Origin of the sequence: Moorena sp. SIO3I8 (genome assembly GCF_010692325.1) — a bacterium.
In the GTDB taxonomy this organism is placed as follows: Bacteria; Cyanobacteriota; Cyanobacteriia; order Cyanobacteriales; family Coleofasciculaceae; genus Moorena.
On the sequence record NZ_JAAHHW010000054.1, the window covers coordinates 1 to 41,799 of the forward strand.

Genomic DNA, 41,799 nt, shown 5'->3' on the forward strand with positions numbered 1-41,799 from the left:
CTATGCCCTTTTCCCGACTCCCGCCTCCCGACTCCCGCCTCCCGACTCCCGACTCCCGACTCCCGACTCCCGACTCCCGACTCCCGACTCCCGACTCCCGACTCCCGACTCCCGACTCCCGACTCCCGACTCCCCACTCCCGACTCCCCACTCCCGACTCCCGACTCCCGACTCCCGACTCCCGACTCCCGACTCCCGACTCCCGACTCCCTGTTACCTTTGCTATTGTGATCCAGATCACACCAATCGGTTGAAAAAATCACTAAGGTGGGTGAGCTAAGTCGGTGCAGTGAAATTATTGTGGACTGTAGTATATTCACATCAACTTTAAAGAAGTTTTAGATAACTGCTGGAGGAAATAGGTAATTATGAGTAGTCAACAGATTCGCTTCGCCACTATCACCGTTATTGATATCGCTCTGTTGTTTACAGCCCCCCTGTTAGTACAATTCATTTCACGGATGCCCTGAAGGTGTTTCAAGGGAGCTAAGGCCGTTGGCCACGCTTTGCGAACAGACCAGGGTTAAGAAAATTTAAGGTACCTTGATAAATGAGGAAATAAGTAATTATGACTAATCAACAAATTCGCTTCGCAACTATCACTGTTATTGATATCGCTCTGTTGTTTACAGCCCCCCTGTTGGTACAATTTATTTCTCGCATGCCCTGAAGGTGTTTGAAGGGAGTAGGGAGTAGGGAGTAGGGAGTAGGGAAGAAAAATTATCAAAATTTCGACACGGATTGCTTTAAATATAATATAAAGCGCTATTTTCGATAACAATTGTTGTAAACTGAAAGTTGTTGTTAAATTCAGCAATAAAGCAGTGGCAAGAGGATCGACTTTCCAGAGGGTGCTGACAACGCTAGGGCTACCTGCATAGAGAAAACCGCTAGGCAAACCAATATATTCATCTAAACCACTAGGTAAGCTAGAATCTTCTTCTTCGTTACTGGAAAGGGTCATCCCAGTTTCACAGGCAGAAAAGCCGACAATACGACATTGATTGAGATCAAGTTTAAAAATTTTGTACAAGGTTAGGTCTGCATCTGCTAGAAGTAGGGCTGATTCTAGGGGAGATTTAGGCTCGAACTTGCCATGACAAGAAAAGTGGACACAGTGAGCAGAGCGGAGTTGCTTGATATTTTGATTTAGTTTGGCTTCGGTTGCCTCTGCTTCAGCAAGAACTATACTGTGCTTGGGGTCAAAGTATTGTCGGATTTTATCAACTTCTAGTTTCGAGCCAGGCAAGGGTTTTGCTTCAGGTCTAGTTGGGTTTTGGATAGCAAATAAGTTATTGAAGTCGGGGCGATGTTGTTGTTTTGTTAGTTTCAGTAACTGGCTACTAGGGGCATAACTTACTCCTCTTTCAAAGCGATCGATAAGTAAATTATCCTTTGATAAAGGTAAAGCATGGAGTGGAAACAGATGCAGGAAACGATGGGGCACTAGAATTAAGCGATCGCATTTACCCCCAACGTTCTCAAATACTCGATCAATCTCAGAAATAATGTTATCAATATCTAATATTGTAGCGAGTTCCGCGAGACGAGTGGATAGATTGGTTATCCATTGATTTTTTTGGTTGCGGTAGGCATTGGTATAGTCTTTATCCCACTCTTCCAACCTTTCCAGCTTTTCAGCAGAGGATGACACAACTATGGGCTGCTGCTTGTGACTGCTGACAATAAAGGTAAGAATGTTATCCCTGGTAACATACCACTCGATCATAGCGGTGCCTGGATCAATCAGGCTTTGAATATCCCTAAACGGAATAGTTTCCACGGTTTGAGTTAGACTGAAACTGGAGTCATAGTTATCATTAATTTCTTTGAGCACCTGATTTAACTGCTGTCGCGACTGCTGTAATTCTTGCTGTAGTTGTTTCCATGACTCCTCTAAAGATTGTCGTTGCTGTTGTTGTTTGTCATCGCTATTTCCTGATAGTTTTCCAAAAACTACTTGTAACTTTTTTTCCAAGTATAGAATGTTTCGACGCAGTTGATCTAACTCGTTGATTATCTCTTGGGGAACATTACCTTTTGGATAAAGGTCGCGGTTGGTGAGCAGTTGCACTAGGTCCCGGGCTTTGCTGCGCTCGACTGTTTCGATGGCTTTATCCTTCTGTTCTATATTGATATAGGCTTGCACTAGTTTGTGATAAACTGTTATTGCGTCAGCCATAATCTGTTGACGATTTGGTATGCTGTAATAGCATTTTTCGAGATTCTCTTACTTATCACCACGAATTCTTTCACTGTAGGCTGCGCCCAGATTGTTTTGAATCGTTGCCCACTTTTCGGGGAATTCTTTTTTGGTGTAAACGGACAAAGCTAGTTCGTATGCAGCAATCGCTTTTTGGAGATTCTCTGCTTTATCACCACGAATTCTGTCACTGTAGGCTGCGCCCAGATTGTTTTGAGTTGATGCCCACTCTTCGGGGAAGTCTTTTTTGGTGTAAACGGACAAAGCTAGTTCGTATGCTTCAATAGCAAGTTCTAGATTCTCAGCCTTGTTGCCACGGATTCTGTTTCTGTAAGCAAGGCTCAGGTTGTTTTGAGTTGATGCCCACTCTTTGGGGAAGTCTTTTTTGGTGTAAACGGACAAAGCTCGTTGGTATGCTTCAATAGCAAGTTCTAGATTCTCAGCCTTGTTGCCACGGATTCTGTTTCTGTAAGCAAGGCTCAGGTTGTTTTGAGTTGATGCCCACTCTTTGGGGAAGTCTTTTTTGGTGTAAACGGACAAAGCTCGTTGGTATGCATCAATCGCTTTTTCGAGATTCAATTCCCTGTCCCCACGAATTCTTTCACTGTAGGCTGCGCCCAGATTATTTTGAGCCTTTGCCCAATCGATCGGGAAGTCCTATTCATTGTAAACTGACATAGCTAGGGCGTGTCTGCAAAGTTAAAAGATCACCATGGAACTGTGATCGATATCACCTGCAACAGTAGAAAGAAGATTTCAACGCCCAACTTTTTGGGTTACTCTCACGGGTAAAAACTGTTAGCATCGTTTCGTAACCAGTAATAGCGATTTCTATATTATTGGCTTGATTACCGAGATAAAAATTTATGATTAGGTTGGATAATTTTCCAATAAATTATGCAATGGTTTCTGCTAGTTCTGGTTCCAATTCTGATAATTTAGCAGTTGTCCCCCTTTGCAGAATATCTATAAAGTTATCATCGAGTTTGTCTAGGTTTACTTGCAGGAGTGGGTAGACAAATTTGGGGTCACCATTGCTGTTACGAGTTGATTCCAATATCTTTTTAAAAAATTGCAAATAGTCTTGGAATGAGGGATTAGCATAGAAAATCTGACTCCTAAGATGGAGTAAAACATTAGCGCTATTTTGGTCGCCATTTGCTGCTAGTTGTTCTGCTACTTGTGCCATTACCTGCAATAATCCCTCATCCACTAACTCGCGGTTGCTCTCAAGAATTTGGACTAGCTCACCGCTGGAAAAAGTTAGCAGTTGGTCGATCAGATTAAAGTATGCTTGTAATCTTTGTTCGTCCATTTTTCCTTACCCCTACTCCCTACTCTCTGCTCCTAGTCAGTAGTTCACCGAATTGATAATTTCTCTAACTATAGCGCTTTCTACTAAAATCTAAATTTTCTTTTCTACTCCCTACTCCCTACTCCCTACTCCCTACTCCCTACTCCCTTTGGGATAAATAACAATAAAAAAAATTCGGTCAAGTTCTGGTTAACCCCAAGTCTTGACCGAATTCTAAAGTGTACACAAAAACGAGTACACAATAGGTCAACTCAATGAAATAAATTCTGATGACTAAAAACATTCCACCAGAGTTAGTCAGCAATTGCTCGAAAGCAACCACATTCTAAACTCCGATTTATGCTATTCCATACTACTTCATCCCACTTCATAAAACAACCTTAAATCTTGATGGTGGCCAGGGCGTCAAAGCCCTGGCAAATTCCTATCCTAGTCTAGGTAAAAATATCCGACCAAAGTGGTCATCACCTCACCAGGCTTTTCAGTGGGCTCGGGAGTGCTCCACTCATAGGGATATGCATACTTAAGGGAATACAGGGCATTAATTGTATCGCGAACCTGTTGAGGAGTTCCGATCAACAAGAGCTTGGATTTCTTAGGTTGGCGACCTTGGTTGTCTGGGGTGGGGGGAATGTTTTCAGTCATGATAATCTTTCCTCTTAAGTGCTTATATTATTAATATATAAATAAATTAATTAAAATGTCAAGGGGTTTGGGATTTTTTTTTTATTACGAAATATGGCCAATAGTAGAATGTGGAAAGTGTGGAGAGTATGGCAAAAAGTAAGAGGTAATAGTATTAAAACAAAGCTGATAATTTTCTGGTGTTGTTATCATCAGCTTTTGGGTTGTAGCGTTTCTAGGATTTATGAGGTCAAAGTCCCCCTTGATAAGGGGGACCAACGGGGGATCCCTTTCTAGGATTTATGAGGTCAAAGTCCCCCTTGATAATAGGGACTTAGGGGGATACCTTTGTACCTCATGGCATAGAGAATTGCTATATTTGGTTTATAATGTAAACTATCAGCTATCAGCCTTCAGCTGAAGGCTTACTTAATTCGAGTTATTATTGGTAATCAAAAAATTAGCTTCCTGTCTTTTATGGCAACAAAAGACAGGAAGCTAAAATAGCGATAGCATTTTTAGTTGAGATCTAAACAAGAGAATAGGGAACAGGAAAAAGTTGAGGGCATCATAGGATGGGATGAATGCGATTGACCTAAGGTCACGCGGGGCGCGTTCGCATTTTGACCTTGAGGCGATCCCATGGTGAGATGAACAGGATTGGCCTAAGGCCACGCTACGCGAATGCAATAAAAATCTCCTCATCTCCCCATCTCCCCATTCCCCTCCTGGGAGGGGTTAGGGGTGGGTCCCCATCTCCCCACACTCTCTTCTCGAGGGGAATCATGAAATAGTCGTAATTGCCCGACCAATATTAATTTGCAGGCCATAGCAACCCACTGGGCAAAAGCAGCTTCAGGATGAGCAGCTTAAACTCTTCAATAGTCAAGTCTTTAACTTGCATGGTCTTTCCCATCACATAGTTACTCTATATTATAGCATTTTTTAGAGGAGATTGTCTTTCAGCAGTTTCTGGAATTGGACACAATTGGCTACCAAAAGTAAGCCGGTGTTTTTAATCCCTGCACTGCCTAACTTTTTCTGCACCGTAGGGACTCACCATCCCAAGGGATTTTCTAAGATATCCGTGCCGACGTAAACTGATAAATTGCGTGCTGGTTCTGTTCACTATAAGTATGATCAACGCTATTAATTTGGTTTAATGGATTTACACAACTAGTAAAATTAACGTTGCATAATCTTGAAATTATACTACTTTTTGTTTAGAATTTAGTTGGAAAATTACTGTTGGTATTACCCTTTTAATGAAGTTAAATAAAACCTTGAAAGTTTATGTTTAAAATTTCAAAATAAACAATTAATTATTGATTTTTTAACCCCCCTAATTTTGCCTAATCTTTAAATTATACCAAAAATAAAATAAAATAATTTGGGTGATTTTTGATAAACTAATTATAAGAGCCGACATAAATGAAGCCAATTCCGTAAACTGTCAACGGTCAACAAATAGCAACTGAATCTATGAATAGCCCTTTCCTCAATCACCTCCATAGCCCAAAGCGCCCGGTTATCGTATTTGATGGGGCAACTGGAACCTCTCTCCAAACCCAAAACCTTACCGCTGAAGACTTTGGTGGACCTGAGTACGAGGGATGTAATGAGTACCTTGTCCATACTAAACCAGAAGCAGTGGAAAAGGTCCATCGGGGCTTCCTGGAGGTGGGAGCAGATGTGATTGAAACGGATACCTTTGGCGGTACTTCGATTGTACTGGCAGAATATGATCTAGCTGACCAAGCCTATTACCTAAATAAAGCAGCTGCGGAACTAGGGAAACGGATGGCAGTGGAATACTCCACTCCAGAAAAACCTAGGTTTGTGGCAGGGTCCATGGGTCCTGGTACTAAACTCCCTACCCTGGGACATATTGATTTTGATACCTTGAAGAACGCCTATGTGGAACAAGCCTTAGGGTTGTATGATGGCGGTTCTGATTTGCTAATCGTGGAAACCTGTCAGGATGTGCTGCAAATTAAGGCAGCCCTGAATGCCATAGAAGAGGTTTTTGAACAAAAGGGGGCAAGACTGCCACTGATGGTATCGATCACTATGGAAGTGATGGGTACTATGCTGGTAGGGTCAGAAATTAATGCGGCGCTAACGATTCTAGAGCCCTACCCCATTGATATCCTTGGTCTTAACTGTGCCACTGGGCCAGAGCAAATGAAGGAACATATCAAATACTTGTCTGAATGTTCCCCATTTGTGATTTCTTGTATCCCTAATGCTGGATTACCGGAAAATGTCGGAGGGCACGCTCACTACAGGCTTACTCCCATGGAACTGCGGATGGCACTGATGCATTTTGTAGAGGATTTGGGAGTACAAATTATTGGTGGCTGTTGCGGTACTAGGCCAGCTCATATTCAACAGTTAGCGGAGCTTTCCAAAACCCTGACCCCGAAGGAGCGACATCCTAAGCATGAACCGTCAGCAGCATCGATTTACAGCTCCCAACCTTATGAGCAAGATAATTCTTTCCTAATTGTTGGTGAACGCCTCAATGCTAGTGGTTCTAAAAAGTGCCGCACCATGCTCAACGCAGAAGATTGGGATGGATTGGTATCTTTGGCTAAATCCCAAATTAGGGAAGGGGCTAACGTCCTAGATGTTAACGTGGACTATGTGGGACGGGATGGAGTTCGGGATATGAACGAATTGGCCTCCCGTTTAGTCACAAATTCCACCTTACCCCTGATGCTGGACTCTACGGAATGGGAAAAGATGGAGGCTGGCTTAAAGGTAGTTGGGGGTAAGTGTATCCTGAACTCCACTAACTACGAAGATGGGGAACCTAGGTTCTATAAGGTACTGGAGTTAGCTAAAATCTATGGCGCGGGAGTGGTAATTGGTACTATCGATGAAGATGGTATGGCGCGGACAGCGGATAAGAAGTTTGAAATTGCTAAACGTGCTTATAACGATGCGATCGCATATGGTATCCCAGCTCATGAACTCTTCTTTGATACGCTAGCGCTACCAATTTCCACAGGAATTGAGGAAGACCGGGAAAACGGCAAAGGGACAATCGAATCCATTCGTCGGATTCGGGAAGAATTGCCTGGGTGTCATGTTATGCTTGGGGTTTCTAATATTTCCTTTGGACTAAACCCAGCAGCTCGAATTGTGCTTAATTCCATGTTCTTGCACGAAGCAATGCAAGCAGGGATGGATGCAGCAATTGTTAGTGCTAGTAAGATTTTGCCCTTAGCCAAGATTGAGCCAGAGCATCAAGAGGTTTGTCGAAAACTGATTTATGATCAGCGGCAGTTTGATGGGGATGTGTGTACCTATGACCCCTTGGCCGAGCTGACTACCCTGTTTGAAGGCAAAACTACAAAACGCGATCGCTCCCAGGATGAAAACCTATCGGTAGAAGAGCGGCTCAAGCGTCATATTATTGATGGGGAACGGATTGGTTTAGAAGAACAACTGGAGAAAGCCCGAGAAAAATATCCTCCCCTGGAGATTATCAATACCTTTTTGCTCGACGGTATGAAAGTGGTAGGAGAACTATTTGGTTCCGGGCAAATGCAGCTGCCGTTTGTATTACAATCTGCTCAAACCATGAAGGCAGCAGTGGCCTATTTAGAGCCATATATGGAAAAATCTGAAGCAGGGAAGAATGCTAAAGGTACCTTTGTAATTGCTACGGTGAAAGGAGATGTTCACGATATTGGCAAGAATTTAGTAGATATCATCTTGTCCAACAATGGCTACGAGGTGATTAACTTGGGGATTAAACAGCCAGTGGAAAATATTATTGATGCTTATGAAAAGCACAATGCTGACTGTATTGCCATGAGTGGGCTACTGGTGAAGTCTACCGCTTTTATGAAGGATAATCTGGCAACCTTTAATGAGCGGGGAATTACGGTACCAGTTATTCTAGGGGGTGCTGCCCTAACACCAAAATTTGTCCATAAGGACTGCCAGAATACCTACAACGGTCAGGTGGTTTATGGTAAAGATGCCTTTTCTGACCTCCATTTCATGGATAAATTAATGCCAGCAAAATCAGCTGGTAACTGGGATGATATTAAAGGCTTTATCGATGAGCTAGAGAATGGTGTAGCGGTTGAAGCTTCTTCCGAGTTGAAAGTTGACAAGTTACAGGAGAATGGTTCACAAAACAACCTGCAACCATCTAACCTTCAACCTTCAACTCCCCCTTCAACTCCCCCAGATACTAATCGTTCGGAAGGGGTAACCTTGGATATTGAGCGTCCAACACCGCCATTCTGGGGAACCAAGATACTCCAGCCAGAAGATATTTCCTTCGAGGAAGTCTTTTGGTATCTGGATTTGCAGGCGTTGATTGCTGGACAATGGCAGTTTCGGAAGCCAAAGGACCAGTCGAGGGAAGAGTATAATCAGTTTTTGAAGGAAAAGGTTGACCCAATTCTGGCGAAATGGAAGGAAAAAACTCTTGCTGAGAACTTGTTACATCCCCAGGTAGTCTATGGATATTTTCCTTGTTTAGCTGAGGGGAATTCCTTGATAATTTATGATGCCCAAGGGATGAATCCTGAAGGCGCTAAAGACTCGAAGGAATTGCAAGAGGTGGCACGATTTGAGTTTCCTCGGCAACGGTCTGGTAAGCGTTTGTGTATAGCGGATTTCTTTTTACCGAAGGAGTTGGCAGAAGCAGGTCAATTCGATGTGTTCCCAATGCAGGCGGTAACTGTAGGTGATATTGCCACAGAGTACGCTAAGAAATTATTTGATGGTGATCAATATACCGATTATTTGTATTACCACGGATTGGCGGTACAAATCGCTGAAGCCTTGGCGGAGTGGAGTCATGCTCGGATTCGTCGGGAGTTAGGGTTCGCAGATCGAGAACCCGATAGCATTCGGGATGTGTTGGCTCAGCGCTATCAGGGTTCACGGTATAGTTTTGGCTATCCCGCTTGTCCAAATCTCCAGGATCAGTACAAGCAGTTGGATTTGTTGGAATGCGATCGCATTAAGTTATACATGGATGAGAGTGAGCAATTGTATCCAGAGCAATCTACGACAGCAATTGTAGCTTATCACCCCATCGCTAGATATTTTACTGCTTGATGGCTGGCGTTGCTGATTATGGGTATGGTTTTGCCCCCCTAGCCCCCCAAGTTTGGGGGGAACAAGACTTTCAAAGTCCCCCAAACTTGGGGGATTTAGGGGGCTTGACCAAAACCAGATGATTGGACATTCATTCCTTGATTCAGCAACGCTTGATGGCTTAGGTTTTTGAAATTTGAGTAAGCTAGCAAGATTTCAGTTGATTAACACTGGAATCTTGCATCATTTTTATTAATCTTAGGGTGGGCAGTGTTCATCAAGGTGCAAAGCCCAGCTTGGTGAAGCTGTATCAAGCATTGCCCACCCTACATAAACTGGTAACAGACTCGGAACAATGTCCACCGATTGAATATTTACTCTTTATAATATATAATTATAAATTAGGTAAAACAACAAAATGAAAAGTCATCGAACGTCGATGATCATAACTTTTGGTAAAGTGGGATGAGTGGTCAAGATAAAAGTCATAGGATAGAGATAATTGTCGCTGTAATTGGCCTGGTTGGTCTACTGGGGGCAGCTGTGATCCAGAATTGGCATAATTTGTTTCCTCCGGTGATCATCAAGAGTCAAAATTTTGGCCCAGAAGAAATATATTGTAATGGCAGTGGCCAAGTATGCAGTAACCGCTTCGCAATAGACGTAACAACGCGGGGTGTCTTAAAAGTCCAGTATGTCGTCCCCCCTACTCATTGCGGCCCAATTAAAATCCATTTCTACCTTGACGGTAAGCCTGTTAGTTCTACAGGTACCCTTGGGTGGAGGGGCGCACCTGGCCAGTTCAGTAGCCTTCCCTTGACCTCACGTGAAATTGATCTCGGCCCTGTTTCCTCAGGAAATCATTCCATTAGTTTAGAGGCAGAAGGGGAAGCTGCGGGTTGTAATCCTGGGCGGCTCACTTCTTGGTTCGGTAATTTACAGGTCTGGACATCAGTTTTGGATAAGTAGTTCCGTAGGGTGCGTTAGGGGAGCCCTCATTTTCTCGGTAGCCAGAGTTGGGACAGTCCGCCCCGTAACGCACCACTGTTGGGTCAAATAATAAAAATGAGATCCACCCGAAAGTGCCAACCCTTTAATGTTTTGTGTGGTTTGATTGCCTATTGCTATCAGCTGCGATATTGTATAGCATTTGTAATAGAAAATCCCTCGAAGTCAATCCCATCAAAGTTATTAGATTGCGTTGCCGTAGCGTGACTTTTCAGGCAAAGACCGACGCTGTGCGAACCGTCAATCGTTTAAGGGCGACCGGGCAAGCATCGCCATCAAGTAGCTTGGGTTTAGGCTGGCGTTACTCTACCATTACCATACTAAACCATTATGTCTTAAAATATAAACATGAATCAATTAGTTTTTGAGTGGGATAACGAAAAGAATCGAATCAATAAAAAAAAGCATGGTGTTTCATTTGAAGAAGCAAAATCGGTTTTTTATGATGAGAAGGCAATCCAGTTTTGGGACGAAGATCATTCTGAGATAGAAGACCGATTTTTACTCCTAGGCATAAGCTCGAAAATGCGAATCTTACTGATTATTCATTGTTACCGAGAGGAGGAATCAGTAATCAGAATCATTTCAGCCCGCAAAGCCACCAAAAATGAAAGTAAACACTATCGAGGATAAAACCATGAAACCAGAATATGACCTTGCCAATATGAAAAGCCGCCCCAATCCTTATGCCAATAAATTAAAGCAACCAGTAACTTTGCCTTTGAGGATTGATGTAATAGAATATTTTGAAGCCAAGGCGCAAGAAAAAGGAATTTCTTACCAAGAATTAATCAATTTATACCTTCACGATTGTGTTGTCAGTAAACGAGAACTATCGTTTGAGTAGCGGAACTTAAACCAGGGTAAGCTAATGTAATTTTGTATCCAAAAATACATAAAAAAGTTATTTTTTAGTATGATAAAACTTTTAATCTGATGCGTCTATGTCAATAAGCTGCCTCCATTATCAATAATTTCGAGATTACAGTTAACCTGCATAAAAATCGGTGAAACTCTTGTGATAAGCTGTTCATAATTTCAATTACATATTCACAATTATAGAGCTTAAAGGATATTTTTTGATGTCACAAGATATGTCACAAGATAATTACCTTGTTGTGGGTGGAGGAGATGTAGGTTTAGCCACAGCAGTTCACCTGAGTTCTCAAGGCCATAACGTTGATCTGTTTTCTCGTCGTTCTTCTTCAATTAGTCAAACTAAGATTGTTCGTTCAACGGGTGTATGTTCACCGGGTAATTATCCAATTGCAGCTTGTTCTAACCAGATTGAGGAAATTGCCGCCACTCATGATGGCAAATTACCCAATAATATTGTGATTGGCTGTCGAGGTCAGGATGTTGAATCTTATGCCCGGATTTTGGGGCAATATATGACCCCTCAAACCAATATTTTATTGATCTGTTCTAGCCGTTTTTCAGGTCGAGTTTTCTGCAAAGTGTGGCAAAAAGAATTTGGCATGAGTGAAACCCAATTACCCGCAGTTGCAGATGTAAATAATACCCCCTTTGCCTGCCGAGGTAACGGTGACGACCAAGTAGCTATAAAGAGGTTTAAAAAACAGTTCAAAGTCGCTGCCCAAAACTCGGATATGACAGAGCGGATTGTTGCTACCTATCAAGGTTTGTTCGAGAATTTGCGTCCACTGTCTTCGAGTTTAGAAGTAAACTTGGATAAATGTAATGATGTTTTTCACGTTCCCTTAATCATCGCCTCTTTAACCAGATGGGAGCTGGGAGAAAATTATAATATTTACCGAGGTATGGGTCCTCGCACTGCTAATTTGATTGGTGATTTCGATCGCGATCGTCTAGCTATAGCCAAGGCATTAGGGTTTCCTGATCTAAGCGATATGTACGATTATTTTAAGACAGCCTATGGAACTACTGGCCCATCTTTTTACGAACACATTCACCAGATCAAAGCACTTGACAATTCTACTCTCAGGAATCCTCATCATCGCTATCTCTCAGAAGAATTACCCTTTGGGGCTTTTCCACTACAGGTGTTAGCCCGCCTAACAGGAGTAGATACCCCATTTTTAGATAGTTGTATTACTCTGGGGAGCAAGTTTATAGATGAACCTTTCACGTGGACTGCTGAGTTTCTAGAATTGGACACTCAATGGCTAGAGGAGCAACTAAGACATAAATAAAAAGAGTCGAGCTTGAATTTATGGAACTATGTAGCATTTTCTCTGGTTATACTGGGGATATATAGGGTATATCTCATTAAAGCTGTTTGATCCAGTGGTGCGTTACGGGGCGGGCTTTCCCAACCCTGGCTATGAGGTAGAAAATGACGGCGAGCCGCCCCTAACACACCCTACGCAATATTTTCAAAAGTGAATAACAGCAAAGGGAAAATGCTTACGTGCCTAGTACATCCGTCCTCCAGTCACCATCAGCAAGCATTTTTCTTCAGGGGAAATCCACCCGTCAAGAATCAACTTTTTACAGGCTGCCAAAGACAATGCTCCAGTGTGACAAGCAGAAATACCAGCTTGCTGTAAAACCTCATAGCTTTTCAGAAGTTCTGCTTGGGTTGGGGCAACAACCGTTCCTTGAGTGTCTAGAATTAGATCCCGCAAATAAGAGTAGGTTGCGGTAGGATTGCCTCTAAGAATAGCCTCAGCCTTTCCAGTGGGGTTGCGGATAATATCCTCATCAGCAATTTGTTCTCTATTAGCATGAAATGCCGTATACACAGGAGCACAAGTATCTTGCTGCACACCAACAAAACGAGGCATTTTCTTAATATACCCATTGGCTAAAAGCTGCTTGAAGCCAAAATATCCCCCATAAAACCCCATCCCGCTACTAATGGGTTGAAAGACTACATCAACTTGGAAGTCCATTTGGGTTGCTCCTTCCATATACCCTGTTTTGAGACCTTCCCGACGAAAGAAGTTGAAAAAGCCTCCTTCCCAAAATAGATTATGATCTTGAGCATAGTCTTTGGCCAACTTGCCAGTTTCCACAAAATCTACATCTGTTTCATGGATGGTGGCATAGGGACTCTGAAATTTTAAGCGATGTCTATGGGTTGAGGGAACAAAGACATGAACCCTAATTTGACCTTCAAGCTCTTTGGCCCAATACATAAAGCTAGAAGAAGAGTTGCCTGTAGAGGAGACTACAAATTCTTTAACTCCACCCCATAACAACCCTGGTGTTGCCATACAACTCTGTCTATATTTGGTGTTTCCGGTTGCTAAAGCCCCTTCTACTTTACAGTAAATGCCATCATGGTCAACATATTGAGCATTGTCGAATCGAATTAGAGGAGTTTCTGGACAATAAAATTCTGGCAGGGGTTTAATCGGAACAAAATCTTTAAAACGCTGCAGTCCGGAACCAGATTCTACCTTTTGATTACCTCTGTACACAACATTCAACACACCTCCATCGCAAGATTGGCAACGATAACGCAGTTCTAGCGGATATTCTTTACCACATACAGCACATTGGAGATGAGCCATAGAATTTGCTTCGATGTGTCCTGGTGTTAACACTTGCCAATACTCCGGACGTTTTTTTGACTGTTTTTTTGACTATTGTTCGATAGTCTTCCAGTAGTAATAATATCAGTTAATGACACCGCAACTTCTGGAGAGATGGGGAGATTGGCAGATCGGGTATCAAAATTCAGCACTTACGAACTCAGCACTTATGAACTCAAGACTCTCAAAATCAGCACTTCCAAGCCGTCACAATAGTGATCGGATTGAGAGGATTAAACCGAGTGAGCTTGCCCACAGGTACCGACTTCGATAACTGCACCTGTAACCATTGATAATTCCAAGGATCCCCCCTAACCCCCCTTAATAAGGGGGGGAAAGAATCCCCCCTCCTTAATAAGGGGGGGAAGGAATTTGCTCTAATCCCGCGCTCGGAAGGAGGGAAACGTTTAGATTCAAACCAACTATAGGCTGTATTAATATGCTCTACAGTTGCTAATGCTAACACTAAAATACAATCGAGGTCTAAGCGAGTATCACAGTAATCCAAAATTGAGTGCAAATTACCCCCACTACCGCCAATAAAAACCCGATTTGGTGTTGGTAAATTCTTCAAAACATCCGGTGCTGAACCATGAATTGAGGTAACATTAGTAACGCCCAAACGTTGACAATTTTGCTCAATCAAAGTACTCCCCATTGCTGTTTTTTCAATAGCATACACCTGAGAGGTGTTCGATAAACGAGCAATTTCAATGGAAACTGAACCTGTGCCTGCACCAATATCCCAAACTGTTTGCCCTGGTTTGAGGGCTAACTCTCCTAGTAACAGCAGCCTGATTTCTCGCTTGGTCATTAAACCAGGGCGATCGCTAAAACTAGTAAATGTCTGATCTGGTAATCCTAGTATCGGTAACGACTCTGGATCCAGGGATTGGTCAACGGAATCAGGGTGACGTAGTAATACCACCACATTCAGGGGCGCAAAGGTCTGGTTCAATACTGCTTCTACACCAAGACATTGCACCCGTTCATCCATACCTCCCAAATTTTCACATACCCAGAACTGGTAGCAACTGGGTAAATCTAGCGCTAGCAATAATTTAGCGATCGCTTCAGGTGTATTGGTGCCATCCGTCAACACCGCAATCTTGTCAACTCCCTGCTTCAAGGCTGGGATTAGTTGTTCCATAGAACGGCCATGAGCACTGATTACCTTAGCATCTTGCCAAGCAACCTTAATCCGACTGAAGGCCAGCTGAATCGCACTGACATGGGGATGAAACCTGAGGCTTGAGGGGGGAAGTTGGCTTAGGAGCAATCGTCCTAAGCCAAAAAACAATGGATCACCACTGACCAACACTACGATTAGGGTATCGTGATCCGCACCATCGAGCTGCTTACGAATTAATTCAATAGCGTCAGTAAAATTCCCCAATACCACTTGTGACCCTTGGTGGTTGGGAAAATAACCTAAATGGCGCTGACTTCCAACCAATAGCGTCGCTCGTTCTACGAGCTGCTTGACTTGATCAGTTAAGCTAGCTGCTCCGTCTAAACCAATGCCCACTACGTTGATCGAGGTCATGGTTTTGCTGCTATTGCAAAGGGAACAGGGAACAGGGAACAGGGAACAGGGAGTAGGGAACAGGGAACAGGGAGTAGGGAACAAAAATTATCACAATTCATTTAGGATTGCTATATCTGATCTTTAATCTGTTTTCAGAATAATAGGAATTAAGCTGGGAGTGTATTATAGCAACTGGCAAGACACCAAGGACAGAAAGAATACACAAAAGGGAGTTAATCGAAATTTACTCATCTCTTTTTTAGTTACCTTCGGGTCTTGTGGGCTTTTGGGATGTTTCATATCATGTTGAGATAAACAGTTATAAAAAAACATAGCTTCCTTCTGGTAGGTTATCTCCCTCCTCATCCCCTGTTCCCAGATCCGCTGTTCCCTGTTCCCTATTATTGAGTATTTATAACTGTTCAACCGAACATGATATTATTACTCACTCTCCCAAGCTAATACCATCAATCCATTCAAAATAGCTGCAGCCACTGGAGACCCTCCTTTAGCTCCTTCAACTCGAATCTGAGGGATGGATATCTTGGCCAAAGCAGCTTTCGACTCCAGCACTGAAACAAACCCAACGGTTGCGCCAATGACCAAAGCTGGTTTGACCTGAGAGTGGGACAACTGCTCACATAAAGCCAACAATGCCGTAGGGGCATTACCAATCACAAAAATAGCCCCTGGAAATTGCTCGAAACATCGGAGTAAACCAGTTTCCGTGCGCGTCTTTCCCGGCAGAGCGACTGGTGCCTGGTCTACTGCTACGATCAGGGGATTACCAAAGGTTTTTGCCACCATACTAGCTATCCCCTGTTTGACCATTCCTACATCTGTAACAATTGGTGTTCCCTGGCTCAGTGCAGAGATACCAGATGCGATCGCATTTTCACTAAACCGAAGCAGTTGGGTAAATTCAAAATCCGCCGTACTATGGATTACCCTCCGCACAATCCCATACTCAGCTGGATTAAACTGATGCTCCCCAATCTGTTGGTCAATAATGGCAAAACTTTGCTCCATAATCGGATGCATCGACAATGCTTTCATCTAAATCCCCACCCCATACTCTGCTCCAACTCAAACACTAAGCACGCGAAAGCACTCAAAACTCCAAAACTGGCCATTCTGGTTCCCGCAAGAAGCGCATCATATCGTCAAACTTCCTTAATTGAGCCTGCCGAATCGATAGTACACTCCCTTCTACTTCTAAGGCTTGGCCACTTAACTCGAATAGGATATTGCTAATGCGATCGCTATCCAACTCCTGGGGGATATCTCCGAAATATCCTAGAGTGATGTGAGCCGTAAAATGGTATTGCTGTTCAATACCTAGAGCCATTAAATCAGAATTTTGATAAATACACCGACGAAGCTGGGAAATGCGATTGTATGCCTGTTCATCCTGGGGTGCTAGACATACACCAATCGCCCTGGGCATCACCATTAAGCCCAATAGCTGCCAGCTAATAGGATTACCACCATTTGCTAAAGAGGTTTCCTGGCTGATACTGACAGACTTGTCAAAACTTGCCTGTATCGACTTAAGCAGTTGAGTTTCAAACTGTGGATTTTCAGCCGTGGCATCTCGGTAGGCATTTTCCCAAATCAAGTCAGCCAAGGTTAAATGAAAACTATCCGGGGGTATCGGTACCATTAAACCCGGGTCTAGTTGCTGGAGAAGCTCTTTTTGGAGCTGCTGCATGTTATCATAGAATGTTGAGTTATTAGTCTCTTCCTCCCAAGGTGGTGTGATTACAGTGTAACCAGGAAAAGGGGCAGGCTCTCTGCTGCCATTAGGGAGACGTTTAAACTTGGGTGACTCTTGGATATTGAGTAACTGCGATTGATAGGTTGCGGTTAGGGTAAGCCGTGTGACCCGATTTAGATAAGTTTGATATGTATCGTCCAATTTTGCCCCCTTACGTGTTCTGATATGGGAATTTACCTCTATTGGGGAAAGGATGACTTTGCCATGGCCCAAGCCCTGGACAAGCTCCGTCAATCCCTAGTTGACCCCAACTGGGCTAGTTTTAACTATGACAAAATTTCCCCAGACCAACCAGATGCCGTAATTCAAGCCTTGAATCAAGTCATGACTCCTCCGTTTGGCATGGGTGGACGTCTAGTGTGGTTAGTCGATACAACCGTTTGCCAGCAATGTTCGGACAATTTACTGGCAGAATTAGAGCGTACTATACCAGTCATTCCTAAACACTCCGTTTTGTTACTAACTACCCCCCATCGACCAGATCCACGACTCAAGTCCACGAAGTTACTGCAACAGTACGCCGAGATTCGGGAGTTTGCTCTGATTCCCCCCTGGAAGACCCAGCAGCTAGTGCATCGGGTCAAGTCGTACTCCGTTGAATTTGGAGTCAAACTAACCAATAGTGCAGCTGAACTCTTAGCCGAATCCGTTAGCAATGACACCCGACAGTTATTCAACGAACTGGAAAAATTACGACTCTACGCGCTGTATGACAGCCAACCGTTACAAGAAAGTACCGTTGCCACCCTGGTAGTGGCTAATACTCAAAATACCTTGCAACTGGCAGAGGCGATTCGGGCAGGGGATGGGGCAAAAGCCTTGGAGTTGTTGGCTGCCTTGATCAACCAGAATGAACCTCCTTTAAAGATTGTCGCTACCTTAATTACTCAGTTTCGTACCTGGTTGTGGGTGAAGTTGCTGGTGAGTGAGGGCGAAACCGATCCAAATGCGATCGCTAACACCGCCAATATCAATAACCCCAAACGAGTTTACTTCCTCAAACAAGACGTGGAGTTCCTTTCCCCCAAGCAACTCATCTCCACTCTGCGGGTGTTGCTGGAGTTAGACCTCAACCTCAAAACGGGAGCAGACCCCCTTTCAACATTACAAACTAAGGTGATACAACTTTGTGAAATCTTTAACAGTTCAAGAGTTTAGACCAGTCAGTGGCTTCACCCAGGCTAGCTTTAAGGTTGAAGGTTAAATTTTTTTTATACTCATGCTTGATATTTATCCTGTCTGCACTTCCCAATTCCCAGAAGCTCTTGCCTTATGAGGAACTTATCCCCCATAAATTAATTCACATTAAACTAGCCCTTAGTGGTTTTGGTTATTGTTTATTTTGCTTTTAATTGATCATCATGCTCACTGCTAACTCTCTAAAACTTAGCTTGACCCAACTTTTCTCCCAATCTCTACTTGTCGGAGGACTTACTGCTATTAGTTTGCTATCTGGATTTATCCCTGAGCTTTCTGAAGACTCTTATACCCTTGTTATTAGCACTTCAGCCTATGCTCAAGATGTCACCTCTGACATTAGTCCTAATGACGTCACTCAATATGCTGAAGTTCTATTACAAATAGAGCCTATTCGCGCATCTGCCTATGAAAAAATCACTACAATCCTAGGAGAGCCACCAGAAATTTTGTGCGATGACTCCGAGAGCATCAATAAGCTCCCCTCGACCGCCCAAGAGATTGCTAAAGATTACTGCCAACAGTCAGAGGTAATTGTCTCTAAGTATTTTCCCGAAGGAGGAAATAAACGCTTCAACGAAATTACTATTGAGATGCAAGATAATCAAACTTTACGGGAACAGATTCAAAGTGAATTAGTGCGTATTCAACAAGCAAAATTTGACGCTAGCTTTTAGCTAGATATAGCTCTAAGAATCAGCAACTTATTCCCTTGAAGCATAACTTCAACCATAACTTCAACCATAATTAAATGTTTTTGGTTAAAGCGTAAGGCTCTCAACGTTCCTCTTGGGCAAGCAGTAAGACGAGTTGTACACCTGGGAATTATCAATCAAGTTTACACCGATAATGGTATAGTTATCAGAAAAAGAACCATAATAGCTAGCCACTAGCAATAGTAAAAAATAGACTAATCCAGCTTTCGGCAAAGCCGACGCTGCGCGAACAGGCTAGCCAGTGCAGGTCGCTGATCTCCCAAAAAACTAATGAGCAAATTTATCTATCCCTTGGGATGGCTTGCCGGAATGATAGTGGTTTTGGTTGGATGTTCTTCCAGTCCAGACCCTGACCCCACGGCAGCTATCCCCACAGTAGCCTCATCTGAAGTGAAGAGTCAGGAATTGAAGAATTACGCCAAAGCTGTTCTGGCGATCGATCAAAATCGTCAAGGTGTCTACGAGGATATTCAGGAATTAACCAAAGACAAGGACAAGATAGTTCCTGAAATTAACTGCACCCAAGTAAAAACCATAGCAGCTCTACGTCGAAATATCCGAGATCTGGCTGTAAACTACTGTAACCGCTCGAAAACCATTGCTGAAAGTCATGACTTGACCATATCTCGATTTAATTCAATTACGGTTAGCGCTCAATCCGATCAGAAGTTACAACGGCGAATCCACAATGAACTAGTTCGCTTACAACAAAATTGATAATATGTCAAGCTTGTAGGGTGGGCAAAAGCGGTCAGCGGTCAGCGGTCAGCCGTGAGCTAAAGGCTCACGCTGCGCGAACAGCTTTGTGGCACAGGCTTCCAGCCTGTGACTTCACTGAGATTAAACCAATGCTTACCTGTTTTATTTCTTATTAAAAAGCTGATAGCTGATAGCTGATAGCTGATAGCTTACCTTTGCTCACCTTACTTTAATTGGTATTTTTTTTACACGCAAGCTTGTAGGGTGGGCAAAAACAGTTTGGTTCTTTTGAGTATTCACGATCAGATTACTTTGCCCACCCTACTTTAATTGGTATTTTAGTCTGAATTCAGCAATGGTCAATTTCCAATGCTCACCTTTACCAAACGCCTCACAGCTAATCAGAATACTAAAGTCGGTTTTACCCTCTCCTTGACAGCGGAAGAACGTACCCGAACGCGCCACCGCTTTGAAACAGCGGATGGTGAAAATTTGTATTTGCGTTTGCCTAGGGGCAGTGTCTTGCAGGATGGGGATTTACTGGAAGCGGAAGATACAAAGGTGATGATCCGAATTGCTGCTAAACCAGAACCGGTACTCACTGTCACCTCCCAAAAACCGGTGAATTTGCTGCGAGCTGCTTATCATTTGGGTAATCGCCATGTGCCTTTAGAAGTAACGGCTAGCTATTTAAGATTATCTCCTGACCCGGTTTTGCAGGCCATGTTAGAGCAGTTGGGGGTAGAGGTACACCAGGAAGTGGTACCGTTTCAACCAGAAATCGGTGCCTATCGACATTGAGAACGTTTAAGAGAACTGTAAAAAAAAGGCACACCTAAGTGCGCCTCTTGATCAATCCTTCGGAACAGAAGCCCGATGGTTAGCCTCTTGCCACAGCTGATAGAGAAAAAACTCAACAGCATAGTTCATTGCTGTTACAAAAATTCCCTCTTCATCCTCTGGATCTGACGTTAGCCAGGTGCCTTGTAGGCTTACTTCAACATATTCCGCATCACAAATCGATAATGCGATCGCATCTGTTTTGTCTTGCCGCACAAACACCTCTAATTGCCTGAGGTGGGGCAAGTTAGCTGGTAGCAAAAATGAGGCAGTGCTGGGTTCGATATAGAAACTTGCACCCGCACGGAGCGAGACAAGGGTTCGTGTGGTTACCCATTCTTCTAGGGATTGAGCCAAACGCTCTAGATAAAAGCTATTTTCGGTATAAATCAGTTTCAGCATTACCTGTAACCTCCTCCTCTAACCGATTGATTTGCTGTTGACGCCAAAACTGTTCCGCAAAAGCAACAGCTGGATGCATGGGTGCTTTGGGCTGCCTGGGTAATTTCATTCCCGCTTGGTGGGGAGTGCGGTTGCCTTTAAGGCTATTACAACTCTCACATGCCGTAACGACGTTGTCCCAACTGTGTTTTCCGCCTTTTGACCGAGGAATGACATGGTCAAGGGTTAGCTTTTTGGTGCTGCCACAGTATTGGCACCGATGCTTGTCCCGTCTTAAGACCTCCCGCCGATTTACTGGAGGAACTCGCCAAGTTGGTTCGGTTTCGGTAAGTATCAAGCGGATATGGCTTGGTACCAAGATCACTACACTAGGGGAACGGACTTTGTAGCCCTTACCACCAAAGAAATCGATTGGTTCAGCTTTGCCGGTAACCAACAGAGCAATCGCTCGTTTGATATTGACTCGATTAATAGGTAAGTAGTTTTTGGAAAAAACCACTACCGATTGCTTTAACACCTCAGTTGTGCTTGTCACGGATTGACTCCTCATAAACCAAACCCCCGCTTCTGTTTGTCAGGAGCGGGGGCGTTTAAGATTTTTTAGGGTAGGCTGATTGCTATGTCAGTAGTGCTAGCGTTCGCCTATACCTCCCGCTGTGTCTATTTAGTTTCAGATTGATCTCTGGCCGACAATTGACTGGTTGTGAATCATGCCTTCTATACTCGACTGTTCTCTGTGCGATCGAGTCATATTTGCCCCTAAACAAAAGCTCCACCCATATTGCCCCGAATCCAGAACCGCCGAAGCAGTTGATATCTGAGCAATTGGTGGAGGAGGTTAAATGATGACTCATAGAAGATGAAATGTTTGAAGGCGAAATTTGTGAAAAACGATTTTCAAGCCGCTTTTTAAATACTACACTTGTATTACGGGAATGTCCAGATATTTGGAGGAAAAAATTAATGCCTACACTCACCCGTCAAAACTCAACCACTGATATGGAAGTTACCAGCATCCGTCTGGAGCGACAGTTGAAAGATAAACTCAAAGAACTTTCTGGCACTCAGGGCTATCAAGCTCTGATTCGAGATATTCTCTGGAACTATGTCCAGCACAAGTCTGGTGATTATCGACCTCAATTTTGTAAGTCTGATATCAGAGCCAGCATTCAAGCGATCGCTGAGCGCAAAGAGCGTTGTGTACTAACTGGCAAGTATATAGAACCCCAAGAGCCCATGTTATTAGGACTTACGATCAACGGAGAGATGCTTCCCCTCAGTATCGGTAGTCTGTCCGACTGTTAAGCATTTGCCTCGATACAAGTGAAGAGACATGCGTTCGCTGAAAGCGGGGCTGAGGCCTTTGGCCACGCTTCGCGAACGCCCATCGCATGTCTCTTCTCAATCCTTGACTAGGCACTAACTAGGAACTTTTGTAGGTTAGTTAGCGAGTTGGAACCTTCAACTGTGGCACTTGCGGAAGCTCAAGTTTTGGTGCTTCTAGAACTGCTGGAGCTTCTGGTGTTGCTGGCATTTCTTCAGTGTCCATAGCTTCTGGGATTTCTTCAGTGTCCATAGCTTCTGGGGCTTCTGGCATTTCTGGCATTTCTGGCGTTTTAGTAGCTACTTGGAGATATAAATCAGAACCCAGTGTTAGTGGTAAATCATTTTCCGGATCAATGATTATAGGATTTTGCTGCTCCGGTTGTTGATTAGAATCACCACCAGTTAAGACACCAGTCAAAATATTAACCGCAGCACCTTCTAATGTTTGTGTCTCCGTATCATCAGGCTTAGCATCAGTAACCAGTTTCGAGGTAGCATTGATGGTGTTATAGGATAATTCACCAATTTTAAGTTTTTGAGCTACAAACTGAGTACCAAGAAACTCAGAACCACTATACCGAGGTACTAATTGACCCTCAATCTCGCTGTCTTTTGGAATTAAGACTATTCCTTGATCATTTTTGATGTCCTCAGCTACTAACAGCGTCATATCAATAGTTTCACCACGCTCCACAGCCACCTTGTCTGATACTGTGTAGGCTACATTAATCATTGTGCCTTTGGAAACTTGATATTCCTTAGTTTCAAAGGAGTCATCCTTACTAGTCATTGACTCAGTGGACTCAGTGGAATCAGTTTTTTCAGTTGTCTCAGTTGATTCCATCAGGCTGTCGTCACCCACAGGTTTAGTCTCTCCCGTCAGCTGAGCAATATATTGAGAGGCTGGATGTTGACTAGACAGGGGAGCTAATACCTCTTCATTCACTAAAGCTTGATGAATAAAGGCTGCCACTTCAGCACGGGTAGCAGGTTGACCAAAATCGAGATAGGTTACATTCGGGTAGTTAACCACCATAGCCTTTTCGGTAGCAGCCGCAACGCTATCTTTGGCATAGTCAGGGATTCGGGATAGGTCTTCATAGGAAGAGAGAGTGTTCTTGACTGAAGTGCTAGAGTATAAACCCAAACCATTGGTTAATGACACCAATACTTGTCCCCGAGATAGTGGCGAAGATGGACGTAGTTGGCTATTAGATTTATCCTGCTCAGTTAGGTTACGACTTACCCAATACTCAGCCACTTCACGATCAAATGTTTTGGGCAAGGCTAAATTATTTTCGCTGAAAGCTTGGCTCACCATCGCAGAGAACTGAGCGTAAGTAACAGCTTGATCAGGTTTAAAGGTGCCATTGGCATATCCATTTACCAGGTTTTCTGCTGCCAACCCTTCAATGAACGGTTTTGCCCAATGACCTTGAATATCAATAAAGCTAGTTTGGTTTGGAACCGCAATTACCATCGGCGCAGTCACACCAGTTACTATTCCCAACAGCAACATGGCAGTGCTTGTGGAATTCCAAGTAGACGCACTAGACATAGAACACAACTCTCCTGATTTAGATAACTCTTCCAGATAGCTCAACTCCTTAGTTATCAGAGTTGATAGCCTCTCAAACACCATCCCCAGACGCACAGGTGACCTGAAAGTTCCCAGGTTTTCAAAAAAAGATCGGTAGAGGTAGGCGAGTCAGATCAAGTCCGGTTAATCAGTTACAAAAGGGAATCGGGAATCGGGAATAGGGAATAGGGAATCGGGAATCGGGAGTCGGGAATCGGGAATCGGGAATCGGGAATCGGGAGTCGGGAATCGGGAATCGGGAATCGGGAATCGGGAATCGGGAATCGGGAGTCGGGGTAAGACGAAAATTTACTGTACCTCGTCAGTATGATAAACGCTATAAAAATGTTTCCTATCTCCCTATTTCCCCATCTCCCCATCTCCCTACTCCCTGCTCCCTGCTCCCTACTCCCTAAAACCCAGGACTTTCACGCCTCACCTATTTGATAAATACTATAAAAATACTATAGTCATGACTTATCGCCCAACAGCATCCACTTTGTTAACGCACCCTACAAGATGGGCGATTGGCTTTGGCCTTTGGGCCACGCGGGGCGCGTTTGGCCACGCTACGGGATTTACCGTTCGCACAGCGTCGGGCTTTGCCCGAAAGGTCACGCTACGCGAACGCACTATGCAATACCATTATTTTATTCTCCATAATGAGTTTTGGCGCGGTGAATATAGATCAGGTTCTGCTCATTGTCAATTGTGTAAATAATTCTATCTTTATAACTTAAACGCATAGAAAAGAAACCAGCAAGATCCCCCACCAGCTTTTTACCAGCATAAGGATTTATACTGATCGTGTCCTGAATCATTGTTTTGAGTTTTTGCTTTAATTTGGGCGTAAGTTTGGCAACATCCTTTTTAGCCTCTTTGGTAAAACGAACTTCGTAAACCATCAATCAATATCTCCCAAGACTTCATCTAGGGAGTAGGTTTCATTACTGTTTATTTGTTCAAGGGATCTTTGTAGGCTTTCCCTCATTCCAGGTATTGAAAGTAATTCTAAGGTTTCTTGTAAGCTTTCATAGTTTTTTCGAGAAATTAAAACAGCAGAGCCATTAGAAATCTCTATTTCATAAACTTTGTTTTCTTCTGTAACTGATTCAACTAGGTTAATTAACTCTTTTTGGGCAGCAGTAACCGTCAGTTTTTCCATTTTATTGATTTCCTATTTTTGTTATTATAGCAGTTTTAAATTCGGTAGAGAAGGAATATATTAGTCTGATCATATTTAGGAATCGCGTAAGCATTCAGCCGTCAGAAATGAAACCGGCAAGATGCCGGTTCCACCAAGATGCCCATTCCACAACAATATGCAATGCCTAATAACCTTGGCCTTGGCCTTTGGGCCACGCTACGGGAATGGCCACGCTACGGGAATGGCCACGCTACGCGAACAACCTTCAACCTAATCACCTACCCTTCAAAAAGGCCAAAGGCGAACAAGTTAATAACCTTCAACATCCCAACCTTCAACCTTCAACCTTCTAACCTTCAACCTTCAACCTTCTAACCTTCAACATCCCAACCTTCAACCTTCTAACCTTCAACCTTCAACCTTCTAACCTTCAACATCCCAACCTTCAACATCCCAACCTTCAACATCCCAACCTTCAACATCCCAACCTTCTAACCTACCCTACGGGAACGCCAAAGGCGAACAACTCCAAAAAAAAATAGCCGCAGAAATACCTTCCACGGCTAGGAAATTTTACTATGCCTGAACTTTGTACACCAACCCAGAAATAATCCGATCCGATTGGCCAAAGGTCACCCTAGGCGAACAGATTTGATTCTTGGGCTAGGGGGGGAACCCCCCCTACTAAGTTAGTCTAATCTAGAATTATGTACTTCGTCATAGTCGTGATGAATTCGCCAGGAATTCCAGTCGGCTGAAGGGGGCTCCAGTCGGAAATTTGGGCATAACGCAGTGCAGAAAGGGTATACATGGTGTTGCTTATTGCCCGGCGGGAGCCCTTCAGAATGTGCTGAACGGGGTATTTTTTTGGAGAAGGTTCCTGAGGAGTATTACTAGGAGTGATCTCCTCAGGATTGTTTTCTGGATTCGGGCGAAAGTTGTCAGGCATAGTTCAAAATTGGTTTTGAAGTTAAGGATATAATCATAACGATTATATCCTTAAGTGTCAAGGGTTTTTAGAAATTTTTTTTTGAGGGGTAATTGAAAGAAATCGTACGGTAATGGAATGGAAGCTTGTTTGAAAAAAAAGGGAATATGGGATAGGGATTGTAATGGTTTTAAGTCACTTTATGAGATAGGAAATACTTAATTGACCAAAGGTCAATCGCAAAGTGCCCCAGAATGCGATCGCGTAGCGGCTCGTACCGAGCATCCCGTAGCGGCTCGTACCGAGCATCCCGTAGCGTGACCATTCGCGTAGCGTGGCTTAAAGGCCAAGGTCAATCGCTTCCCAACAGAATTCCATAATCTTATATACTACTTTTTGAATGTAGAGAACCCAGAACCATGAAAAGCGATCACGATGGTCATCATCTCACCCTCGACTCATTCGAGAACGACAGGATCGTTCCCCTGCAATGGAAGGTAATTGGGACTGTTGCTGCCAGTAACACTCAAACAACTGACAAAAGTCGTCTACTTCACAGAACATACGGGTGATATCCAAACGCGATAGAATATTGGTCATACCTGGCTCAGACTCAATTGCTTCAAATCTAGTCGAGCGCCTTTCTTTCACCTTTGTGCAGTTCGTCCAACTCACGTTACAATAATAACGATTAAGGTAGCGAAAGAGTATTTTTTTTTCAATTCATTAGTTAACTAATTAACTAAATTTGTTGTTATGGCAATTGATCGGGTACCTGGCGTTTATGTAATCTCTCAAGATGAGGTTGGAATTGTCTATAAAAAGTTTGGTAGTCCTTTACCATCTAATCGTCAAATTGCTCTTAATGGAGAAATGGGTTGGCAGGTTGATACTCTTGGTCCTGGACGACATTTCCGCTCTAGGTTGACCTATAAAGTTTTCAAACAAAAGGCTATACAGATTGATAAAGATGAAATTGGATTAGTAACAGCCAACGATGGTGCTTCTCTTCCCACAGGTAAAATGTTTGGTAAAGTTGTCGAAGAATGTGATGACTTTCAAGATGGTCGTGCTTTTATCAACAATGGTGGTCAACGGGGTAGGCAGTTAGGTATTTTAAGAAATGGTATTTATCGGATTAATCCTCAACTTTTTTCTGTTGAAATAAGGCCAATTACTCATATTAATGACTATGAAATTGGCTTAGTAGAAGCGAAAGATGGCAAGCCACTTCCGATTGGGGGAAAAACCTTTGGTGATGCTGTTGAATGCAACAATTTTGAGGATGCTCAAGCATTTATTGATAATGGGGGATCTAGGGGACAACAGTTAAAGATTCTTACTACTGGCAAATACGCAATTAATACAGAACTTTTCAAAATTAAGAGAGTTGAACTTATCAAAATTGGAGTTAATGAAGTAGGGTTAGTGGAAGCAAGGGATGGTGAGCCACTTCCACTTGGTCAGAACTTTGGTAAAGTTGTTGAATGTGGCACTTTTCAGGACGCTGAAGCATTTATCAAAAACGGCGGTCAACAAGGGAACCAATTAGCAATTATTCCTCCTGGAATTCACTACATTAATACAGAGTTGTTTAAAGTTCACAATGTCCCACTAATTAATATTCGCTCAGGGGAGATAGGGCTAGTTATTGCTCAAGATGGTGCTGAACTACCACCAGGACAAATACTAGCTAAAGCTGTAGATTGCGAGAATTTTCAGAATGCTGAAGCCTTTCTCAACAACGGTGGTCAACAAGGTAAACAGCGAGCAATTCTTACTGAAGGTTACTATAGAATAAACACTGAACTATTTACAGTAGTTACTACTGACAATGCCAAGCAATATGGACTGAATCCAGAACAATTAAAAGTTTACAGAGTTGAATCAGGTAAAATTGGTATTGTTACCACTTTTGATGGTAAGCCCTTACCAGGAGGGGACATTGCGGGAGCAGTTATTGAGGGACATAATAAGTTTCAGGAGCCACAGGAGTTTATTGATAAAGGTGGCTATCGAGGTTTACAAGAAGAATTTATCGAAGAAGGTTTTTGGAGTTTAAATCCTTGGTTTGTGGAAGTTGAACAAGTTCCTTTAACTAATATTAAAACTGGAACAGTTGGAGTTTTAATCTCAAATGTTGGTAAGAATAGCCAAGCAAATCAAGAGCAAACTACTTATGGTTCTCAGTTTAATATCGGGTATAAAGGGATTCAGAACATACCAATAGAAGCTGGAACACATCCTATCAATACAAGAGTGAAAAGTATAGTAATAGTTCCTGTCCATGAAATAACTTTGGACTGGAGGACAGATAAAAATAAACCAGCAACCAACTACGATTCTAATTTGGAAACCTTAAAGCTTCGCTCAAAAGATGGCTTTATTTTGAATCTTGAAGTCACACAGGTTATTAATATTTATCCCAAAAATTCCCCTAAAATGATATCTCGTGTGGGTTCACCAAATGCTAATAGTTATAAGCAAGTTGAGGAACAAGGAGGAGTTCTTAGCTGCTTGTCTAATGGTGCGGTTAAATATAGCTCCATTAAAAACCTTGTGAATAGGGTATTAGAACCGATGGTTGATAATTACTTCCGTAATTCCGCTCAAGAATATAATGTCTTAGACTTCTTACAACAACGGGATCAAATCCAGGAACGAGCTACAGAACATATCAAAAGTGCTCTTAATGCTTATGGTGTTGAAGCGGTTGGTACTTTTATCAACGAAATTGGCTTACCAGCTGAACTTCAACACCTAATACAGGCTCCAACAATTAAAGATAATTTAAATTCACTAGAAAAATTCTTGCTATGGTCTGCTGGTGCAGATCATGATATTTTGGCACAAAAAGAATGTTTGACAGAACGATATAAATATACAGCAATTGGTACCACGGTTTTGCTAACATCAACAACGGCTATTTTTTCCGGTGGTTATGCTCTTTTTACAGTATTCGGTTCTGTAGCAGCTTCTTGTGTAGGAGGAACTTTTTGGAGTTTTATAGTTTTTAACTTAGATCGTTTTTTAATTTTAAGCTCTAAGAGAAGAAAATCGGATTCAAATTCAAACTTGCCATTTATTGCAGCAACAATTCTTCGATTAGTAATAGCCTTATTATTGAGCTTTGTGGTTGCTAAACCCCTTGAATTGAGGCTTTTTGAAAAAGAAATTAACCAGAAAATAGAACAAGATAAAAATGAGATAAGAGAAGAAAAAATTAACGAACCAATAAAAGAATTGGAGCAAGAAATTAAAGGATTAAATCAAGAAAAGGACAAGTATAAAAATGAATGGAAGGACGCCGAAAATGTGGCTAATGCAGAAGCAGAAGGTACACAGGGAACAGGCCAATTTGGAAAAGGAATTGTTTATCAAGACAAACGAAATTATGCAGATGAAATAAAACAAAAATTTATTGAATTAGATAATAAAGTTAAGGATAAAGAGGAAAAAATAGAGAACCTTAGGCAAGAACGTAACCTGATTTTGCAGTCACCAGACAGTAACTTAGAACAACTGAAAGAACAAATTGACAAAGAATCAGATGGCTTCTTAGCCCGTCTTGTTGCTTTAGAAGAACTATCTAAAGACGATCCGAATATTCGTAATATTAATTGGCTAATAACTGCCTTATTCGTCACTATTGAAATCTCACCTATATTAGTTAAACTTTTGTCTGGCAAAGGTCCTTATGATTATTTACTTGAACAGAAAGAAAGTCAGGAAAATTATAATGAATATTTCCGCATTAAAAAAGAACAAAGACTTCTATTATCTGAAGAATTATCAAAAAAATACATGAAAAAAATTAATGATTTTGAACAGTAAATTAGTAAGGATTCAGGTCTCGAAAGAAGGGATGAGGGAAGGAGGTTCCGTTAAATGACCCGATTGAGCCATGAGAGCTTGCTCGTTCGCGTAGCGTGACCAAAGGTCAAAGAAATCCATCACCGACCGTTGTTGAAAACGACAAGTTTGGACTGGTCCCTGTTGACGCACTAATTGAACAGTTAAAGGAGAGACACCCATATCTGCTAAAAACTTCATGCTGCACTTCTACTGAAGAGCCGAACTTGCTCACTAACTAAAAATGCTGCATACAGAAGACTAGCTTTAATATCTTCTGCTTCTAGATAGGGATAAGCTTCAATAATTTCGTTGACATCCATACCGTCGGCTACCAAACTCAGTACTAGAGATACTGTAATCCTCATGCCTCGAATACAAGCACGTCCTCCCATTATTTGGGGATCAAAGCGATGCAGCAAGGGAACAGGGGAGGCAGCGCGGTCTTGGGGGTTCCCCCCATGAGCGACTGCCGTGGTTTCCCCCACTCGCGCTTTGCATCAAGACAGGTAATGCGTTCAAATACCAGTTTATTATCTGTCATAGCTCACACCTTGTATAGTGGTTTTTAATTGAGTGAGGTACTTCAGTCCTGGGTTTTAGGGAACAGCGGATCTGGGAACAGGGAACAGAGAAGAGGCAAGAGGAATCCCCCCTAACCCCCCTTAGTAAGGGGGGCGGGCAAGAGGCAAGAGGGAAAAAATCCTGTGTACCTCATTAGGCTATAAATTGCTGTATTTTTCTTCACTATATTAGTAATTCCCTTACTTGATGGGATCAGCTCCGCTAGTGCCGTAGGCGATCGCAATTCCAAGAGCCCCAGATGATTTCCTACGATATTGTCGGGTGGACGGGTGAGTTTTCGGTGCGTTACACTTTGTTAACGCACCCTACAAGATGGGCGATTGACCTTGGCCTTGGCCTTTGGGCCACGCTACGCGAACGCACTTTGGAGTAATGACTTCCTAGTCAGTATTGCCAATTCACAAAGCAACTCACAAAGCAACTATGAAAAAACCAACCTTAGATGCAGCCTCTAGAAAACCGACTGAAGAAAATCCCGAAGAAATACGCCAAAAATTTACCGCTCTTGCTTCCCAAGGTCGTCAAGAAGTAGAGGCGTTATCCTCGACTGTCGAAATGTCAAAACATCCCGCTTATCAAGAAATCATCAAGATGGGAGAAGGGGTAATTCCTTTTTTATTGGAAGATTTGCAGCAAAACCCGCTCTATTGGTTGCCTGCTTTAGGTCAGATTACCTAAGAAAACCCAGTTCTGCCAGAACAACGGGGAAAAATCAAACTAATGGCTCAAGCATGGTTAAATTGGGGAAGACAAAAGGGTTATATTGCTTGAGTTTTTCATGGGAGAAGCTATACACTTAGAGTTACGTTTTCCTAATTTAGCGCGGACTCAATATACTGTTACCAGTCCAAAATCCCAAGAATATAACTGTTTTGCTTGGGTGGCTGGCGATCGCGAAAGATGGTGGCAACCTACGCCAGAATATCAGTTTTATTGGGTTGAATGCGTACCGAAAGAAGAAACATTATCTGCCTATATTCAAGCCTATCAAACATTGGGTTATACACCATGCCAGAGCGAGTTTCTAGAGTTTGGTTATGAGAAAATTGCGCTATAGCAATTCTCATAGTCATGAGGTACAGTAACAGCAGTGAGTAAACCAATTCCGAATATCTTCCTTAGTGACTTTTAAGATGGCATCGGCAATCCCCTCTATTAAATCTTTGTAAGTTCTGGCTTTAATCTTTTTCAAGATTGCTTTGACTTTTGACCAAAAATTTTCGATGTCTTGATGCAATAGCGAGTGGTTTGTTCGCGTTCGCCTTTGGCGTGGCCTACGGCCAAGCGTCGGCTACGCCGAAGTTACCGTTTCGAGAGGGTCGCCTTATTAAAAAATATTTAACCAAAGGTGCGCTTTCCGTAGGCGAATTAAATTCGCCACGGGTCGCACCTCTTTTCTGCATAACCTGCTGACATTAAAGGCTCCACTCTCTAAGGTTTCGTCTCCGGGGAAACCCCCAAGACCGCGCTGCATCGCTTGGTGAAAACTCGGGAGAATAGGGGGGTAAATAAATCAGTTTTGCTCCCGCTTGTTCAATTAATTCTCTAACCATTTCTCCTTCATGGATTTTAGCATTATCCATTATTACACAGGCATTTTTACAGAAATAACTTAGTAACTAAATTTTTAGCAATAACTGCTTCAAAAGTTACTCGATTAACTCCTCCAGATATATTACTAGATGCCACGACTTTTTATAAAGATAAAGCACCTATTACGGAGATATTTTTGCCTCAGGCTCTTTTCAGTGGTTTTTTACCTCTGGCTCTTTTCCCTTTTAAGGCTCTAGCATACATCCTAACCATTGTCAAGATGCAGTCGCTCATGGGGGAAACCACGGCAGACCGCGAGTGGGGGAGACCACGGCAGTCGCTCATGGGGGGAACCCCCAAGACCGCGCTGCCTCCCCAAGACCGCACTGCCTCCCCAAGACCGCGCTGCATCGCTGCTAAATTTACTCCCGATTCATCTATTAAAATCAAATATTATGCCGGGATATCTCGGATATCTGACCAAAACTTTAGTCGTTTTATTTGGACTATTTCTGACTCTTTTTCCGCTGCATATAATGTTTTTTTTTAAGTATAATCGAGTTGTTTGATTAGTCTTGCCATCGTGGCTCGACTTACGCGAATTTGGATCTTTATTTCTAGTAAATCACAAAGTTCAACTAACGTAGCATCATTATTTGTTTCAATTATTTCTCCCAAATCTATTAATTGCTCGACCCTAAGTTTGCGTGGCGGACTTACCCCTTGACGTTGCTGTGCGACCCCGGTCGGGAAACCCGACCTAGGGAATGCGCACCAAGAGAGGGGTTTAATATCTCCGGTTTCTCGATGTTGTTTTAGTAATTTTTGAATAAAGCTTTTGGCTACACCAAAACGTTGAGCTAAGTTTCGGATTGATAAATTTTATTTTTTATGGATTTCTAGAATTTTTTGCCGAAAGTCAAGAGAGTAAGGTTTCATCCGAAATTTGTATCACTAACTATCTAATCTATTTATTAGTGTACCTCATAGCTATGAGAAACGCTATAGCACTAAGAGGATATCTGAAAAGTTTTTTTATACTGAATTTTGCCCCCCTAGCCCCCCAACTTTGGGGGGAATAAGAGTCAATTTGCTTCTAAAAGTCCCCCAAAATTGGGGGATTTAGGGGGCTTGGATGTAGCAAATGAGACTTCTCAGACAACCTCTAAGATGGCAGATTAGGAAAGATTAGGACGTATAGATTTTCTTTGTGTTCTTTGTGGCTTTGTAGTGAGTTCTCCTCGTGTCCTAACACCTAATACCTAATTCACCAACTGAGCAAGAGTTGCTTCCATAACAGCCCTTGTTTGACCTAAGACTGTGAACACCAATGCCTCACGATATACTCGCTGTGCGCCATGATGTCGGTAATTAGCGGCACCACTAGAAACAGTAACTGCTGCTGCAGTACAACGTTGCGCTAAATTAATTGCCCAAGCGCGGAGTTGTAGCCGTTCTTCGCAAGACTGAGAATCAGGTGTTAGTGCCGCCATCATTGCTGATTGACAACGTTTGAGTTCTTCGTTGAAGGCATCAAATGCTTGCTTGATGAAGGGAAGTTGTTTAGTCTGGTAAACAGCCTCTATGATATCGAGACCTGCTCTAGTATTGCCCAAGCAGTCAAACCCGTGATTCAGAACATTCTTTCGATCGTTCTCATGAATTGCACCAGTGGGTTTAATGAAGACAACACGCTCTTCAGGTAAGAACCAATGAGTAAGCTCTGCCGTAACGGTATTGGTTGAGGACATTGCCCCTAATTCCATTGGCTTACTAAAAGTAATTGCTCCCCCAGTCTCTTGCATGGTTTCAATAAACGGCAACATACCATAAACTGCCCGACCATCGGGAAGTGTTGCACCCAAAATAAAATCTTGAAAGAAACCAAAACCCGTTACCCAAGGTACTTTTCCTTCTATCTGATACCCACCTGCTACAGGAATAGCTTTAACCATTGACTTGCCTTGGCGTCGCAGATGGGAAAAGCCAATGCCAAGCAACACCTGTCCTTGGCTCATATAAGGCAGATATTGCCACTTTAAAGATTCATTGTCAGTGTTGGTGAGGAATTCTCCTGCACTTTGGTGTTGGGTGTGCAGAAATGCCAACGCACCAGAGTAACGGGGAATGAGCTGCTGGAAGTGGCGAAAGGTTAGCTCACTAACTCCAGTACCTCCCCAAACCTTAGGAATCTGCAGTGCCAATAAAGAGCGAGCACCCATTCCCTGAAGTGCCGCTCTTAATACTTCTGGATTATCATCAATTTCTGACGCTACTGGTGCAACAAACTCCCGGAGATAAGACTCAGCAATTTCTAACAGCGCTTGTTGCTCATCTCGATTACTCTCTGTGTTCTCTGTGACTCTGTGGTGAGTTCTACTCATGTCCTAACGTATTCCCATAGTGGTTAAAAACACCGAACTCAGGATGCTTTAGGAGCATCCCGAAGGGTATGCACATCCTACAATCAGTAAATCACCTAAGTAGTAGAAGTGTTAATCAATGCCTGCTGTAGGCGGATTTTGTCCCTACCGTGCTGATGGAAAATCACCCAAGATTCAATGAGATCGGGACCGTGAACATCTCCAGTGAGTGCAGCACGGAGCGATCGCACGAGGGATCCTTTTTTCACTTTCTGCTCTTTAGTGACCTTTTTAATAATCTGCCCAGCCTAATCTGCACTCAGCTGTGACAGATCACTAATAGCATCAAGGATGGCTTGCAGTACTTGTGAAGCACCTTCAGCTTGTAGCCGTTGAGCTGCTTCTTCACTAAATTCGACTCACTCAGTCAAGAACATCCTACTCATATCTACTGCTTCTGGCAAGCGAGTCAGACTCAGCCCAATCAAGTATCCTCTTAAATGTGCCATCTGAATAAACCATTACTTCAGAAGGTAACTCTTTTCCTGGGAAACCTGAAGCCATTACTATTCCATAAGCCCCTGTATTTCTAATTGCCAGGATATCTCCTTCTTGTACTTGAGGTAGTTTTCTCTCTTTGCCTAAAAAGTCTGATTGCAATACAGTATTGCCTCTTATGTCATAAGTTTCTGTCTCTCCTGTTTTACCAACAGCCTCAATTTCGTGGTATGCTCCATATATTCTTGGTCTTGGAAATTCTCCGAACCCTGCATTGATTGATATCTGCTTTTTACCAGTCAATTGTTTAACATTTGTTACTTTGGCATAAAGTGTTCCTGCCGTTGCTACAACCGATCTACCAGGCTCTATTTTTAATTTTACATCCCTTCCAAGATGGTCTGATAATTCTTTTGTTAATCTTGAATAGTATTCTCCTATTCCAGCAAAATCAAATTTTGATTCAGTTTTTCTTCCAGGTACGCCAAAACCACTTCCAAAATTTACATATTCTAAATCTGGAAATTGCTTTGCACATTCCATCAAATAATTTGAAGAGTGTATTAAAGGTTCTGACTCTAAAATATTAGATGCGAGATATCCGTGTATTTCATTGATTCTACATCCATAATCTTGAGCAATTTGTTTTACTCTTGAAAAATAGTCTTGAGGTATACCTACATCTGAATCTTTTGGGGAATTAGTATAACCTTCAGGAAGTTCGATATCTTCTTTCATTTTAATTCTAATTCCAAAATTACCCCCTGCATTCAATTTACAATATTTCTCAACCTCTTCAACTGAATCCAAATTTACTTGCACTCCTTCTTGAACTAATCTCTCTAAACTTTCACTATCCAAACCAGTTGAAGTAAAAGAAATATCCCCATTACTGAATCCCACTTTCTTAACTAAATCAAGTTCGTGTATAGAATTTATTTGAACAAAGCCTCCTAATTGTAGGATTTTCCTTAATACCTCGCTATTACTATTACACATAACGGCATAATGTACCTGTTTATTTTCATAAGGTATTGAATCTATGATTAGTTCAAAGTTTCTTTTAATCTCATTTTCTTCATAAACATAAAGAGGTGTTCCATTCTCATTAATTATATCTAAAATATTTTGATTATTCAATTCATATTTACCACTCCATTCTAATTTGACTGATTTCATTCTTCCAAGTAATTCATCTGATAATCTCTCAATTGGGAAATTTTCAGAAACAAAATTAACTCCGACTCTACTTATTCCTCCTTTTGTACAAACATCATCTATTACTCTAAATCCAAATTCTTTTAACAAATCAGCAGTCTGATATAATGCATCAAAAATTATTTCTCTACCTTTCTCTTCATTTATTCCTTTTTTTGTAATTGATGTCAGATATCCTCTGATAAATTCAGAGATTATTGCAGGAGAACAACTTGCAAGATGCGTATATTCATCAAGATGTTCTTCAGGGACACAATAGACATTAGCAATTTGTGACAAATCTAAATAAACTCTTTCTGATTCTTGAGATTTATCTGCTACAAAAAGAATTGTGCCTTTTATTTTGTTTGTTATACTTGGGATTATTCTAACTAATTTTATTTTGCCTAAATTTTCATAGTAAGAATTTCTTTCTATAGATGCGACAGAAGTTACCAGAGTTTTTTCATTCAACTTTCCGTTTAAGTCTTGATATACATCAGGCAAATCCTGTGGTTTCACACACAGGTAAATATAATCACAATTAGAAATAACTTCTTGATTTGTCCCTTTATTTATTCCTGTATATATGACTATTCTTTTTAATCTTTCAGTACTTCTATTTGATGCATAGATTTGATCGGGATCGGCTACTCCGCTATCTACAAATCTATTAATTAGCATTTCACCAATTATTCCTGTTCCTATAAATCCATAATTTATCTTTTTCATTATTTGTTATTGTCTAGTAGTCAACAGAATAAGTATAACTCAGATCTTGCACCTGATTTTTAAAACGTAAGAATTTAGGTCATCGGAATCAGGGAAGGATAAGAAACCGTTGGGGAAACGGTAGCCTCAAGAGCTTGTCGGAAAAACTCCATAGCCGAAGGAACCTGGACACGGCAGGTTTGGATGACAGTGACATACTCCTACACTGACCTTTGCAGGTTCAGTATAGGCTTCTTCCCAACTCCACCTATCGGCTCGGATACTCGGGAAGCTTTATTTCCGACGGGATGCCCCACCGCCAACTTCAATATGTTGATTGCCGCATTCACATCACGGTCTTCTGTGTATCCACAGTGAGGACAAGAATGGATGCGATCTTTTAGTTTTTTAGGTACTTTTGTCCCACAACTGGAACAGTTTTGACTGGTATTTTTGGGATTTACTGCCTTCGTGATCAAACCAGCATTTTCAGCTTTGCTTGATAGAATTGACAGAAATTGACCCCAACCAGCGTCAAAAATGGATTTAGCCATCTTAGTTCTGGCCAAACCTTTGATATTTAACTTTTCGTGAGCAATTAGATCATGACTATCTAGTAAACCCTTCGCAGTTTTAAAATGAAAATCTTTTCGAGTGTCAGCAACCTTTTTGTGAGCTTTCCCTAATTTAGTGACAATTTTTTTTCTATTGTTACTACCTTTTTTAGATCTGCTGACAGTTTTTTGGATCCTCTTTAGTCGTTTTTGAGCTTTCCGATAATACTGGGGGATAGGAACCTCTGTTCCATCGGACTTGATCAAAAATGATTTGAGACCCATGTCTATCCCAATAGGGTTTGATACTTGTTCTATGGGAATCACACTAGGAACAGTATCGTCCTGTAGCGACAAGGTCACATAATACCCATCGGCTTTACGTGTGACTGTAGCAGTTTTGATTTTAAAACCGTCTGGAATAGGTCGATGATAAACCATCTTGACCCATCCAAACTTAGGTAGATTCAACTTGTTTCCTTGGATAGGATTTTTCGAGAAAGCGGAAAAAGTTAAGGATTTGTACCTGTTCTTGCCTTTAAATCTAGGTCTACCGCTCTTCTTCCCATTACAATCGCCTTTCAGGTACCTTTTAAATGCCAGGTCTACCCTTTTAACGCAATCTTGTAAGACATTAGCATGGATAGTTTTGTACCAGTGCCTATCTTTCTTTAACTGAGGCAGAGTTCTCTTTTGAGAAAAGTAATCAGGGTTGTTTCTTAACTCTGGTAAGTGGCAGATCAAAGGGCAGGAGTTGATAGAACAGCGATTTTGCTCATACCAGTTAAATCTGTCAGCCAATAGATAGTTGTATTGGTGTCGCAGCAGATCAAGCCATCTTTCTATTTCTGCTTCCTGTGATTTTGATAGCCTTAACCGATATTGATACGCTGTTCTCATTGTTGTCAATTCCTGTTTCTCGACCTATTATTAATCTAGCAGTCGTGGCGACAAAAGTCAACCCGTAATGAAAAGTAAAAAGCTTGTAGTTAGAGTTACCGAATTTGAAAAAAAGCAGTTACAGGAAGAGGCCGACAGAAGAGGAATGACTTACTCAGAATTGCTCAGAAGTTTTATAGCTCGTCTCCCACTCCCGAAAGACTCTGTGCAAAATTCCTCCCTGGAGACGAAACCTTAGATAGTGGAGCTTTATTACAAAAGATTTAACCCTTTTGCGCATAACCGACTAACCATAAAAGCTCCACTATCTTACGGTAACTTTAAGCACTCATACTACGTATTGAGATGTGGGGCTCCTTTTGCCGGAAAGCTGAGTAAATCGGCTGTTTCCCGAAACCGTTCTATGGAACGGGAACCGCCACAGACCTTACGTTTGGTCACTCCTGGACGCAATGCTCTTTCCGCTCGATTACTCGATTATTATCGGGTGGAACTTCTGGGTGGCCCTTGGAAATACCGGTCTTCAGTATTTAGTATGCTATGTTAACGTAAACCTTAAATAAAATCAAAAAAAATTTATCAAAGTATAGCCCGAAATGCCAGGGTAAACGCATCTTGTTGGGTAAGCGGGGGTAGTTCTCAATAAACCTGGCCTTATTGTGCTTATTGACAATTGCTTTTCAACATATAGTGTTTATTTAATTTTAAAAACACTATATATAGGATAAAAAAATTAGATGCGTTTACCCTGCCCGAAATGCCGCTTTAGTTGACTTCTAAGGATGAGCTATTGTTCACTAGAACTATCAGGGAAGTAATTTGAGGATATATAGCGTTGGGAGCATGTCAAATTCGCAGAACAAATGTACTAAAATAACTGATAACTGCTACTGAAGCCCCGAAAACACTTTAGTTCAAGCGTTTGTATTTCAAGTTTTCTTACAAAATTGACCTGCTCCCTATATAGCGTTTCTTATAGCTATAAGGTACACAGAATTTTTTACCTATTCCCTCTTCCATCTTACCTGCTTCCTGCTCCCTGCTCCCTGCTCCCTAAAGCCGAGAATTTTGTACCTCATGACTATGATAAGTGCTATAGTTACCCTTGTCAGCAAATTTTAATCAAAAGGAGGATTAGAGCAATTCATGAAGTACGGTAAGTACTTTCTACACCTGGCAGCCTTTCTACTAGCACTAACTATATTAGTCTTGCCTCTGCCAGCCCAAGCCCAAAGCGCTGCCACCATTAACGCTGACTTTGAAAACAAGGATCTAAGCGGTAAGGATTTCTCCGGTAAAAACTTTAGTTACAAGGTTTTTAGCAATGTCAATTTACAGTCAGCTAACTTGAGCAACGCTAAGTTTATAGGTGCGGATATTACCAAAGTTAATTTCACGAATGCTAACCTACATGGAGCCGATTTTACCTATGCATTCATTAATGGATCTACCTTCAAGAAAGCAGACTTAACCGATGCAGTGTTTGAAGATGCATTTATGTCGAAATCTAAATTTAAGGGTGCAGATATTACTGGCGCTGACTTCACGTTTGCAATTTTGGATTATAACCAAGACCGGAAGCTATGCAAAAAAGCTTCTGGTAAGAATACTATAACTGGTGTTGATACTCGCGATTCTTTATTCTGTTATTGAAATTAATCTAAGTATTCAGCGGTCAGTGGTCAGCGGTCAGTGGTCAGTGGTCAGTGGTCAGCGGTCAGTGCTCAGCCTTTGGCCTTTGCCTGTTACTGTAGTTTGCGTGGCACAGGCTTCTAGCCTGTGATCTAGCCTGCATAAGCTGATAGCTGATACCTGATAGCTAATAGCTCTTAGCTAATAGCTGTTCGCGTAGCGTGCGCGTAGCGCTTAAGCTGATACCTGATAACTGAAAGCTGATAGCTTAACTTAATTCTCATCTAAATAAAAACGGTAAAACAAATAATCATCTCGGAAAGGATGATCATCTGCGACATGATGAATAATACCTCGATTAATCAGTATCTGTCCAATAGCAACTGCGTCTTCCCGAGTAGAATTACACCGTTTTACCAACCAATCTACCGCTTCTGAGCCAACAAAACAGCATCCATAGCTATTGAGACGATAGCGACGGTCTTTAATATCCAACGCTTCTGGTTGACGCATTTCTTCGACCAAGGTTTCAATGTCTAGTGTTATCATATCCTCTTGGAAAGGAGCCGTAGGGTAAGAGTCTTGATCTATCTCATCCATAGGCTCTAGGAAACCTGAAACTAAGGAATCCTGGGGTAGCTGCTGAGACTGATACCCATTGGGAATATAGAGTTGGTTTTCGGGCGGTTTTGGCTGACGTTCCCCTAGCCAAGCGGTCAGCAATTTCTCTAACTGAGGCGATCGCACATGGAGGTCTCGTTGAGGAAATGGTATATGGATATCATAGCGACGCAGACTTTTCTCAATCCGGTAGTTGAGGTCACTCTTGATTTTAGGCTGCCGCTTGGGGTCTCCAGTCCAGACCAACAGCTCAAACTTGAGGGCACTCTCACCAAATTCCTGAAACCAAACTTGGGGATAGGGCCTTAGTAACACTTCCGGGTGACTCTTCGCAGCTGCCAACAGTGCCTTCTTGACCTGCTCCACATCAGATCCGTAAGCCACTCCTACAGGAATCTTGAGCCGGGAAATCGGGTTACCGTGACTCCAGTTAATCACCTCAGTTTCTAAAAAGCGGGCATTGGGCACAATTATTGTCACTTTATCCAAGGTGCAAATCTCTGTACTGCGGGAACCCATTCGCTGCACAGTTCCCACCAAATCGTTGACCTTAATAAAATCCCCCAGTTGAATCGGTCGCTCTAGGGTGATAATTAAGCCACTGATAAAGTTGTTAGCAATATTTTGCACACCAAAGCCAATTCCCACCCCTAAGACACTAGCAAAAATGGTTAGGGAACTTAAATCCAACCCAGAACTTTGGAGTATGATAATCATGCCCAAAAACGTCAGGACATACTGGATCAGGGTAGCAATCACCTCTTGCACCCCTGAATCAGCGCCAGTTTTCCCCAAGATGTAACGCCTCAATAGCCTGGTGAGGGCACTAACCCCAAACCATAGCACAACGGTTAATACCACCAACAGCAGCACTTGGATCGCAGAATACTTGCTTTCTCCGGAACCAATTACAGGAGACTTGAGGAAGTTTAACAGTTCATAACGCCAACTGCGAACTTGGGGAAATAGGTCACTAATGGTTAAGATAACTGTAGTCCACAGGATAAGCTGTAACCCTAACAGGGCTGCCCCGAGAAATAATTTAGCTGGGTCGTGCCAAGGGAAAAAAGGCGAAGCCGGATTCCCTAGCCAGGAGGTCAGTTTCCGCAAGGCAAATTGCCTGAAGACCCGTAACAGCAAGTACAACAGGATTAACAACACCAGCACTATGCTTGTAAACCTTACTGCCTGACGACTATAATCTGGCATCCGCTGTCGTTTGCCCTGCCGGATCGCCTTTTCAATCAGCTTCTCCCATTTTTCGGCTTGCTCAAGAGGATCAGTATCAGGAATTTGATCGGCCTTGGTAATCGTGACCAGAATCCGCTCGGTAAACTTGGTACGAAGAATCCCCTCGTTTTGCCCGACATATTCAATGTCCACATATTCAGGTTTTTGTAGGGATTTCACCTCCCTTGCTAAGCGCTGATTGATCAGCTCGGCTCGCTCAGTAGCGCTAAAGTTGCCAGCGTTGCC

44 protein-coding genes and 5 pseudogenes are annotated in these 41,799 nt (G+C 42.4%); 19 read left to right on the forward strand and 30 right to left on the reverse strand.

Going from position 1 to position 41,799, the window contains the following annotated elements:
• Positions 1-254, forward strand: a pseudogene (locus tag F6K51_RS20075) (hypothetical protein); the annotation flags it as partial.
• 269 nt (positions 255-523) lie between these two features.
• On the opposite strand, the gene F6K51_RS20080 reads toward F6K51_RS20075, so the two are convergent.
• The 7 genes and pseudogenes from F6K51_RS20080 to F6K51_RS20105 form a co-directional block, all read right to left on the reverse strand.
• Positions 524-2,182 (reverse strand): CHAT domain-containing protein, encoded by a 1,659-nt coding sequence (locus F6K51_RS20080; protein WP_293023357.1) that lies wholly within the window; start codon positions 2,180-2,182, stop codon positions 524-526.
• Positions 2,183-2,230: 48 nt separating this feature from the next.
• Positions 2,231-2,782 (reverse strand): tetratricopeptide repeat protein, encoded by a 552-nt coding sequence (locus tag F6K51_RS20085; protein WP_365940004.1) that lies wholly within the window; start codon positions 2,780-2,782, stop codon positions 2,231-2,233.
• A gap of 6 nt (positions 2,783-2,788) precedes the next feature.
• A pseudogene (locus F6K51_RS38505) lies at positions 2,789-2,851 on the reverse strand (hypothetical protein); the annotation flags it as partial.
• A 247-nt stretch (positions 2,852-3,098) separates the two neighbouring features.
• Positions 3,099-3,518, reverse strand: a complete 420-nt coding sequence (locus tag F6K51_RS20090) for a hypothetical protein (protein ID WP_293023360.1) — start codon at positions 3,516-3,518, stop codon at positions 3,099-3,101.
• A 429-nt stretch (positions 3,519-3,947) separates the two neighbouring features.
• A complete protein-coding gene (locus tag F6K51_RS20095; RefSeq protein WP_293023363.1) occupies positions 3,948-4,163 on the reverse strand; it encodes a hypothetical protein in 216 nt (71 codons plus the stop codon).
• Between the two features lie 477 nt (positions 4,164-4,640).
• Entirely contained in the window at positions 4,641-4,847 is a 207-nt protein-coding gene (locus F6K51_RS20100; RefSeq protein WP_293023366.1) for a hypothetical protein, read from the reverse strand.
• Positions 4,844-4,972, reverse strand: coding sequence for a hypothetical protein (locus F6K51_RS20105; RefSeq protein ID WP_293023368.1), 129 nt, complete (start codon positions 4,970-4,972; stop codon positions 4,844-4,846). The genes F6K51_RS20100 and F6K51_RS20105 overlap by 4 nt, the downstream gene beginning before the upstream one ends.
• A gap of 652 nt (positions 4,973-5,624) precedes the next feature.
• Between F6K51_RS20105 and metH the strand changes: the two genes are divergently transcribed.
• The 5 genes from metH (at position 5,625) to F6K51_RS20130 (ending at position 12,391) form a co-directional block, all read left to right on the forward strand.
• Positions 5,625-9,230 carry a methionine synthase gene (metH, locus tag F6K51_RS20110; RefSeq protein WP_293023370.1) on the forward strand — a complete coding sequence of 1,202 codons (3,606 nt, stop codon included), beginning with the start codon at positions 5,625-5,627 and terminating at the stop codon, positions 9,228-9,230.
• A gap of 444 nt (positions 9,231-9,674) precedes the next feature.
• Entirely contained in the window at positions 9,675-10,178 is a 504-nt protein-coding gene (locus tag F6K51_RS20115) for a hypothetical protein (RefSeq protein ID WP_293023372.1), read from the forward strand.
• 387 nt (positions 10,179-10,565) lie between these two features.
• Entirely contained in the window at positions 10,566-10,850 is a 285-nt protein-coding gene (locus F6K51_RS20120) for a BrnT family toxin (RefSeq protein ID WP_293023374.1), read from the forward strand.
• A gap of 4 nt (positions 10,851-10,854) precedes the next feature.
• Positions 10,855-11,064, forward strand: a complete 210-nt coding sequence (locus F6K51_RS20125; protein ID WP_293023376.1) for an antitoxin — start codon at positions 10,855-10,857, stop codon at positions 11,062-11,064.
• 235 nt (positions 11,065-11,299) lie between these two features.
• A complete protein-coding gene (locus F6K51_RS20130) occupies positions 11,300-12,391 on the forward strand; it encodes an NAD/NADP octopine/nopaline dehydrogenase family protein (RefSeq protein WP_293023378.1) in 1,092 nt (363 codons plus the stop codon).
• Between the two features lie 222 nt (positions 12,392-12,613).
• On the opposite strand, the gene F6K51_RS20135 is transcribed toward F6K51_RS20130, so the two are convergent.
• The 4 genes from F6K51_RS20135 to F6K51_RS20150 all read right to left on the reverse strand — a co-directional run bounded on the left by F6K51_RS20135 (position 12,614) and on the right by F6K51_RS20150 (position 17,184).
• A complete protein-coding gene (locus F6K51_RS20135; protein ID WP_293023380.1) occupies positions 12,614-13,750 on the reverse strand; it encodes a pyridoxal-phosphate dependent enzyme in 1,137 nt (378 codons plus the stop codon).
• Between the two features lie 178 nt (positions 13,751-13,928).
• Complete coding sequence (gene cbiE / locus F6K51_RS20140) at positions 13,929-15,284, reverse strand: precorrin-6y C5,15-methyltransferase (decarboxylating) subunit CbiE (RefSeq protein WP_293023383.1); 1,356 nt, start codon at positions 15,282-15,284, stop codon at positions 13,929-13,931.
• 423 nt (positions 15,285-15,707) lie between these two features.
• Positions 15,708-16,322, reverse strand: coding sequence for a cobalt-precorrin-8X methylmutase (locus tag F6K51_RS20145; RefSeq protein WP_293023385.1), 615 nt, complete (start codon positions 16,320-16,322; stop codon positions 15,708-15,710).
• Positions 16,323-16,377: 55 nt separating this feature from the next.
• Positions 16,378-17,184 (reverse strand): DUF1868 domain-containing protein, encoded by an 807-nt coding sequence (locus F6K51_RS20150; RefSeq protein WP_293023387.1) that lies wholly within the window; start codon positions 17,182-17,184, stop codon positions 16,378-16,380.
• A 24-nt stretch (positions 17,185-17,208) separates the two neighbouring features.
• Between F6K51_RS20150 and holA the strand changes: the two genes are divergently transcribed.
• From holA to ureE, 4 genes are all read left to right on the forward strand, one after another.
• Positions 17,209-18,201: a DNA polymerase III subunit delta gene (gene holA / locus F6K51_RS20155; RefSeq protein WP_293023390.1), complete on the forward strand. Its 993-nt coding sequence runs from the start codon at positions 17,209-17,211 to the stop codon at positions 18,199-18,201.
• A gap of 203 nt (positions 18,202-18,404) precedes the next feature.
• Positions 18,405-18,917: a DUF4168 domain-containing protein gene (locus F6K51_RS20160; RefSeq protein ID WP_293023392.1), complete on the forward strand. Its 513-nt coding sequence runs from the start codon at positions 18,405-18,407 to the stop codon at positions 18,915-18,917.
• Positions 18,918-19,226: 309 nt separating this feature from the next.
• Entirely contained in the window at positions 19,227-19,673 is a 447-nt protein-coding gene (locus F6K51_RS20165) for a DUF4168 domain-containing protein (RefSeq protein ID WP_293023394.1), read from the forward strand.
• Positions 19,674-20,024: 351 nt separating this feature from the next.
• On the forward strand, positions 20,025-20,456 hold the full coding sequence (gene ureE, locus F6K51_RS20170; protein WP_293023396.1) for an urease accessory protein UreE: 432 nt from the start codon (positions 20,025-20,027) through the stop codon (positions 20,454-20,456).
• A 51-nt stretch (positions 20,457-20,507) separates the two neighbouring features.
• Here the strand turns inward: ureE and F6K51_RS20175 are convergent, their stop codons facing one another.
• Entirely contained in the window at positions 20,508-20,897 is a 390-nt protein-coding gene (locus F6K51_RS20175) for an alr0857 family protein (RefSeq protein ID WP_293023398.1), read from the reverse strand.
• Entirely contained in the window at positions 20,869-21,432 is a 564-nt protein-coding gene (locus F6K51_RS20180) for an HNH endonuclease (RefSeq protein WP_198954014.1), read from the reverse strand. The genes F6K51_RS20175 and F6K51_RS20180 overlap by 29 nt, the downstream gene beginning before the upstream one ends.
• Before the next feature lie 428 nt (positions 21,433-21,860).
• Between F6K51_RS20180 and F6K51_RS20185 the strand changes: the two genes are divergently transcribed.
• Entirely contained in the window at positions 21,861-22,202 is a 342-nt protein-coding gene (locus F6K51_RS20185; RefSeq protein WP_293023401.1) for a hypothetical protein, read from the forward strand.
• 139 nt (positions 22,203-22,341) lie between these two features.
• On the opposite strand, the gene F6K51_RS20190 is transcribed toward F6K51_RS20185, so the two are convergent.
• From F6K51_RS20190 to F6K51_RS20205, 4 genes are all read right to left on the reverse strand, one after another.
• On the reverse strand, positions 22,342-23,781 hold the full coding sequence (locus F6K51_RS20190; RefSeq protein ID WP_293023403.1) for an S-layer homology domain-containing protein: 1,440 nt from the start codon (positions 23,779-23,781) through the stop codon (positions 22,342-22,344).
• A gap of 173 nt (positions 23,782-23,954) precedes the next feature.
• Positions 23,955-24,182 carry a hypothetical protein gene (locus F6K51_RS20195; protein WP_293023406.1) on the reverse strand — a complete coding sequence of 76 codons (228 nt, stop codon included), beginning with the start codon at positions 24,180-24,182 and terminating at the stop codon, positions 23,955-23,957.
• Between the two features lie 270 nt (positions 24,183-24,452).
• The gene (locus F6K51_RS20200) at positions 24,453-24,707 is read right to left on the reverse strand and encodes a type II toxin-antitoxin system RelE/ParE family toxin (protein ID WP_075899051.1); all 255 of its coding nucleotides are present in this window, start codon (positions 24,705-24,707) and stop codon (positions 24,453-24,455) included.
• Complete coding sequence (locus F6K51_RS20205) at positions 24,707-24,967, reverse strand: type II toxin-antitoxin system prevent-host-death family antitoxin (protein WP_293023410.1); 261 nt, start codon at positions 24,965-24,967, stop codon at positions 24,707-24,709. The genes F6K51_RS20200 and F6K51_RS20205 overlap by 1 nt, the downstream gene beginning before the upstream one ends.
• A 162-nt stretch (positions 24,968-25,129) precedes the next feature.
• Here F6K51_RS20205 and F6K51_RS20210 point away from each other — a divergent pair, with 162 nt between their 5' ends.
• Entirely contained in the window at positions 25,130-25,324 is a 195-nt protein-coding gene (locus tag F6K51_RS20210) for a hypothetical protein (RefSeq protein WP_293023414.1), read from the forward strand.
• 319 nt (positions 25,325-25,643) lie between these two features.
• On the opposite strand, the gene F6K51_RS20215 is transcribed toward F6K51_RS20210, so the two are convergent.
• The 3 genes from F6K51_RS20215 to F6K51_RS20225 form a co-directional block, all read right to left on the reverse strand.
• Positions 25,644-25,898, reverse strand: coding sequence for a hypothetical protein (locus F6K51_RS20215; protein ID WP_293023417.1), 255 nt, complete (start codon positions 25,896-25,898; stop codon positions 25,644-25,646).
• Positions 25,899-26,110: 212 nt separating this feature from the next.
• Positions 26,111-26,233, reverse strand: a complete 123-nt coding sequence (locus tag F6K51_RS20220) for a hypothetical protein (protein WP_293023419.1) — start codon at positions 26,231-26,233, stop codon at positions 26,111-26,113.
• 91 nt (positions 26,234-26,324) lie between these two features.
• The gene (locus F6K51_RS20225; RefSeq protein ID WP_293023421.1) at positions 26,325-26,528 is read right to left on the reverse strand and encodes a hypothetical protein; all 204 of its coding nucleotides are present in this window, start codon (positions 26,526-26,528) and stop codon (positions 26,325-26,327) included.
• 105 nt (positions 26,529-26,633) lie between these two features.
• Here F6K51_RS20225 and F6K51_RS20230 point away from each other — a divergent pair, with 105 nt between their 5' ends.
• Positions 26,634-29,711 carry a DUF4407 domain-containing protein gene (locus F6K51_RS20230; protein ID WP_293023424.1) on the forward strand — a complete coding sequence of 1,026 codons (3,078 nt, stop codon included), beginning with the start codon at positions 26,634-26,636 and terminating at the stop codon, positions 29,709-29,711.
• Between the two features lie 12 nt (positions 29,712-29,723).
• Here F6K51_RS20230 and F6K51_RS20235 read toward each other — a convergent pair whose 3' ends face one another.
• Both F6K51_RS20235 and F6K51_RS20240 read right to left on the reverse strand, forming a co-directional pair.
• Entirely contained in the window at positions 29,724-29,930 is a 207-nt protein-coding gene (locus F6K51_RS20235) for a hypothetical protein (protein ID WP_075899041.1), read from the reverse strand.
• Positions 29,927-30,124: a DUF433 domain-containing protein gene (locus F6K51_RS20240; RefSeq protein ID WP_293023443.1), complete on the reverse strand. Its 198-nt coding sequence runs from the start codon at positions 30,122-30,124 to the stop codon at positions 29,927-29,929. Before F6K51_RS20240 ends, F6K51_RS20235 begins: the two co-directional genes overlap by 4 nt.
• Before the next feature lie 428 nt (positions 30,125-30,552).
• Here F6K51_RS20240 and F6K51_RS20245 point away from each other — a divergent pair, with 428 nt between their 5' ends.
• The 3 genes from F6K51_RS20245 to F6K51_RS20255 all read left to right on the forward strand — a co-directional run bounded on the left by F6K51_RS20245 (position 30,553) and on the right by F6K51_RS20255 (position 31,371).
• Positions 30,553-30,687 carry a hypothetical protein gene (locus F6K51_RS20245; RefSeq protein ID WP_269086991.1) on the forward strand — a complete coding sequence of 45 codons (135 nt, stop codon included), beginning with the start codon at positions 30,553-30,555 and terminating at the stop codon, positions 30,685-30,687.
• Between the two features lie 50 nt (positions 30,688-30,737).
• A complete protein-coding gene (locus F6K51_RS20250; protein WP_143727581.1) occupies positions 30,738-30,992 on the forward strand; it encodes a hypothetical protein in 255 nt (84 codons plus the stop codon).
• A gap of 100 nt (positions 30,993-31,092) precedes the next feature.
• Positions 31,093-31,371 (forward strand): hypothetical protein, encoded by a 279-nt coding sequence (locus F6K51_RS20255; RefSeq protein WP_075899039.1) that lies wholly within the window; start codon positions 31,093-31,095, stop codon positions 31,369-31,371.
• 12 nt (positions 31,372-31,383) lie between these two features.
• On the opposite strand, the pseudogene F6K51_RS20260 reads toward F6K51_RS20255, so the two are convergent.
• Together F6K51_RS20260 and F6K51_RS20265 are read right to left on the reverse strand one after the other, a co-directional pair.
• Positions 31,384-31,539, reverse strand: a pseudogene (locus tag F6K51_RS20260) (IS630 family transposase); the annotation flags it as partial.
• Positions 31,540-31,786: 247 nt separating this feature from the next.
• A pseudogene (locus tag F6K51_RS20265) lies at positions 31,787-32,126 on the reverse strand (transposase); the annotation flags it as partial.
• On the opposite strand from F6K51_RS20265, the gene F6K51_RS20270 reads away from it, so the two are divergent.
• On the forward strand, positions 32,044-32,397 hold the full coding sequence (locus F6K51_RS20270) for a hypothetical protein (protein WP_293023446.1): 354 nt from the start codon (positions 32,044-32,046) through the stop codon (positions 32,395-32,397). The pseudogene F6K51_RS20265 and the gene F6K51_RS20270 overlap by 83 nt on opposite strands.
• Here F6K51_RS20270 and F6K51_RS20275 read toward each other — a convergent pair.
• The 5 genes and pseudogenes from F6K51_RS20275 to F6K51_RS20295 all read right to left on the reverse strand — a co-directional run.
• Positions 32,304-32,786: pseudogene (locus F6K51_RS20275) on the reverse strand (hypothetical protein); the annotation flags it as partial. The gene F6K51_RS20270 and the pseudogene F6K51_RS20275 sit on opposite strands and share 94 nt — an antisense overlap.
• 323 nt (positions 32,787-33,109) lie before the next feature.
• The gene (locus F6K51_RS20280) at positions 33,110-34,231 is read right to left on the reverse strand and encodes an acyl-CoA dehydrogenase family protein (protein ID WP_075898734.1); all 1,122 of its coding nucleotides are present in this window, start codon (positions 34,229-34,231) and stop codon (positions 33,110-33,112) included.
• Positions 34,232-34,326: 95 nt separating this feature from the next.
• Positions 34,327-34,509 (reverse strand): hypothetical protein, encoded by a 183-nt coding sequence (locus tag F6K51_RS20285; protein ID WP_330359494.1) that lies wholly within the window; start codon positions 34,507-34,509, stop codon positions 34,327-34,329.
• Between the two features lie 139 nt (positions 34,510-34,648).
• A complete protein-coding gene (locus F6K51_RS20290) occupies positions 34,649-36,637 on the reverse strand; it encodes an NAD(P)-binding domain-containing protein (protein WP_293023431.1) in 1,989 nt (662 codons plus the stop codon).
• Between the two features lie 200 nt (positions 36,638-36,837).
• The gene (locus tag F6K51_RS20295) at positions 36,838-38,070 is read right to left on the reverse strand and encodes a transposase (protein ID WP_293023434.1); all 1,233 of its coding nucleotides are present in this window, start codon (positions 38,068-38,070) and stop codon (positions 36,838-36,840) included.
• 340 nt (positions 38,071-38,410) lie between these two features.
• Here F6K51_RS20295 and F6K51_RS20300 point away from each other — a divergent pair, with 340 nt between their 5' ends.
• On the forward strand, positions 38,411-38,617 hold the full coding sequence (locus tag F6K51_RS20300; RefSeq protein WP_293023449.1) for a hypothetical protein: 207 nt from the start codon (positions 38,411-38,413) through the stop codon (positions 38,615-38,617).
• A gap of 599 nt (positions 38,618-39,216) precedes the next feature.
• Positions 39,217-39,723, forward strand: a complete 507-nt coding sequence (locus F6K51_RS20305; protein WP_293023437.1) for a pentapeptide repeat-containing protein — start codon at positions 39,217-39,219, stop codon at positions 39,721-39,723.
• A gap of 252 nt (positions 39,724-39,975) precedes the next feature.
• On the opposite strand, the gene F6K51_RS20310 is transcribed toward F6K51_RS20305, so the two are convergent.
• On the reverse strand, positions 39,976-41,799 hold a 1,824-nt coding region (locus F6K51_RS20310), incomplete at its 5' end, for a mechanosensitive ion channel domain-containing protein (protein ID WP_293023440.1).

Coding starts and splice junctions, on each gene's coding strand:
- F6K51_RS20280 (WP_075898734.1), bottom strand. CDS start 34,231: ATGAGTAGAACTCACCACAGAGTCACAGAGAACACAGAGAGTAATCGA.
- F6K51_RS20105 (WP_293023368.1), bottom strand. CDS start 4,972: ATGGCCTGCAAATTAATATTGGTCGGGCAATTACGACTATTTCATGAT.
- F6K51_RS20165 (WP_293023394.1), top strand. CDS start 19,227: ATGAGCAAATTTATCTATCCCTTGGGATGGCTTGCCGGAATGATAGTG.
- F6K51_RS20215 (WP_293023417.1), bottom strand. CDS start 25,898: ATGCCTGACAACTTTCGCCCGAATCCAGAAAACAATCCTGAGGAGATC.
- F6K51_RS20255 (WP_075899039.1), top strand. CDS start 31,093: ATGGGAGAAGCTATACACTTAGAGTTACGTTTTCCTAATTTAGCGCGG.
- F6K51_RS20205 (WP_293023410.1), bottom strand. CDS start 24,967: ATGGAAAAACTGACGGTTACTGCTGCCCAAAAAGAGTTAATTAACCTA.
- F6K51_RS20090 (WP_293023360.1), bottom strand. CDS start 3,518: ATGGACGAACAAAGATTACAAGCATACTTTAATCTGATCGACCAACTG.
- F6K51_RS20290 (WP_293023431.1), bottom strand. CDS start 36,637: ATGAAAAAGATAAATTATGGATTTATAGGAACAGGAATAATTGGTGAA.
- F6K51_RS20235 (WP_075899041.1), bottom strand. CDS start 29,930: ATGAAGTTTTTAGCAGATATGGGTGTCTCTCCTTTAACTGTTCAATTA.
- F6K51_RS20100 (WP_293023366.1), bottom strand. CDS start 4,847: ATGAGGAGATTTTTATTGCATTCGCGTAGCGTGGCCTTAGGCCAATCC.
- F6K51_RS20145 (WP_293023385.1), bottom strand. CDS start 16,322: ATGAAAGCATTGTCGATGCATCCGATTATGGAGCAAAGTTTTGCCATT.
- F6K51_RS20120 (WP_293023374.1), top strand. CDS start 10,566: ATGAATCAATTAGTTTTTGAGTGGGATAACGAAAAGAATCGAATCAAT.
- F6K51_RS20305 (WP_293023437.1), top strand. CDS start 39,217: ATGAAGTACGGTAAGTACTTTCTACACCTGGCAGCCTTTCTACTAGCA.
- F6K51_RS20240 (WP_293023443.1), bottom strand. CDS start 30,124: ATGGGAGGACGTGCTTGTATTCGAGGCATGAGGATTACAGTATCTCTA.
- ureE (WP_293023396.1), top strand. CDS start 20,025: ATGCTCACCTTTACCAAACGCCTCACAGCTAATCAGAATACTAAAGTC.
- F6K51_RS20175 (WP_293023398.1), bottom strand. CDS start 20,897: ATGCTGAAACTGATTTATACCGAAAATAGCTTTTATCTAGAGCGTTTG.
- F6K51_RS20190 (WP_293023403.1), bottom strand. CDS start 23,781: ATGTCTAGTGCGTCTACTTGGAATTCCACAAGCACTGCCATGTTGCTG.
- F6K51_RS20195 (WP_293023406.1), bottom strand. CDS start 24,182: ATGGGGAGATGGGGAAATAGGGAGATAGGAAACATTTTTATAGCGTTT.
- F6K51_RS20115 (WP_293023372.1), top strand. CDS start 9,675: ATGAGTGGTCAAGATAAAAGTCATAGGATAGAGATAATTGTCGCTGTA.
- F6K51_RS20230 (WP_293023424.1), top strand. CDS start 26,634: ATGGCAATTGATCGGGTACCTGGCGTTTATGTAATCTCTCAAGATGAG.
- F6K51_RS20125 (WP_293023376.1), top strand. CDS start 10,855: ATGAAACCAGAATATGACCTTGCCAATATGAAAAGCCGCCCCAATCCT.
- F6K51_RS20200 (WP_075899051.1), bottom strand. CDS start 24,707: ATGGTTTACGAAGTTCGTTTTACCAAAGAGGCTAAAAAGGATGTTGCC.
- F6K51_RS20245 (WP_269086991.1), top strand. CDS start 30,553: ATGATTTCCTACGATATTGTCGGGTGGACGGGTGAGTTTTCGGTGCGT.
- F6K51_RS20130 (WP_293023378.1), top strand. CDS start 11,300: ATGTCACAAGATATGTCACAAGATAATTACCTTGTTGTGGGTGGAGGA.
- F6K51_RS20185 (WP_293023401.1), top strand. CDS start 21,861: ATGCCTACACTCACCCGTCAAAACTCAACCACTGATATGGAAGTTACC.
- F6K51_RS20295 (WP_293023434.1), bottom strand. CDS start 38,070: ATGAGAACAGCGTATCAATATCGGTTAAGGCTATCAAAATCACAGGAA.
- F6K51_RS20210 (WP_293023414.1), top strand. CDS start 25,130: ATGCCTAATAACCTTGGCCTTGGCCTTTGGGCCACGCTACGGGAATGG.
- cbiE (WP_293023383.1), bottom strand. CDS start 15,284: ATGACCTCGATCAACGTAGTGGGCATTGGTTTAGACGGAGCAGCTAGC.
- F6K51_RS20080 (WP_293023357.1), bottom strand. CDS start 2,182: ATGGCTGACGCAATAACAGTTTATCACAAACTAGTGCAAGCCTATATC.
- metH (WP_293023370.1), top strand. CDS start 5,625: ATGAATAGCCCTTTCCTCAATCACCTCCATAGCCCAAAGCGCCCGGTT.
- F6K51_RS20160 (WP_293023392.1), top strand. CDS start 18,405: ATGCTCACTGCTAACTCTCTAAAACTTAGCTTGACCCAACTTTTCTCC.
- F6K51_RS20250 (WP_143727581.1), top strand. CDS start 30,738: ATGAAAAAACCAACCTTAGATGCAGCCTCTAGAAAACCGACTGAAGAA.
- holA (WP_293023390.1), top strand. CDS start 17,209: ATGGGAATTTACCTCTATTGGGGAAAGGATGACTTTGCCATGGCCCAA.
- F6K51_RS20095 (WP_293023363.1), bottom strand. CDS start 4,163: ATGACTGAAAACATTCCCCCCACCCCAGACAACCAAGGTCGCCAACCT.